Source organism: Craterilacuibacter sinensis (assembly GCF_009831765.1).
Lineage (GTDB): Bacteria > Pseudomonadota > Gammaproteobacteria > Burkholderiales > Chromobacteriaceae > Craterilacuibacter > Craterilacuibacter sinensis.
In genome coordinates, this window is record NZ_WSSB01000004.1 from 188,945 (window position 1) to 243,831 (window position 54,887).

A 54,887-nucleotide genomic window follows, 5' to 3' on the forward strand; every position below is an offset into this window, starting at 1 on the left:
GGTGCCGGCCTTGGCCGGTGAAGCGGGTGGCCAGGTGGTGACGACTGTGGTGAAGCAGGATCTGGCGTTGACCGGTCTGGTCAATATCATCAATCCGCCCAACCCGGCCATGACCGTCGCTACGCCTAACGCGGTCAATGTCGCGACTTGGCGCGCGCTTAGTGCCAATGCGGTGCTGGCCGGCAGCGTGAGCCCGAGCGAGGGCGGCAACAGCCGGGTGACGTTTTATCTGGAACAGCTCGCGCCGAAAAAGACGCTGGCGCAGGGCGAATTTGATGTGCCGCCTGCCGCCTTGCGTGAAGTCGGCCACCAGATCGCCGACCAGGTCTATCAGGCGCTGTTTGGCGAAAAGAGCTTCTTCAATAGCCGCATCGCCTATGTGCTGAAAAATGGCCGCCATAGCTACCAGCTGCAGGTAGCCGATGTGGCCGGCCAGCAGGCGCGTACCATCCTGCGCTCGAAAGAGCCGATCATTTCGCCGGCGTGGAGCCCGGATGGGCGCAAGCTGGCTTATGTCTCGTTTGAAACCCAGAAGCCGGTGGTGTGGGTGCAGGATCTGGCCTCGGGCCAGCGCCGCATGCTGGCCAATTTCAAGGGCAGCAACTCGGCACCGGCGTGGAGCCCGGATGGCAGCCGTCTGGCGGTGGTGCTGACCTCCAGCGGCAATTCGCAGATTTATCTGCTGGATGTGGCAGGGGGTGCGCCGCGCCGCCTGACTCAGAGCGACGCCATTGATACCGAGCCCGATTTCAGCCCCGATGGCAGCCAGATCGTCTTTACCTCGGACCGCGCCGGCGGCCCGCAGATCTATCTGCAGCCGGTTGCTGGCGGCGCGGCGAAGCGCATCAGCTGGCAGGGTGCATACAATGTGTCGCCGCGCTTTGCGCCGGATGGCAAGTCCGTCACCTATATGCGCCGTGACGGCGGACGCTTCCGCGTGGTGGTGCAGGATCTGGCCACGGGCGACGCGCGCGTAGTCAGCGACGAGAGTTTTGGCGAGTCGCCCAGCTTTGCGCCCAATGGCCGCATGGTGCTGTTTGCCAGCGAGCAGGGCGGGCGTAGCGTGCTGTGGGCCAGCTCGCCCGACGGCACCAGCAAGGTGCGGCTCGGCGTGATAGACGGAGAAGTTCAGGATCCCGCTTGGGGCCCATTCAACCCGTGAGGGGTGTTTTGTTTTTCCTCACATTCAGGAGAGTTTCATGTTCAAACGTGTCTTGATGGCTTCTGCCGTGGTATCCCTGTTTGCCGCCTGCTCCAGCACCCAGCCGCCGGCGGCTGTTGTGGCCGAGCCGGCCCAGCCGGTTGTGGTTGCGCCTGTTGCACCGGTGGTTGATGCCCAGGCTGCGGCGCAGGCTGCCGCCCAGGCCCGCATGCAGGCCGAGCGTGCCCGTCTGGCCGGTGAAAGCATCTACTTCGACTTCGACTCCAATGCCGTCAAGGCTGACCAGCAAGCCAAGGTGGCCGCCCACGCCGAATTCCTCAAGCAGAACACCCAGCAAAAAGTGCAGATTCAGGGTAATACCGATGCCCGCGGCAGCCGCGAGTACAACCTGGGTCTGGGCCAGCGCCGCGCCGAAAGCGTGAAGCAGTCGCTGGAAGTACTGGGCGTGAAAGATGCCCAGCTCGAAGCCGTCAGCTATGGCAAGGAAAAACCGCGTGCCGAAGGCTCGAGCCCGGCTGACTATGCCGAAAACCGTCGCGCCGATGTGTCTTACGGCCAATAAGGGCTGAGTGCCGGGCTCAGGCGGTGTTGTTGGCTGCCTTTGCCTATGCTGGATAAAACCCCGTCCGCTGTTGGCGGGGTTTTATCCACAGGAGCACGCCATGTCTAGCCATATCTTGCTGTCTGCAGGCTTTACCGCCTTGCTTTTAGGCTGTACCACCGCGCCCTCTGGCCATGAGGAGCTGGAACCTGTGCCTCCCCGGCCGAATCTGGCGCTGATGGGGCCGGGGCCGGTGCTGGCGTTTAGCGCGCCGCAGTATTGCCCGGGTGCGCCGTTACGCATGATTTACTATCCGTTTACCGATGCCGAACGCGTCAAGCTGCAAGCGCACGCCGATTGCCTGAAGCATCACCCCAAGGTGCAGGTATTGCTGCGCGCCCATGGTGCGGGCACAAGTGCCGAAATCGGCCAGCGCCTCGATGCCGCCACCGCCGCCCTGGGGCAGGCAGGTGTCGCATCCGCGCAGTGGCAGCGTGATAGCCTGGGGGCCCGCCCTGAGGGCAAGGCGGCGGTAGAAGTCGTGTATCCTGAGGCAAAACCCGATTGATGAGCCGGCAGAAGCCGGCCCCGTTTTAGCCGGAGAAACCATGTTTGCAAGCCGTATGACCCTGCTGTCCTGTTCATTGCTGCTGGGCGCATGCGCCAGTACCTCGGATCTGGAGCAGACCCGCGCCCAGCTGGATCAGGTCAACCGCCAGGCCACCGCACGCCTCTCCCAGATCGAGTCGCGCATCAGTAACGAGCGCCTGCTGGAAATGGTCAGCCGGGTGGACGGCATGCAGGCCGAGGTCGCCAAACTGCGCGGCGACAACGAGATGCTGCAGTACAAGATCGGCGTGCTGGAAAAACGCCAGAACGATCTGTATGCCGATATCGACCAGCGTCTGGGCCGCTTCGAAGGCGGGCGCAGTGCCGAGCCGGCAAGCAGCAATGCCGCAGCGCCGGCGGAAAGTGTCGACGCGGTCCAGCAGGCTTTCGATCAGGCGCTGTCGCCATTACGCAAACGCGACTTTGCCCAGGCCGTGGTCGCACTGAAAGCCTTTGCCGACAGCAATCCCAATGCACCGCAGGCGCTGGATGCCACCTACTGGCGCGGTGTCGCCCATACCGCCTTGCGCCAATACGATGCGGCCATCGACATCCAGCGCCGCTTCGCCGATGAAAACCCGCGCCACCCCAGAGCGCCGGATGCGCTGCGCAATGTGGCCAATGCCCAGCGCGAACTGGAGCAGGTGGACCAGGCGCGTATCACGCTGAAAAAGCTGATCAAGCTCTACCCGAACTCGGACGCCGCCGCCAAGGCCAAGCAGCAACTGACGACGATGTGAAGCGCGGGACTCGGGGTCGGGAATTCGGGATCAGGTAACGGGTGCGTTTACTGCGTGGCAATACCCGCGCGGATCCCGAGTTTCCGATCCCTGCTCCCTGTCTTGTTCCTTCATGTCGAAATAATAAAGTGTTCCGGCCTGTATCCCTGATCAGGTAAAATTGCCCACTTCCTCTTTGCACGGGCATAAAGCGCCATGATCGAAGTCGGCATCGTAATGGGTAGTAATAGTGATTGGGACGTGATGCAGAACGCCGCTCGCGTACTCAAGGAATTCGGGGTCGCATTCGAGACGCGCGTGGTCTCCGCCCACCGTACGCCCGATCTGTTGTTCAGTTATGCCGAACAGGCCGAGGCGCGTGGCCTGAAGGCCATTATTGCCGGTGCCGGCGGTGCGGCGCACCTGCCGGGCATGCTGGCCGCCAAGACCCATGTGCCGGTGCTGGGTGTGCCGGTGCCATCCAAATACCTGCGCGGTGAAGATTCGCTGTTGTCCATCGTGCAGATGCCCAAGGGTATTCCGGTGGCGACCTTCGCCATCGGCGAGGCGGGCGCCGCCAATGCCGCGCTGTTTGCCATCGCCCAACTGGCGACTACCCATCCGGAGCTGGCCGAGCAGCTCAAGGCTTTCCGCCGCAAGCAGGAAGAAACCGTGCTGGCGATGACGCTGCCGGAGGTCGAATAATGGCCGCCATCCTGCCGCCGGCGATGCTGGGCATTATCGGCGGTGGCCAGCTGGGGCGCATGTTTACCATTGCGGCCAAGACCATGGGTTACCGCGTCACCGTGCTGGAGCCTGATCCGCATTCCCCTGCCGCCGCTTTTGCCGATGTGCATCTGTGCGCACCGTATGGCGACGCTACCGCACTGCAAACTCTGGCCGGGACTTGCGCGGCGGTGACTACCGAATTTGAAAACGTCGACGCCGACGCGATGCGTATGCTGGCGAAAACCACGCGCGTGTCGCCATCGGGCGACTGTGTGGCGATTGCGCAGGACCGTATCGCCGAGAAGGCATGGATAGCCAAAGCCGGTCTGCCGACTGCGCCCTATCTGGCGCTGGAGTCGGCGGCGGCACTGGCGGCTGTTTCCGATGACGCGCTGGCAGCGTATTTGCCGGGCATTCTCAAGACCGCGCGTCTGGGCTACGACGGCAAGGGCCAGCAGCGGGTGAAGACGCCGGCCGAGGCGCGTGCCGCCTTCGCCGACCTGGGCGTCGCTTGCGTGCTGGAGAAGATGCTTGACCTCAAGCTTGAGGTGTCGGCCATCGTTACCCGCACCAGCGCCAGCCAGATGGCGGTATTCCCGCTGGCGGAAAACCGCCACGAGGGCGGCATTCTCGATGTATCCATCGTGCCGGCGCGCATTGCTGCCGGCTTGGCGGCATCCGCGCAAACGATGGCGCAGCGTCTGGCTGACGAGCTGGATTACGTTGGCGTGCTGGCCGTCGAATTCTTTGTGCTGGGCGACGACACGCTGGTGGTCAACGAGATCGCGCCGCGTCCGCACAATTCCGGCCACTACACGCTGACCGCCTGTGTCACCGACCAGTTCCAGCAGCAAGTGCGCGCGCTATGCGGCCTGTTGCCGGGTTCGACCGAACTGATGACCCCGGTCGTTATGGTCAACCTGTTGGGCGATGTGTGGGGCGAGGATGGCCGCGCGCCCAAGTGGGATGTGCTGGCCGAGGCGCCGAACGCGCAGCTTTATCTGTACGGCAAGCAAGAAGCGCGCAAGGGCCGCAAGATGGGCCATTTCAACGTGATGGCGGCGACGGCCGACGCGGCGCTGGAGCAGGCCGAGGCGCTGAAAGACACACTCTGATTTATCAGGCAAAGCCATAAGGCTTCGCCTTTTCTTTATCTGGAAAAATTCATGACCGGCATCACCACCACCCATCTCAATAGCCTGAAAAAAATCTACTCCGGCAAGGTGCGCGACCTGTACGAAATCGACGACAAGCGCATCCTGATGATTGCCACCGACCGCCTGTCGGCGTTCGATGTGATTCTGGATGATCCGATTCCGGCCAAAGGCCAGATCCTGACCGCGATCTCCAACTTCTGGTTCGACAAACTGAAAGACGTGGTGCCCAACCATCTGACCGGCGACAAGCCGGAAGACATGGTGTCGGCCGAGGATTTGCCGCAGGTAGAAGGCCGTGCCGTGGTGGCGAAAAAACTCAAGACCATTCCGATCGAGGCGGTGGTGCGCGGCTATATCGCCGGTGGCGGCTGGAAGGATTACCAGAAGACCGGCGCGGTATGCGGCATTACCCTGCCGGCCGGGCTGAAAGAGGCGGGCAAGTTGCCAGAGCCCATTTTTACGCCTTCGACCAAGGCGGCTGTGGGCGACCACGACGAGAACATCAGCTTCGATCAGTGCGTAGGCCTCATCGGCCAGGAGCTGGCCGAAAAGGTGCGCGACACTGCCATTCTCCTCTACAAAACGGCCGCCGAATATGCGGCGACGCGCGGCATCATTATCTGCGACACCAAGTTCGAGTTCGGTCTGGACGAGAACGGTACGCTGGTGCTGATGGACGAGGCGCTGACGCCGGACTCCAGCCGTTTCTGGCCGGCCGACAGCTACGCCGAAGGCATGAGCCCGCCATCGTTCGACAAGCAGTTTGTGCGCGACTGGCTGGAAGCGTCCGGCTGGGACAAAGTGTCGGCCGCGCCTGCCGTACCGCTTGAGGTGCGCGAGAAGACCGCAGCCAAGTACCGCGAGGCACTGACACGTCTGGCAGGTTAAGCGCGCTTAAGTCCCCAATGCGGTCGGGGTTTGGCGGCGCCGGACATTGCTTTATCATGACGGCCTTTGCTTCTCTCCGGGACATGTCAGATGCCGCTGGATCCTGTCGTACTGTTTTTCCTTCTGGGTTTGGGGGCGGGGCTGGCCCGCTCCGACCTCAAACTGCCTGCCGCGCTCTATGAGTCGCTATCTGTTTTCCTGCTGATTGCCATTGGCCTGAAGGGCGGGGTGGCGCTGGCCAAGCTGGCTTCTCCTGTGATTGTCCTGCAGGTCGGCGCCGTGGTGGCGCTGGGTGTGGCGCTCACCATCCTGGCGTTTGCCTTGCTGCGCTTCAAGCTGGCCCGTGCCGATGCGGCGTCGATCGCGGCGCATTACGGCTCGGTCAGCGTGGTGACTTTTGCCGTGGGCACCAGCTTTCTGGCGCGTCAGGGCATCGCTTACGAGCCGCAGCTGACGCTGTTTCTCGCGGTGATGGAGATGCCGGCGCTGATTGTCGGGGTGATGCTGGCGCGCGTCGGTGGCGGACAGCGGGTGGCCTGGGGGCGACTGGCGCATGAGGTGCTGCTGGGCAAGAGTGTGGTCTTGCTTGCCGGTGGCCTGCTTATCGGCTGGATTGCGGGCGAGAGCGGCATCAAGAGCCTGTCGCCCTTGTATTTCGACCTGTTCAAGCCGGTGTTGTCGCTGTTCTTGCTGGAAATGGGCCTGATTACCGCCAGCCGTCTGGGCGAGTTGCGCCGTTCGGGTCTGTTTATCGGGGCCTTTGCTCTGCTGGTGCCCTTGCTGTTTTCGCTGCTGGGACTGGGGGTCGCTTCATTGTTGGGGTTGTCTGCCGGCGGAGCTTTCCTCTTGGCGGTGCTGGCAGCGTCGTCCAGTTATATTGCCGCGCCAGCGGCCATGCGTATCGCGGTGCCCGAGGCCAATCCGGCACTCTCGCTGGCGGCCAGTCTGGGCCTGACCTTTCCGTTTAACCTGCTCGCCGGCATCCCGCTTTACTGGGCTGTGACGTGCTATTTCTGGGGCGCATAAGATGGATTACCACCCTAAAAAGCTGCTGACCATTGTGTGTGAAGCCGTGCTGGAAGCGCCATTGACGCGAGACATCCAGCGTCTGGGCGCGCAAGGCTACACCGTGATCGATGCGCGCGGCGGCGGCCATTATGGCGTGAAGCGGGCGGCATGGAGCTTCGACCGCAATATCCGCGTCGAGGTGATTTGCGATGCGGAGGTGGCCGATGCCATCGCCACCCATGTCGCCGCATGCTATGCCCCGGATTATGGTCTGGTGTTGTATGTCGGTGACGTCGGCGTGATGCGGCCGGGGCTTTTCTGAGGCTATGCCCCACACAAGTTGGCGCTCGCTGTCCGCGATGAGCGACGCTTATGCGCCAGCAGCCCAACCCCGTTTGCCGCGCGGAAGCAGCAAGCTCAAATATGTTCGCGCAGCGGACACAAAACCCGAAATCAAGTCACAAACTTACAACTGGAACATCACCTTTTCTACGGCGGGCTTATTCAGGCCGGAATGATGTGCTCGACGCTGCCATCCAGTGCCATCAGATAGCACTCCACCTCTAGCGCCGGGTGCTGTTTGATAATGCTGTTGCGCAGTGCCATCAGTGTTTCGGCGTGCACCTCGGTTTCTTTCTCCGGCATCTTGCCGAAATCCTCTCCCTTCACCACCTTGTAGGCGCCGCAGTCGCGGTGATCGAGCAACACGACCTTGTGCACCTGGTGCAGCTTGATGGCGACACCAAGGTGTTCCCAGAATGCGGTATTCCACGCCGGAAATTTGCCGGTCAGCGCCCCCAGCGAAGCGCCGGCCAGGATCACATGGTCGTACTTGTCCTTCAGCCCCTTGCCTGCCATAAAGCGCTCGGTATCATCGACCAGACGGTAGTCCATGCACGACAGCAGCAGGGCATCCGCCTGACCCGATGCGAACGCGGTCCGGGGCAAAAAGCTGCCCAGCATCACGGCGCCGGCACCCAGCGCCGCCAGTTTGATAAAGTCGCGTCGGCTGCTGTAGCCGGGCTGTGATTGGCACATATAAAGCGTTCCTTGATGTGGTTTTTATCCGGCGTTTAGCGCCAGTGCCATCATATCTTGCCAAGGCTGTTTATGCATTTGCGTTGACAACTTACTAGGGAGTAAGTATCGTCGGCGGCAGGCTTACATCCATAAAAATCCACACCTTACGTTTACGAGGAAGCTGTCATGACCGCCTACCCGCACCTGCTCGAACCGCTGGATCTGGGCTTTACCACGCTGAAAAACCGCGTACTGATGGGCTCCATGCACACCGGTCTGGAAGATGCGCCCAACGGCTTCGAGAAAATGGCGGCTTTCTACGCCGAGCGTGCGCGGGGCGGGGTTGGCCTGATCGTGACCGGCGGTGTCGGTCCGAACGACGAGGGGCGCGTGGCCGAGGGGGCATCCATCCTCAACGATATGTCCGAAGTGCCCCACCACCGCATCATCACCGACGCGGTGCATGAGGCCGGCGGCAAGATCGCAATGCAGATCCTGCATACCGGCCGCTACAGCTTCCAGGAAAACCTGGTGTCGGCGTCGCCAATCTGCGCACCGATCAATTTCTACCGGCCGCGCGAAATGAACGAGGACGACATTCTGCGCACCATCGCCGACTTCGCCGAGTGTGCGCGCCTGGCGCGTGTTGCCGGTTACGACGGCGTCGAGGTGATGGGCTCGGAAGGCTATCTGATCAACCAGTTCATCGCGCGCAATACCAACAAGCGCAGCGACGGCTGGGGCGGCAGCTACGAGAACCGTATCCGTTTCCCGATTGAAATCGTCAAGGCAGTGCGCGCGGCGGTCGGCCCCGACTTCATTATCATCTACCGCCTGTCGATGCTGGATCTGGTGAATGATGGCAGCACCCCGGACGAAGTCGAGCAGCTGGCGCTGGCGGTCGAGGCGGCCGGTGCCACCATTATCAATACCGGCATCGGTTGGCACGAGGCTCGGGTGCCGACCATCGCCACCATGGTGCCGCGCGCCGGTTTTGCCTGGGTGACCCGCCGCCTGATGGGCAAGGTGAAGATCCCGCTGATCGCGACCAACCGCATCAACACGCCGGACGTGGCGGAAGCGGTGCTTGCCAGCGGCCAGGCCGATATGGTGTCAATGGCGCGTCCTTTCCTCGCCGACCCGGAGTTCGTCAACAAGGCCGCCGAGGGTCGCGCCGACGAGATCAACACCTGCATCGGCTGCAACCAGGCCTGTCTTGACCATATCTTCCAGGGCAAGCTCACCAGCTGTCTGGTCAACCCGCGTGCCTGCCGCGAGACAGAACTTAACTACGCCAAGACCGACAGCGCGAAGAAGCTGGCGGTAGTCGGTGCGGGACCTGCCGGCCTTGCCTTTGCCACCGTCGCTGCCGAACGCGGCCACGACGTGACCCTGTTCGATGCGGCAAACGAGATCGGCGGCCAGTTCAATGTGGCCAAGCAGATCCCGGGCAAGGAAGAGTTTTACGAGACGCTGCGCTACTTCGCGAAACAGATCGAGCTGACCGGCGTCAAGCTGGCGCTGGGTCAGCGGGTTGCCGCCGACGATCTGGCCGGCTTCGATGAAGTGGTGCTGGCCACCGGCATCGCCCCGCGCCTGCCGGCTATCCCCGGCATCGATCACCCCAAGGTGCTCAGCTATCTGGACGTGCTTAAACATGGCAAGCCGGTCGGGCGCAAGGTGGCGATTATCGGTGCCGGCGGCATCGGTTTTGATACCGCCGAATTCCTGACCCAGGACGGCGAGTCGACATCGCTTGATGTGGCAGCCTTTATGGACGAATGGGGTGTGGATACCCAGGGTGAGAGTGCCGGCGGCTTGTCGGCCAAGGGCATGCATGCACCGGCAAGCGCGCGTGAAGTGTGGCTGTTGCAAAGAAAGAACAGCAAGGTGGGTGAAGGTCTGGGCAAAACCACCGGCTGGATCCACCGCGAGAGCCTGAAGATGAAGCGGGTCAATATGGTGTCCGGCGTCACGTACGAGGGCATCAGCGATGCCGGCCTGACCGTCACCATCAAGGGCGAAACCCAGACCCTGCCGGTAGATAACGTCATCATCTGCGCCGGTCAGGACCCGCTGCGCGAACTGGTAGCGCCGCTGCAGGCAGCCGGCAAGACCGTTCATCTGATTGGCGGCGCCGATGTGGCCGCCGAGCTGGATGCCAAGCGCGCCATCGATCAGGGGAGCCGTCTGGCCGCTGCAATCTGATTGCTTGATCAAATAAAGCGCCTGCGTCCCGCTCGGGGAGGCCGGCGCTTTTTTGCGTCAGGGCAGCGCGGTTTCCGCTGCGCTGACACCGGCGTCGTGTTCCAGCAGTTCCAGCGTTGCCAGCGTCGCATCGCGCAGCAGCGTCATGTCTTCTTCGCTCACCACATACGGCGGCATAAAGTACACGGTCTTGCCTATCGGACGTAGCAAGCAGCCCAGCTTGAGCATGGCGGCAAAAAAGGCCTGGGCAAAATCGGAGCGCGTGCTATCCACCTCGAAAGCCCAGATCATGCCGCAGCGGCGCCAATGGCGTACACGCGGGTGTTGCTGCAAGGGCGCAAGCAGCGCATCAAAGCGCAGCGCCTGTTCGCGGTTGCGTGCCAGCACATCGTCCTGTTCGAAAATATCCAGCACCGCCAGCGCCGCGCTGCAGGCCAGCGCATTGCCGGTATAGCTATGTGAATGCAAAAAGCCGCGCGTCACATCGTCGTGGTAGAAGGCCTGATAGATTTCATCGCTGCTTAACACGCACGACAGCGGCAGGGTGCCGCCGGTGATGCCCTTGGACAGGCAGAGGAAATCGGGGCGGATGCCGGCCTGTTCGCAGGCGAATAGCGTGCCGGTGCGGCCGAAACCGACGGCAATCTCGTCGGCAATCAGGTGGATCTGGTACTCGTCGCATAGTGCGCGCGCGCGGGTGAGGTAGGCTGCGTCATACATGGCCATGCCGGCGGCGCCCTGCACCAGCGGCTCGACAATCAGCGCGGCGATTTCACCATGATGTTTGGTCAGCAGGTTTTCCAGACTGGTAGCGGCGCGCAGCGCGACATCGCGTGCCGATTCGCCAGAGCGTGCGCCGCGTGTATCGGGTGAGGGCACGCGCCAGCCGTTTTTGACCAAGGGCGCATAGGTGGCGGAAAACAGCGGCACATCGGTGACGGCCAGCGCACCCACGGTTTCGCCGTGATAGCTGTTTTCCAGGCTGACGAAGCGCTGTTTTTTATCCTGCCCCTGATTCTTCCAGTAATGAAAGCTCATCTTGAGGGCGATCTCGGTGGCGCTGGCGCCATCCGAGGCGTAAAACGCGTGACCGAGGCCGGTCAGTGCCGACAGGCGTTCGGACAGCTCCACCACCGGGCGGTGGGTAAAGCCGGCCAGCATCACATGGTCGAGTTCGTCCAGCTGGCATCTGATGGCGGCCTTGATGCGCGCTTCGTTATGGCCGAACAGATTGACCCACCACGACGACACACCATCGAGATAGCGCTGGCCGTCAAAATCGACAAGATAGGCGCCGTCGCCACGGGCAATCGGCACGATGGGCAGGGTTTCGTGGCGCTTCATCTGCGTACACGGATGCCAGACGGCGGCGCGGCTGCGCTGTAGCCATTCCTTATTGCGGGTCATGGTGTGTCTTTGCAAAAAATAGGCAAGGGCTCAGCCTTCCCATGGCAATTCGAGCAGTAGTGGTGCCGGCAGGAGTTGCCTGAGGGTAGCGAGATTTTCGGCGTAGCGTGGCTGGTCCGCCACCACGCGGTTGGCGATCCAGCCGGCCAGCTTGCAGCCTGAAGCCTGGATGGCTTGTGCGCTTAAGCGTGCATGGTTGATGCAGCCCAGCTTCATGCCCACCACCAGAATCACCGGCAGCGCCAGTGCCTGCGCCAGCTCCTGAATGGAGAGGGTGTCCCCCAGCGGGGCAAACCAGCCGCCGGCGCCTTCAACCAGTACCACATCGGCGTCTACTGCCAGTTGCCGGTAATGCTGCAGGATGTGCTCAAGCGAGATTTCGATGCCGGCCTCTGCTGCGGCCAGATGCGGCGAGATGGCCGGCTCGAAGCGGTAGGGCGACATGAGTGCCCGGTCATGCTGGCCGCTGGCCGCGCACAGGCGCTCGACATCGTCGTTGACCAGCGTGCCGTCAGCCAGGCGCTGGCAGCCCGAGGCGACCGGCTTCATCGCCAGTGCCCGCTGGCCTTGGGCTTGCAGCTGATGGATCAGTTTGACGGTGCTGTGGGTCTTGCCGCAGTCGGTATCGGTACCGGTAATGAAATAAGCTTGGGCCATGGGTCTCTTTCGTCGGGGCGTTGGGCCTTACAAATGCGGCTCGACGGCCTGGCGCAGGTTCTGTTCGGTCAGCTTGCCGGTCAGGCGGGCCACGATCTTGCCCTGGCGATCCAGTACGACAGTAAAGGGCAGGCCGCCGGTTTTATTGCCCAGGCTGCGCATCAGGGTGAGCGTGTCGGCATCGCCCAGCAAGACCGGGTAGCTTATGCGCAAGGAGCGTATAAAGTTTTGCACTTGCACCGGCTGATCCAGCGCGATACCGACCACTTCGGCTTTGCGTCCGCGCCACTGGCTGCGTAGCGCATCCAGCATCGGCATTTCTTCGCGGCAGGGACCACACCAGGTTGCCCAGAAATTGACCACCACCACTTTGCCGCGCCACTGCGCCAGATTCTGGCTCTGTCCGGACAGGGTGCTAAAGCGCGCCTGATCCAGATCGGTGCTGGCTGCCTGCGCCTGCGTGGTGACGGAAAACGACATCAGGATTGCAAGTAGGAATAATCGGGTTTTTTTTGCATTCATAGTGTATATCTTGCTGTAAGTCTTATCTCTTGCCACCCCAGCTGCGCTGATGGCGGGAATTGTTCCGTGTTAAAATCCGCGATTACGTTTGCTCTGGAGTGAGCATGGCCATCCTTGTCTGCGGGGCGATCGCCTACGATACCCTGTTTTCGTTCGAAGACCGTTTCGACAGCCAGATCCTGCCCGATCAGTTGCACAAGATCTCGACCACCTTTCTCGCGCCCACCATGCGCCGCGAGTTTGGCGGCCCGGCCGGCAATATCGCTTACAGCCTCGCCATGTTGGGCGAGAAGCCTATCCTGATGGGCACGGTGGGCGAGGATTTTGCCCCTTACCGCCAGCATCTGAAGAATTTCGGTGTCGACGAACGTTTCGTCAAGGTCATCCGCGGCCAGTATACCCCGCAGTGCTTTGGCATTGCCGATCGCGACGGCAACCAGTTGATGGCATTCCACCCCGGCGCGATGAACTTCGGCGATACCAACCATATCTCCGACGTGCCTGATGCAGTCGATATCGCCATTCTGTCGCCTGGCGGTCGTGCCGCCTTCCTGCAGCATTCGCAGGAATTGCACGATGCCGGTATTCCCTTTATTTTCGATCCGGGTCAGGAACTGCCGCTGTTGTCGGCCGACGAGATCCGTCAAATCGTCGCTAAGGCCAGCTATGTGGCGATTAACGACTACGAAAGCGAACTGATCCGCGAGCGTGCCGGGCTGACGCTGGATATGCTGCGCTCGCAAGTCAAGGCGCTGATCGTGACCCGTGGCTCCAAGGGGGCCGAAATCTATGTCGGCGACACCGTGCACCTGATTCCGCGCGTGCAGATGGATGCGCCGCCGGTCGACCCGATGGGCTGTGGCGATGCCTTCCGCGCCGGCCTGCTGTACGGCATCAGCCGCGGTCTGGACTGGAAGGTCACCGGGCGTCTGGCTAATGTGATCGGTGCGATCAAGGTGACGCATAACGGCCCGCAAAACCATTTCTTCGACTGGCAGAGCCTGGGGGCGCTGTATCGGCGCAATTACAACGAAGACTTGCCGCTGCCAGCTCCCGCCGCTTGAGTACCCTTGCTGCTTGAATCTGGGGCGGCTGTCCCCATTCTCAGTTAATTACATTTGATTGATTATTGGGGACGCCATGCCCGTACCGCATTTGACTACCGCGCTCAAAGGACCTTTGCTCGAACTCGAAAGCCGCATCATCGCGGCCCAGCCGCAGATCGAGCACTGGTTCCGCAGCCAGTGGCAGCATCACGACACGCCGTTTTACGGCTCGGTGGACTTGCGCAACAGCGGCTTCAAGCTGGCGCCGGTCGATATGAATCTGTTTCCCGGCGGCTTCAATAATCTGAATCCGGAATTCCTGCCGCTGGCCGTGCAGGCCGCACAAAGCGCGGTCGACAAAGTCTGCCCGGAAGCGCGCAGCCTGCTGCTGATCCCGGAAAACCATACCCGCAATACCTTTTACCTGCAGAATGTGGCGACGCTGGCGCATATCTTCGGCCAGGCCGGGCTTAAGGTGCGTCTGGGTAGCCTGAACCCGGAGATCACCGAGCCGACCGAGCTTGTGGCAGCCAACGGCGACAAGCTGCTGCTGGAGCCTCTCGTGCGCCAGGGTAATCGTCTGCGTCTGGCCGATGGTTTCGATCCGTGCGTGGTATTGCTCAATAATGATCTGTCTGCCGGCATTCCCGCGCTGTTGCAGAATCTGGAACAGGCCCTGTTGCCGCCTTTGCATGCCGGCTGGGCGGTACGGCGCAAGACCCATCACTTCCGCGCTTATGATCAGGTGTGCCAGGATTTTTCCAGGCTTTTGTCCATCGATCCGTGGCTGATCAACCCTTATTTTGCCCAGTGTTCGAATCTGGACTTCCATTCGCGTCAGGGCGAGGAAGAGCTGGCGCGCACCGTGGACGAGATGCTGGCCAAGATCCGCGTCAAGTATGCCGAATACGGCATCACGCAAGACCCTTTTGTGATCGTCAAGGCCGATGCCGGCACCTACGGCATGGGCATCATGTCGGTGAAGAGCGCAGAAGAGGTGGTCGGCCTGAACCGCAAGGCGCGCAACAAGATGTCGGTGGTGAAAGAGGGACTGGAAGTCTCGGAAGTCATCGTGCAGGAAGGCGTGTACACCTTCGAAAGCATTAACGAGGCGGTGGCCGAGCCGGTAATCTACATGATGGACCGCTATGTGATCGGCGGCTTTTACCGCGTGCATACCGGGCGTGGCATAGACGAAAACCTCAATGCGCCGGGTATGCACTTTGTGCCCTTGTCGTTCGAGTGTCCATGCCTGCCGGACAAGGCCGGTGAGCCGGATTGTCCGCCCAACCGTTTCTACGCCTATGGCGTGATTGCCCGTCTGGCTTTGCTTGCGTCCGCGCTGGAGCTGGAAGCGACCGATCCTGACGCCTGATTCCGGCATTTGCCCGATAGCCGGTGACATGTCGCCGGCTTTTTTCATCCGACTTTGCGGAGCATTGCTATGCGCATCCTGTTTATTGCCGACCCGCTCGAGAGCTTCAAGATCTACAAGGATTCCACCTTTGCCATGATGGAAGAGGCGGCCAGCCGTGGCCATGCCTTGTCTTTTGCCGAGCCCGGCGATATTTCGCTGGAAGGCGGGCGCTTGCTGGTCGATGCCTGCAATCTCACGCTTACGGGAGACAAGGCTGACTGGTACCGTTGTGACAATAAGCTGCGCCAGCCGCTGGCGGCTTTCAATGCGGTGGTGATGCGCAAGGACCCGCCGTTTGACCTAGAGTATCTCTATACCACCCAGCTGTTTTCGCTGGCGGAAAAAGAGGGGGTGAAGGTTTTCAATAGCGGGCAGGCGCTGCGCGACTTCAACGAGAAGCTGGCCATCCTGAATTTCCCCGAGCTGATCGCACCGACCCTGGTCAGCTGCGATATGGCACGGCTAAAGGCTTTTGTGCGCCTGCAGCAGGATGCCATCCTCAAGCCGCTGGACGGCATGGGCGGCAGCAGCATCTTCCGCGTGACGCCGGACGATCCCAACCTGAATGTGATTCTGGAAAGCATCACCCATGAGGGCGCACGCACGGTGATGGCGCAGCGCTATATTCCCGAGATTCGCGATGGCGACAAGCGCATTCTGGTCATCGACGGCGTGCCGGTCGATTACGCGCTGGCGCGTATTCCGCAAGGCGGCGAGACGCGCGGCAATCTGGCCGCCGGCGGCCGCGGCGAGGCACGGCCATTATCGGCACGCGACCGCGAAATTGCCGCCGCCGTTGCGCCCGAGCTTAAGCGCCGCGGTATCTTGCTGGCCGGCCTGGATGTGATCGGCAGCTATCTGACCGAAGTCAATGTCACCAGCCCGACCTGTTTCCGCGAAATCATGGACCAGACCGGGCTGAATGTGGCCGGCCTGTTTATCGACGCGCTGGAGCGCGCCGTCGGGACGGCATGAGGCGCGTTCTGCTGCCGCTGTTGCTGATGCTGGCGGCGTGCAGCCGCGAGGCCGCACCTTACCGGCAGGAAAGCTATGTGTTCGGCACCCGGGTCGAGATCAGCGTCGCGGGTCTGCCTGAAGCAGAGGCGCAGCAGGCGACGGCCAAAGTGCTGGCCGATCTGGATGCGCTGAATGGCAGGCTGCATGCCTGGCAAGCCGGCAGCGAAGTGACGGCGCTCAATGCCGCATTTGCGTCCGGCAAAGCGGCGCCGGTGGCGCCGGATCTCAAGGCTTTGCTACAGCGCTCGCAGCAGCTGGAGGCGGCATCCGATGGCCTGTTTTCGCCAGCCATCGGTCGCCTGGTTGCATTGTGGGGCTTTCACGCCGACCGCTATGCGCCGGTTTCTCCTGATCCTGTGCGCCTGCGTGCGCTGGTGCAAGCGAGGCCTGCGCTGTCTGATCTGGTGTTTTCCGGCTTGCAGCTCACGAGCAATAATCCTGTCGTGGCGCTGGATCTGGGCGGTGCGGCCAAGGGCTGGGCGCTGGACAGGGCTTATGCCAGCCTGAAAGCGTCAGGCGTGCACTCGGCGCTGATCAATATCGGCGGCAATGTGATGGCGCTGGGTGCAAAAACCGATGGTCAGCCCTGGCGTGTCGGCATCCGCCACCCGCGCAAGAACGAAGCGCTGGCCATGGTCGAACTGCGGGACGGCGAAGCCATCGGCACCTCGGGCGACTATCAGCGCTATTTCGAATTGAACGGCAAGCGCCACTGCCATCTGGTCGACCCGCGCGACGGCAATACCGATTGCCATCTGCAGGCGGCCACGGTCATCGCGCCGGCGGGCAAGGATGCCGGGCTGCTGTCTGATGTAGCGAGCAAACCCTTGTACCTGGCAGGTCCTGCATCGGCCACGCACTACGCCAGACGCATGGGGGTTCGTGATATCCTGCTGATCGATGGCGCAGGGCAGGTGTGGATCAGTCCTGCGCTGAATCAACGCATACACTGGCTTGCCAAGCCGCAACAGATCACCTTGCTGGAATAAGCATGAAATCCCTGGAAACCAGCCCGTACAAGGGCAAGACCGGCTTGCGCCGCCTGTTTAATGCCTTCGGCTACTCGATGGCCGGCTTCAAGGCCGCCTTCGTGCATGAAGATGCGTTTCGCCAGCTGACCCTGCTGGCGCTGGTGCTGGTGCCAACCGCCTGCCTGCTGGAGGTGAGCACGGTCGAGCGGGTGCTGCTGATTGCCGCCACGCTGGCGACACTGATTATCGAGCTGTTCAATTCGGCGATCGAGGCGGCGGTGGATCACACCTCGCTCGAGCGCCACCCCCTCGCCAAGCGCGCCAAGGATATGGGCAGTGCCGCCCAGTTTCTCGGGCTGTGCAACCTGGCTGTCGTCTGGGGCCTGATCCTGCTGACCTGACGCTTGTCAATCACATGGCATGGCCGTAGCCTAGGCCGATGTTCAAAGCGAAAGCCTGCTATGTATACCACCTTGATTTCGGCCAGCGATCTGGCCGCCCTGCCTGCTGACTCCACCGTCGTGCTCGATTGCCGTTTCCAGCTGGGCGATCCCGCTTATGGCGAGCGCGCCTATCTGGCCGGGCATTTGCCCGGCGCACACTATCTGCATCTCGACACCGACCTGTCCGGCAGCAAAAGCGGGCGCAATGGCCGCCACCCGCTGCCGGATAGCCATCTGCTTGCGCAAAAACTGGGTTTGATGGGCATAGGGGCAGATACCCAAGTCGTCGTTTACGATGACGCCGGCGGCATGTTCGCCGCGCGCGCGTGGTTTTTGCTGCGCATGCTGGGGCATCGCGCGGTGGCCGTACTCGATGGCGGCGTGGCTGCCTGGCTGCGTGTCGGTGGCGTGCTCACTCGCGCCCTGCCGCCGGCGACACCGTGCTCGTTCCTGCCATCCCCTGCCTTGACGCAAGTGGTGGACGCCGCTGCCGTGCTGGCCAATCTGGCGGCACCTGTTTTTGCCGTAGTCGATGCGCGCAGTCCCGAGCGCTTTCGCGGCGAAGGCGAGACACTGGACCCGGTGGGCGGCCATATTCCCGCCGCGCTTAACCGTTTCTTTCAGGCCAATCTGGGCGCGGACGGCTGCTTCAAGCCGGTGGCGGAACTGGCCGCAGAATGGCAGGCCTTGCTTGGCGGGCGCCCGGCGGGCGAGGTGGTACACCAGTGCGGTAGCGGGGTCACCGCCTGCGTCAATCTGCTGGCGATGGAGCATGCCGGCCTCGTTGGCAGCCGGCTTTATCCCGGCTCCTGGAGCGAATGGTGTAGCGATCCTGCGCGCCCGGTGAGTGCGGGCGGCTAAGTCTCTGACGGTGCCGACTGGCGCTATCGCGCAACACACGCTAAATCCATAAGGTCGGTGCTGTGTTGGGCGAGATGCCGGGAGGCCATATGATCAAGCAGGTTCTACGGCAATTATTTGCCGGTTTGCGTGGTGCACCGTTTGCCGTGCATTACTGGGATGGTGAAATTGCCAGCTATGGTGCGCAGGGGAAAAGTGCTTTTGTCCTGAACTTTACCCGCCCGCCACCGGCCCGCCTGGAGGACCCGGTGGTGTATCTGGGCGAGTGTTATATGGATGGCGTGCTCGAGATAGAAGGCTCGTGGGATGCGCTGCTGGGAACCATGGTGGCTAGTGAGAACACGCTGTTCCGGCGCGGTGCCACCCGGGCGCTGGGCTGGATAGGCGAGCGCCTGCAGGCGCGGCGCGAACGCCAGCAAAACAATGTGCGTCGCCATTATGATCTGGGTAACGATTTTTACCGCCTGTGGCTGGACGAGAGCTGGACCTATTCCTGTGCCTATTTTCGTCACCCTGACGACACGCTGGAGCAGGCGCAGCGTAACAAGATCGCCTTGAGTCTGGACAAGCTGGCCATTCGCCCCGGCATGCGTGTGCTGGATATAGGCTGCGGCTGGGGCGGGATGGCGCTGGCTGCGGCACAGCGTGGTGCCCGGGTGCTGGGCATTACCCTGTCGGCCGAGCAGCATGAAGGGGCGCGCGAGCGCATCGCCCGTGCCGGCCTCTCGGATCGGGTCGAAATCCGGCTGATGGATTATCTTGATCTGGATGGCCGGCGCGAACAGTTTGACCGCATCGTCAGCGTTGGTATGTTCGAGCATGTCGGGCAGGGACACCACGATGATTTTTTTGCCCGCACATCCAGTATGCTGCAGGGTGGCGGTCTGATGTTGCTGCATACCATTACCGGGCCCGAATCGCGTGAAACCAATCCATGGATAGAAAAATACATCTTCCCCGGCGGCCATATTCCTGCACCGGAAACGCTGGTAGCGGCATTACCGGCGCATAGCTTCAAGCTTGTGCATATGGAAAGCCTGCGCCTGCACTATGCGCGCACCTTGCAGTGCTGGCTGGCGCGTTATCAAGCGGTATGCAGCGAGGTGGTGTCCATGTTCGACGAGCGCTTTGCACGTATGTGGACGATGTATCTGCGCGGCAGTTCGGCCGCCTTTCGCGGCGGCGATCTTGATATCCACCAGATGCTGGTGTCCAAGGGCAATAACAATACGCTGCCGCGCGACTGGGGCTACCTCTATAACAGTGCAGCGCCGCTATGCTGGGGCGAAGACGGGGATTAGCGGGCGGCGCCTAGCCCAGCATCAGTTGCTGCAATAGTTTCTGTCCTGCTTGCCACGCGCCCAGTCCTGCCGTATCCCCCAGATGGCCACTGTCGCCAGCATCGATCAGTTGCGCACCCCACGCCTGCGCCATCATGGCGGCGCTGTCGTAGGGGCAGAACGGGTCGCTACGGCTGGCCACAAGAATGGCGGGGCAGGGCAGGGTTTGCAGCCAGGGCGCCGCAAAGCCGGTAAATGCCGGCAGCTGTGCGTCGGCTGGCAGTACGCCGGCGGCACTTGCGATCGCCGGGGCAATCGGTAGCGCTGGCGGGGCAACCAGCAGCAGGCCTTTGAGCTGACGGCGTTCGGCCAGCGAGCGCGATAGCAGCCAGGCGACGGCATTGTGGCAACCCAGGCTATGCGCGGCCATCACCACCTGCCCCGGGCAGCTGGCAAGGGTGGTGGTGAGCGCCGCCAGCCAAGATTCGCGTTCGGGCTGCAGCCAGTCAGGCATTTCGGCGCGCCAGGCAAGCGGGTAGCTTTTTTCCCAGTATGTCTGCCAGTGGCGCTCGCCCGAGCCGCCCCAGCCTGGGACGGTGACGAGATAAACGTCGTCGTCTTCGATAAAGCTCATCATGTCGGATAGTCGTAGTCGATGATCAGCGGCGCGTGATCGGAAAATTTCTCGTCCTTATAGACGTGACCATTTTGGGCGCAAGCCATCAGTGCCGGGGTGGCAATCTGGTAGTCGATGCGCCAGCCCACATCTTTGGCGTAGGCTTGGCCGCGGTTGCTCCACCAGCTATAGCCGGGCGCCTGTGGATACAGTGTGCGCCATACATCGGCCCAGCCTACCCGCTGGAACAGATCGCCTATCCATGCGCGCTCTTCGGGCAGGAAGCCGGAATTCTTCAGATTGCCTTTCCAGTTTTTCAGGTCGATCTCGTTGTGGGCGATATTCCAGTCGCCACAAATCACCACATCGCGGCCGCTGGCGTACAGGCTTTCCAGGTGGGGCAGGAACACGGCGAGGAAGTCGAATTTAACCTGCTGGCGCTCGTCCGAGCTGGAGCCGGACGGCAAGTAGAGCGAGATCACCGAGAGCTGGCCGAAGTCCAGTTGCAGATAGCGGCCTTCGCGGTCTATCCAGTCTATGCCTAGGCCCTCGATAACGGCATCGGGTGTGTGCCGGGTATAGATGCCGACGCCGCTATAGCCCTTTTTCTCCGCGTAGTGGAAATAGCCCTGCATGCCGTCGGTGGCTTGCATGCGTGCCGACAAATCGGCGGCTTGAGCCTTGAGCTCCTGTACGCAGACAAAGTCGGCTTCCAGCTTGGCCATCCAGTCGAAAAAGCCTTTTTTATCCGCCGAGCGGATGCCGTTAAGGTTGGCGGAAACGATTCGAAGCAAGCGGTTCTCCCGTGTTATCCTTGCCGGCAAATTTTTTGGCCGTACAAGGCTGTGTCCAGTTTGAGGGGTGGGTTATGAGCGATTTTCGACAGGATTTTATTCGTTTTGCACTCGAAGGCCAGGTGCTGAAGTTTGGTGAGTTCACCACCAAAGCCGGCCGCAAGTCGCCTTATTTCTTTAATGCCGGCCTGTTCAATGATGGTGCCAGCACGCTGGCACTGTCGCGTTTTTACGCCGATGCGATCCAGGCTAGCGGTATCGAGTTCGACATGCTGTTCGGCCCGGCCTACAAGGGCATTATCCTGGCAGCGGCGACCTCGATGGCACTGGCGGAAAAAGGGCGCAATGTGCCATTTGCCTATAACCGCAAAGAAGCCAAGGACCATGGCGAAGGCGGCGTGCTGGTTGGCGCGCCGCTCAAGGGCAAGGTGCTGATCATCGACGACGTGATCACGGCCGGCACTTCGGTGCGCGAGTCCATCTCCATGATCCGTGCCGCGGGGGCCGAGCCTGCCGGTGTGGCCATTGCTCTGGACCGCATGGAGCGCGGCACCGGCGTTTTGTCTGCAGTGCAGGAAGTCGAACAGCAGTATGGCTTGCCGGTTGTCGCCATCGCCAACCTGGGCGATCTGATGACCTTTATCGAAGGCAGCGACGAACTCGCCCGCTATCTGGAGGCGGTCAAGGCCTATCGCGCCAGCTACGGCGTCGACGCCTGATGCGGCAGGGAAGCCGGCCTTACTGGGCGGCTTCCTTGTTTTGCCAGGCTTGCTGCAACTGGCTGGTGGCATGGCTCATGGCCTCTTCTGCCGCCGTGAGCGTGCTTTGGGCGCTGGCTAGTTCGGCGCTGGCGTCGGCGAGTGCATTTTGCGCGTCGGCCAGACGTTGTTCGGCCAGTGTGTGCTTGCTCTTGCTGGCTTGCATGCGCAACTGGCTGTTCTTCAGATTGCCATCGGCGCTCTGGTAGGCCATTTGTGCGGACAGCAGGTTTTCATTGACGCCGGCAAAGCACGTTGTGGCAAAGCCTGCGAGCAGTAAGGCGAGTAATTTCTGGCGCATGATGGATCCCGTCCTGATTATTTAGGCTGATTATCGCAGACAGTGGGGGCGGGCAGCCAGCTGGAATGAATATGAAAAATCCCCTGACAGTATGAGCCGTCAGGGGATTTTTCTGCCGCGGTAGCGGCGTGTACTGGTGGGTCGTGCGGGATTCGAACCTGCGACAAACGGATTAAAAGTCCGCTGCTCTACCAACTGAGCTAACGACCCGGCAAACCGGGTTACATCAATAGTAGATGTAATAAAGACTGCGAGCCGAATCATCAGGCTTGCAGTCTGAAATTCTGGTGGGTCGTGCGGGATTCGAACCTGCGACAAACGGATTAAAAGTCCGCTGCTCTCCCAACTGAGCTAACGACCCCAAGACAAGCTTGGGTTTTTGGTGGGTCGTGCGGGCTTCGAACCTGCGACAAACGGATTAAAAGTCCGCTGCTCTCCCAACTGAGCTAACGACCCCAAGACAAGCTTGGGTTTTTGGTGGGTCGTGCGGGCTTCGAACCTGCGACAAACGGATTAAAAGTCCGCTGCTCTACCAACTGAGCTAACGACCCCAAGACAAGCTTGGGTTTTTGGTGGGTCGTGCGGGATTCGAACCTGCGACAAACGGAGTAAAAGTCCGCTGCTCTACCAACTGAGCTAACGACCCCCAATAAACGCCGGGGTCTGATTTTTTGGTGCGTCGTGCGGGATTCGAACCTGCGACAAACGGAGTAAAAGTCCGCTGCTCTACCAACTGAGCTAACGACCCCCAATAAACGCCGGGGTCTGATTTTTTGGTGGGGCGTGCGGGATTCGAACCTGCGACAAACGGATTAAAAGTCCGCTGCTCTACCAACTGAGCTAACGACCCCCAATAAACGCCGGGGTCTGATTTTTTGGTGGGTCGTGCGGGATTCGAACCTGCGACAAACGGATTAAAAGTCCGCTGCTCTACCAACTGAGCTAACGACCCCCGATAAAACCAGGGTTTCTTTTATGATTTACCGGCTTGCGCCAATGCCTCACAAGAGAGAACGAGACTATACCGACAGCGCGCCGTCCAGTCAACCGCTTTCGGACGAATCAGGCTTTTGGCATTCTCATTCATCTGCCGGAACCGTTGCCCCTTTTGCCTATCCAATGATGTAATGGAGTTTCAGGGGCTTGAAAGTGTTTGCTCTGTAACCCATGTAAGATAGGCGGCAAGGCCGGTTTCCAGCGGCAGGGCAATGATTTCCGGTACCTCGTACGGGTGCAGTTCGACCAGCCGGCTTTCCAGTTGTGCGTAAGCGGCGGCCGTGGTCTTGATCAATAGGGGCACTTCCTCTGCCTCTTCCATCTGGCCCTGCCAGCGGTAGACCGAACGGCAAGGTGGCAGCACATTGGCGCAGGCGGCCAGTTTTTCGCCCACAACGGCACGGGCTATATTCATGGCAATCGCCTCATTCGGCGTATTGCAGACGACAAACAGTATTTTCATCGGTGCTTCCATTTCATGCGCGCTATTTTATTGATTATTCTTGCTTACCCGTTTGTGGAAATTGCGTCTCTGGTTTATATGGCCGACAAGCTGGGTGGCGGTTTTGTTTTATTCTGGGTGTTGTGCAGTGCCCTGATCGGCATCGCCATGCTGCGCAACCAGCGCATCGGTACATTGCTGACCTTGGGCGCCTTGTTCAACCAGAAGGGTAATGTTTCAGTTTATTCGCTGCTGTGGCCGGTTCGTTACCTGCTGGCAGGGGTGCTGTTTCTGATCCCGGGCGTGATTAGCGATGTGCTGGCTATCATCCTGCTGTTGCCACTCTCCGGCCCGGGGCCCAAGGTGCGCATGCCGGATGGTGCCGCTCCTTCCGATGGCGCAATCGAAGGCGAATACACGCGGGTAGACGAGACTGTGGATCGCGACCGTCACTTGCACAAATAACCCAGCGCCATCAGCACCTCGTCCGGCGTCAGGCTGGTGCTGATTTCGATAATCTTATGGCGGCTTTTTTCACCGCTTAATAATGTGATATTGCGTTTGGGGCAATCCAGTTGTTTGGCTAGCCAGGCGATAAGTGCGCTATTGGCTTTGCCATCGACCGGTGGTGCGTTCAGGCGTATTTTCAGTGCATCACCATGTTCGCCGGCACACTCGGTTTTCTTGGCGCCGGGCTGGACATGCAGTGTCAGACGCACAGCTTGTGTGTGCTGGCTTAACCAGAGTTTCATCGCTTGCAAGACTTGCGCTCAAAAGGCGTAGTTTAGAGCACATTCCCACAGACCCCCCAAGGAGATTGACTCATGGATATCGGTATCTCGACTGAAGACCGCACTGCCATTGCACATGGCTTGTCCAAACTGATGGCGGACACCTATACGCTTTATCTGAAGACGCATAATTTCCACTGGAATGTGTCCGGCCCCATGTTCCGCACCCTGCACCTGATGTTCGAAGAACAGTACAACGAATTGTGGCTGGCGGTAGACCCGATTGCCGAGCGTATTCGCGCACTCGACCACTTCGCGCCTGGCAGCTATGGCCAGTTTGCCGCACTGACGTCCATTGCCGAAGCCGAGGGCGTACCCAAGGCTGAAGACATGATTGTCCAGCTGGTGGCCGGGCACGAGGCGGTATGCCGCACCGCGCGAGCGCTGTTCCCGCTGATCGAACAGTGTGCTGATGAAGCAACAGCCGATCTGGTGACCCAGCGTCTGCAAGTACATGAAAAGACTGCATGGATGTTGCGTAGCCTTCTGGTGCGTTAAACTGGGCGCTATGCCTATTTCTACTTTCTGCGTGCGTGCAGCCTGATGAGTGCCGTTCCGCATTTCACGCCTGCTGTGCGTATTGGCAGCGCAACTTTTATCAAGGTTGCGCTGCTGTTGTCGTTTGCCCTTCACTTGATCTTGTTGGCTTGGCCTTCGGTGTCGTTGCAGCCCTTAACTGGCAGTAGTGCCTCCATGTCCGAGCTTAAGGTCAGTCTGTTGCATAGACCCACACTGGAAAAACCGCCTGAAACCACGCGCGAACTGGCGCAGGCCGATAGCCTCGGTGGCGGCACGGCCGTGCCCGAGTCCCGGGTCATGTCGCCTGCCGAGCCCAGGCCCGCTGTCTCGGGTAGCGGAATTGCACCTGAGGGGCGTGCCCAGGCAACAGTCCGGCATGAGCGCCTGACCCGTGATCATTCAAACTATGCGATTGCCGGGAAGGGGGAGTCCCTGCCGAGTGCGGACAGCCTGTTGGCGCAAGCGCGGGAGCTGGCGGCACAGCAGCAGGGCGAGATCGGGATGCGAACTTCTTTTGACGATGCCGCTCCCAAGCGGGGCGTGTTCGGTGTGAGCGCGCGCGGGGTCGAGTGGGCGCGCTATGCCGAGGACTGGCGTCTTAAAATAGAGCGCATCGGCAAGCTGAATTATCCTGACGAGGCTCGCCGCCAGGGCCTGTTCGGCTCTCTCGTACTCAAGGCCGTGCTGGGATCTGATGGGCGCTTGCTCAGCGTCAGTATTTTACGCAGCTCAGGTCAGCCCGTGCTGGACGAGGCTGCGCTGCATATCGTGCGAATGGCCTCACCTTTTGCGCCGTTTCCTCCGGGTCTTGCCGCTAAGTTCGGCTCGCTGGAAATCGCACGCAAATGGAGCTTTAGCTCCGACAATGAACTCTCAACCCGCTGAGTCAAGGATCTCTTATGTATGAAGTAAACCGTTCGCTGGTGCTGCTGAAACCGCGCCAGCCCTTTCTTGACTGGTTGTGCGCCTTGCCCGGCAGCCAGCCGGAAGAGGTCTCGCTAGAGGCTTTACGCGCCAGCGCCAATGCCCTGCTGATCCCGCCTGCCGATGATATGGATATGGTGGCCGGCTTTATGTCCGACCGGCTGAGCATGCTGTTCGAGGCCGAGCTGGCCGATTGGTGCGCTGATGAGACGCTGTGGCCGCAGCAGCGCGACATCACCCTGTTTCAGGCCTGGTTCGATGTTGAAATCCATCCTATCGTGACCGATCTGGTGGATGAGGCGCTGGAACGCGAAGCTTTTCGCCCGTTTGATCTTTAAATAATAACAGTCGGCAAAAAGGGGAAATCATGGCACACACTACGCATATCAAGGTGCGTGGCTATCATCTGGATCTGTATAGCCACGTCAATAACGCCCGTTATCTCGAGTTTCTGGAGGAGGCGCGCTGGAGTTTTTTCGAGGATAAATCGGATCTGCCGCGTTTTATGAAGTCCGGCCTCGCCCTGATTGTGGTCAATATCAATATTGATTACCGCCATGCTGCGACCATCGGTGACGAGCTGGCGATCGAGACCTCGGTTAAATCATTAGGGAATCGCTCGGCGGTCATGCACCAGCGGGTGGTGCTGCAAGGCAGTGGCAAGCTGGTCGCCGAGGCGGATGTGACCTTTGTCGCTTTCGACAGCCGTCAGGGCAAGGCCGTAGCGATCGATGGAGAATTGCTGGCCTTGCTGCAGGGCTTGCAGGAAGATAAGGCGAGCATGGCATGAAAAAGTGGCTTGCTGTCGTTCTGGTGCTGGTCTTGGCGGGCGCGGTGGCCTGGGTTGCATTCTCCCGTCATGCTGCGCCTGAGGTGCGTTATACCACCCTGTCTGGCGAAACCCTGAGTCAGGCCGATCTCAAAGGCAAGGTGGTGCTGGTCAACTTCTGGGCAACCAGTTGCCCAGGTTGCATCGAAGAGATGCCGCATATGCAGCAGATGTATAAAGAGTATGCGGCAAAAGGCTTCGAAACCATTGCCGTGGCCATGAGTTACGATCCTCCCAACTATGTTAAAGCCTATGCCGACAAGAATACCTTGCCGTTCAAGGTAGTACTGGATGCGGATGGTGCGATTGCCAAGGCGTTCGGCGATGTGGAGCTGACACCGACCACCTTTCTGATCGACCGCGATGGCAATATCGTCAAACGCTACGTCGGTATCATGAACTTTGATGAAATCAAGCAGCTGATTGTGCAGAGTTTGTAAACCTGATTGCGCCATGCAAAAAAGCCCCCGCCTGAGAACAGACGGGGGCTTTCATTTTGGGAGCGGTGCTTTATTCTTCCAGCTGCTTGCGGGTAAAACGTACGCCCAGTTGCTTCAGCTTGCGGTAGAGGTGGGTGCGCTCCAGACCGACTTTCTGCGCGACCCGGCTCATATTGCCGTTTTCCAGCGCGATATGGTGTTCGAAGTAGCGGCGCTCCAGCTGTTCGCGTAGCTCGCGCAGCGGCAAAGTGAAATCAAAACCGCTTTCTTCCACAGGCTTATCGTGGCGAAACTGGGCCAGCACCTTGTTGACTTCGGGTGCATCGATGGCATCGGTTTCTGCGGTCAATGCCAGGCTCTTGATGATGCCTTTGAGCTGCTCCAGATTGCCCGGCCAGTTATATTGGCGCAGGGCATTCAGTGCGGAAGTGGTCAGCTTGCGTGCCGGAACCTGCTTGGACTCGATCTGCTCGGTCAGCAGCTGCTCGGCGATCAGCATGATATCTTCCGAGTGCTCGCGCAGTGGCGGGATCGGAATGATCACACTGGATAAGGCTGTCAGCAGACGGTTGTCGCATTCGGCATCGACCAGCAACTCTTGTAGCGGGCGGCTGCAGGAGCAGACCAGTCGCACATTGAAACGGTCGAGTTTGGACAGGAGAAACAGCAGGCCTTGCTGGATGCGGCGGTTGTACTGGCCGATTTCGGACAGGTAGAGCACGCCGTTATTGGCCTTTTGCAGCAGCTCCAGCGGAGCATCCGCCAGCTGCTCGGGCTTGCCTGGGGTGACCCAGGGCGCGCTGCCGTGATGGAAGAAACGGGCGACCAGCTCGAAGCCGGCTCCCGGTTCCCCGGTCAACAAGACCGGAGATTTGATTTTTGATACGCGCTCAAGCTGGCGGCGCAGTTCATGTATCGGTTCGCTCTTACCCAGCTTGTCCAGGTTGAGCGAGGTATTGGCCTGCATGTCGCCATATTTGAGGGCACGCTGTACCGTGGACAACAGCTTTTGTAATGCGATCGGCTTTTCCAGAAAGTCGAATGCGCCTATGCGAGTGGCCTCGACCGCGGTATCTATGCTGGCATGGCCGGACATCATAATGACCGGCATATTGAGCTGGCCGGATTTTCCCCATTCTTTGAGCAGGGTTACGCCATCACAATCCGGCATCCAGATATCGAGCAGGACCAGCGCGGGACGGGTCTGATTTCTGAGCTGACGCGCTACTTCTGCGTTTTCGGCGACGGCCACGGTATATCCTTCGTCCTGCAGGATTTCCGATAGCAATTCGCGGATACCGACCTCATCGTCAACAATCAAAATATCGCTGCTACGCATTAATTCTCCAACAAGGGCAAAGCGATCAGAATGCGGGCGCCACCGGTGTCGGCGTTGGCCAAGGTAATCTGACCATGGTGCTCTTCAATAATCTTTTTGACGACGGCAAGGCCAAGTCCCGTGCCCTTGGTCTTGCTTGTCACGTAGGGCTCGAATGCACGAGTCAGAATATCGGCGGCAAAGCCTGAACCATTGTCTTCTATGACGATTCGAGCCTGCCGCTCTTCGTTACGACTGCTAATGTGAATGATTGGCATGCCAACGTCAAGTGTCGCATCTCGCGCATTCAATAGCAGGTTATGCAGAACCTGTCTGAGCAAAGCCTCATCCCCCATGATCTTTAACGGTTTAGCCGCAAGATCCAGACTGATTGGGGTGCTGCCTTCGTACAGGGTCAGTACCGCCCGTACGACCTCGTTCAGATCCAGCGGTACCAGTTTCGTACGCGGGGCGCGGGCATAGTCGCGAAAAGCATCGACCATGCCTTTGAGTGCGGCAACCTGCTTGATGATGGTATCGGTTGCCCGGGCCAAGAGGTCGGCATCCGCCCCCTCCAGCTTGGGAGAGAGCTTCATGGCCATGCGTTCGGCCGAGAGCTGGATCGGGGTTAGCGGGTTGCGGATTTCATGCGCCAGCCGCTTGGCAACCTCGCCCCAGGCGGCATCGCGCTGGGCGCGAGCCAGTTCGGTAATGTCATCGAACACGGCGACATAGCCCCCGTCGGAGCGTTCGGGCAGGCGTGAAACGCGTACCAGCAAAGTGCGCTTGCCCTGGGTGTGAGCGTATTCGATCTGGCGTTGCCAGTCATTATGCGTGCTGCTGCCTTCGCCATAGATGACATCTATTAGCGGTGTCAGTGCGGGGGCCTGGCGTGACCACTCGGGCAGGGCATAGGGGGCCAGTTCGGCAAAGTCCTGTCCCAGAATCCGCCCTGCGCTGCTGTTGGCTGCACGCAGATGGCCTTGCTGATCAAAGGCGATGACGCCTGCTGTCAGGTTGGCCAGAATGCTCTCCAGATAGAGCTTGCTGTTTTGTAACTGGTGGCGGCTTTCTTCGGCAGTCTGGCGCGCCTCTTCCAGTTGCTGGGTCATGCGGTTGAACATCGAGGTGAGTATGCCCAGCTCGTCACGCCGGTATACCGGATGGCGTTTGGAAAAGTCCCCCTGTGCCACGGCGCGGGTGCCGGCTGCCAGTTCGGACAGCGGGGCCGACATGCGTTCGGAAAAATACAGGGCGAAGGCCAGCGCCGCAGTGATGGCCAGCAAAAAGACCAGCAGCAGAGTCAGGGTGTAGAAGGTTTTCAGTCCATCCCGCCCCAAAAGCAGCTGACTGTATTCGGTACGCGCATCTTCGATCAGGTCGGCATCGCGGGCAATCGTCGCAGGAGCCGGCTGCAGTATCTGCAGTATCTGTAGTGCGCCGGTGTCGTAATTACGGTAGCTGAGCAGCACTTTCAGCATGATGTTGCCGTCACGGCTGGTCTCTATGCTTTGCAACGGCTCGCGCAGCTTAAGGGGGCGAATCTGGGCTGCGGATGGCAGTTCGGGCAGGTAGCTTGTGCTGTCCGGCCCGGCAAAACTGATCAGCCGGCCATTGCGGTCAAAGACGGAGACTTCCTGTACGCCCATTTGTTCGCGCAAGCGCGACAAGCGCAAGGAGACGGTGTCATCCGGCTGATCGGCAATTTCATTGCTGATGACGCGCGCCTTGCGCGACAGGTCGGACAGAACATAACCCAGTGCATTGCGCCCCAGATCCAGCCCCCTGTCCAGCGCATTTTCTACCCGCACATTGAACCAGCTCTCGATACTGCGGTTCAGGAACTGCGCCGACACGGTAAAAACCAGCATGCCCGGCACTAGCGCAGCGATGGTGAACATCACCACCATTTTCTGCATCAGCTTGGCGCCGAATACCCGGGTCTTGACCCGGCGGCGCAGGCGCAGCACCTGACGCACCACCACGGCAATCAGGCCCACTAGCAGCAGGCTGTTCAGGGCAAAGACCAGCCAGTAGTAGCTGGAGAGTGACGAGGTATTGCCAGTGGCAATGGCAAGCAGATACAGCAGGACGATGGCCACGATGGCGATAGCAACGATGGAAGATCGCATGCGGCTTATTTCCTGTTGAATTTGACGTCTATCCAGTCAGACGCCAGCGTCCAGTCGCGTGAGCCAAAGGCATTGAGCTGAAATGGTCTGGGCAGGGCGCCGATGTCCAGCGACAGGCGTACGCGTCCGGCCAGACGGCGCGTTTCGCTGTTGTCCCAGTCCGACACATCCAGTACCGTCCAGCTGCTGATATTGCCGACTGCGCGCAAGGCCTCATCCAGCGTGGCATAGTGGGTCGAGAGCGAGCCTATGCTGACACGGTAGCGGTTGGTGAAACGGTAATAGCTGAGACGGAAGTCCAGCGTCGCCATCGGCTCGAACCAGTCGCGCAAGGTCGTGTAATAGGCGTAGGCGCGCGGCCGGGTCAAATCGAACTCCAGCTTGAAGGTCAACGGGACGCCCTGCTGCAGGGCCTCGCCCAGGTCCGGAGGCAAGTCGGTGACAAAGTGGGTGGCAAGTTGCAGCTTGCCGTCGCTGATCTCGGCCTCGGCTTTTTGAGCCCGGATGTCGTCAGCCAATACAGGCGCAGCAAGGCTGCAGGCAAGCAGCAGGCCTAGGCTAAGTTTTTTCAACCAGTGCGTAATAGAAGCCGTCATGGTCTGGGCAAGGTAGTAGCTGTTCTGCGTTCACCAGGCGGGCGTCGGCGTGGCGGGCGAGAAAGGCCGTCAGTTGCTGGCCATTTTCTTCCGGCATAATCGAGCATGTAGCGTATAGCATTTTGCCGCCACTGGCGAGCAGCGGCCATAGCGCATCCACCAGTTGCTGCTGCTGGGTGGCCAGTTCGGCAAAGTCGCCGGGACGGCGTAGCCATTTGATATCGGGGTGGCGGCGCACCACGCCGGAGGCGGTGCAGGGTACATCGGCCAGAATGCGGTCGAAGGGCTTGCCGTCCCACCAGGTGTCGGGTTGGCCTGCATTGCCGGCGATCACTTTGGCCGGGAGTCTGAGGCGTGCAAGGTTGTCGTGCACACGCAGCAAGCGGCTTTCGTCCACATCCAGCGCGGTGACGTCGATGTCGTTCAGCTCAAGCATATGACAAGTCTTGCCGCCAGGAGCGGCGCAGGCATCCAGTACCCGCATACCGTCAGCCAGATCCAGCATGGGCGCGGCTTGTTGTGCGCCAAAATCCTGCACTGAAAATTCACCCTCGGCAAAGCCGGGCAATTCACGCACAGGTACCGGCCGGGCCAGGCGGATGGCGTGACTGCCCAGTAAGGTGCCACTCATGCCTGCCTGTTCCAGCTTGGCCATATACTGACTGGCATCACCCTGCCGGGCATTGATGCGTAGCGTCATGGGCGGGTGGGTGTTGCTGGCCAGCAGTACGGCCTGCCAGTCTTGCGGATAGGCACGGCGCAGGCTGCGTATCCACCACGCCGGGTGGTTGTAATGTGCTTCTTCATTGCCGGTGCTGCTTTGGCGCAGCTCCTGTTCGCGGCGCTGGAAATTGCGCAATACGCCATTGACCAGTCCCTTGAGGCGGCCACCGGCGATATGGCCGGCATGCTTGACCGCATGGTCGACTACCGCATAAGGCGCGGCGCGGGTATAGGCCAGCTGATAGAGGGCGACCAGCAGCAGGCGCTCCAGCACCGGGTAGGGCAGCGGCTTGGGAACCAGTGTGCGCAGCCAGTAGTTCAACTCGCCCTTGTGGCGTAGCACGCCATAGCTGATGTCCTGGATCGCGCCGCGGGTCGATGTGGAAATATCGGCTTCTGCGCGTAGCAAGCGTGCCAGTGCTTCGGTTAGCGTACGGCCGTTATCGACCTGTTCGACCACTTGTGCGGCCATTTCCTGCGTGCGATGCATGATGTTCTCTTTAATTTCACCGGCTACAGAAAGGCTGGAGCCGGTGTTGGTGTTTGCCCGTCGCTGTCAGTACCCGCGCGCCATGGCATTCAGTCGTGCGATCCGCTCTTCGGTCAGCGGGTGGGTGCGGAACAGACTGTCCATGCCCATGCCGGAGAGCGGATTGATGATCATCATTTGTGCGGTTTCCGGATGTGCTTCGGCTAAGGGTAGCGGAATGCCGCGTGCGACATGTTCTATCTTGGCCAGCGCCGCAGCCAGCGCCAGCGGGTCGCCGGAAATCTCGGCACCGCCCTGATCGGCATCGAACTCGCGCGAGCGCGAAATCGCCATCTGGATCAGGCTGGCGGCTAAGGGGGCCAGCAGGGCGAGCAGCATCGCGGCCAGCGGGTTGACCGCGCGGCCCTCGCTGTTGCGTCCGCCGAAAAACAGCGCAAAGTTGGCCAGTGCCGAAATCGCCCCCGCCATGCTGGCCGAAAGGGTCGAGATCAGCGTGTCCCGGTGTCTGACATGCGCCAGTTCGTGTGCCATTACGCCGCGCAACTCACGATAGTCGAGAACGCGCATGATGCCAGTGGTAGCGGCCACGGCGGCATGCTCCGGGTCGCGGCCGGTGGCGAAGGCATTGGGCTGGTCTTCGTGGATCACATAAACGCGCGGCATCGGCATTTGGGCGCGTGCGGCAAGCTCGGCCACCATGCCGTAGAACTCGGGTGCGCTGTTTGCATCGACTTCTTGTGCGTTATACATGCGTAACACCGCCTGATCCGAATTCCACCAGGCGTAGAAGTTCATCGCGCCGCCCAGCATGAGCGCCAGCAGCATGCCGCTCTTGCCGCCCAAAAGCGCACCGATCATGCCGAACAAGGCGATGATGGCGGCCATCAGCAAGGTGGTTTTCAGCCAGTTTTCCGTCATGCTTCGACCCCTCAGGCGCCAAGTTGCACGCCGACAAGGTTGCGCCCGGCGGCAAACTCGCGTGCGGGCAGGCGCTTGCCGCCTGCCGCCTGCAGCGTGGTCAGTACCACCAGCCCTTCCGTGCTGCCGACAATAATGCCGTCGGCGGATACCTCGACGACGAGGCCGGGTGTCGCCGAGCCTGCCATGGTGTGGGCCATCCACAGCTTGAGTGGCTCGCCCTGCAGCAAGGTATGGGCACCCGGTGCCGGGTTGTAAGCGCGAATGGCGCGGGCGATGGTGCTTGCATCCTGTTGCCAGTTGACGCGGGCTTCTTCCTTATTAAGCTTCTGTGCGTAGCTCACGCCTTCTTCCGGCTGTACGACAGCCGTGAGTCCGGGCAGCGTGGCCAGCGTTTCTACAATGGCCCGCGCACCCAGCGCCGACAGTTTGTCGTGCAGGCTGATTGCCGTTTCCTCGTGGCTGATGCTCAAGGGATAGATGGAAAGCATGGCCCCGGTGTCCAGCCCTGCATCCATCTGCATGATGGTGATGCCAGTTTCGCCATCATTCGCCAGAATGGCGCGCTGGATAGGCGCCGCACCACGCCAGCGTGGCAGCAGCGAAGCGTGGATATTCAGGCAGCCAAGTGCCGGAATATCGAGCACGGCTTGTGGCAGGATCAGGCCGTAGGCGGCCACCACCATTAATTCGGCACCGATGTCGCGCAACATCTGTTGCGCCTCTTCGTTTTTCAGGCTGGACGGCTGCTCGACGCGCAGACCATGTGAGAGCGCCAGTTGCTTGACCGGGCTGGGCTTGAGCTTCATGCCGCGTCCGGCCGGCCGGTCGGGCTGGGTCAGTACCAGGGCTATCTCGTGGCCGGCGGCAATCAGGGCATCCAGCGCCGCAGCGGCAAACTCGGGTGTACCGGCGAAAATCAGCTTCATGACTCAAGTCCTTTAAATGACAAGGGACACGGCATGGCGTGTCCCGTGGGGCGTATGCACCGGCCCGTTTACATATTGTGTTTGTCGCGTTTTTTCAGCTTGGTCAGAATGCGGCCCTGCTTGAGCTTGGACAGGTATTCGACAAAGACTTTGCCGTCCAGATGGTCGATTTCGTGCTGGATGCAGATAGCCAGCAAACCGTCGGCGTCCAGTTCAAAGGCTTGGCCATTGCTGTCCAGCGCGCGCACTTTGACCCGCTCGGCGCGTGTGACCTTGTCGTAAATGCCGGGAACCGACAGACAGCCTTCTTCATAGACGGTTTCACCGTGATACTCGATGATTTCCGGATTGATAAAGGCGGTCAGGCCACTTTTGTCTTCGCTGGTATCGATCACCACGATACGCTGGTGTACATCGACTTGTGTGGCGGCCAGACCGATGCCACGGCTGGCATACATGGTCTCGGCCATATCGTCGATCAGGGTCTTGATCGTGCGGTCTACCGATTTGACCGGCTGTGCCACCGTATGCAGACGCTCGTCCGGGTATTGCAAAATAGTGAGAAGTGCCATGGCTAACTAATTCCAGATTGTCTGATGCTTATTGCGCGCACAATAATAGGGGTATTATCCCGTTTGCAAAATAATTACACGACGCGCCCGCTGATAGGCGCCGGTGCCGTTTATATGGGGGCATTATCCATGTTTCAACGCATTATACCGCTACTCCTGGGTTTGAGCTTCGCCGGCATGGTGCAGGCCGATACGCTCAAGCTGCGCGATGACGCGCCTGCGCGCTATGTGGTCAAGCGTGGTGACACCTTGTGGGCTATTTCCGGGCGCTATCTGTCCAGCCCGTGGCGCTGGCCGCAGTTGTGGCAAATGAACCGCAGTGAAATACGTGATCCGCACTGGATTTATCCGGGCGATGTGCTGGTACTGGACAGGGCAACGGGTAAATTGCACCTGGAAAAAGGGCAGCGTGTGGTGAAATTGTCACCTCAGATTCGGGTGGAAGACTCGGATGCTATCCGCTCGATTCCGGCTGCACGCATTGCTGCCTTGCTCAAGCGTCCGCTGGTCGTGGAACAGGCCGAGTTTACTGCTGCGCCACGCATTATTGCTGGCGCTGACGACAGGGTGGTGTTGGCGCAAGGCAACACCGCTTATTCGCAGCCACTGGACAGTGCCGGTGTATGGCAGGCATTTCGTGCCGGCAAGGAGCTGAAGGACCCGGACAGCAAGGAAAGCTTGGGCTTCGAAGTGATTTATGGCGGTGATCTGGCGGTGACTGATCTTGGGACGACGGTCAGCACCTTGCAGGTGAAAAGCAGTGTCGAAGAAATTGCCATTGGTGACCGTCTGATCAAGTACCAGACAGTGCCGGTGCTTAATTATGTGCCGCATGAAGCCCCGGCTGCCATGGGCGGCAAGGTGGTGTCGATTTACGGTGGTGTCGCCGATGCGGCGCAATACTCCAGTGTCGTGATCAATCGGGGCGCACGTGATGGCGCCGAGCTGGGTTATGTGTTTGGCGTCTATAAGAAGCCGCGCAGCGTGAAGGTCGACGGCAAGGAAGTGACTTTGCCTGCGCCTGAAATTTCACAGCTGTTTGTTTACCGCGTATTCGACAAGGTGTCCTACGGTTTGTTGCTGGACACGACTCAGGCCGTCAATGTCGGCGATACGCTGGGCCAGCCTGAATGAGTGAGGCGCTGGCAGACTGGACGGCGCTGGCGTTGACGCCGGGCATAGGCCCGTCCAGTTTTTTGCGCCTGCTTGCCTGCTTCGGTAGTGCCTCGATCGCAGTGCGTGAAAGCCGCAGCTCACTCGCGGTCTGTCTGGATGCCAGGCAGCTGGATAGCTGGTTTTCCGGTGAAGGGCAGCGCGCAGCCGATGCGGCGCTGGCATGGGCGCAGGGGGCCGGCTGCAGCTTGCTGACCCTGAATGATGACGACTATCCGACGCGGCTGGCCGAGTCAGACTCACCGCCGCCTTTATTGTTTGCCCGTGGCCGGCGCGAACTTTTGGCGCAGGACATGCTGGCCATCGTCGGCAGCCGCAGGGCGACGCCGCAAGGATTGCAGACGGCTAGGCTGTTTGCGCAAAAATTGGGTGAGCAGGGCTATACCATCGTCAGCGGCCTGGCATCCGGCATCGATGCGGCCGCGCACGAAGGCGCGCTGGCGACGCCCGCGTCCAGCATTGCCGTAATCGGCACCGGCATAGACCGTGTCTATCCATCATCCAATCGCGCCCTGGCGCATCGTCTGGCCGAACATGGCCTGATTTTGTCCGAGTTTGCGCTGGGTACGGGGCCGCTGGCGGGGCATTTCCCGCAGCGCAACCGCATCCTTGCCGGTCTGGCGCGTGGCTGTCTGGTGGTGGAGGCGACGCTGGACTCCGGCTCGCTGATCACGGCGCGCCTGTCGCTGGAGTCCGGGCGTGAAGTGATGGCCGTGCCCGGCTCCATCCTGAGCCCTCAGTCGCGTGGCTGCCACCGTCTGATCAAGCAGGGCGCGAGGCTGGTGGAAACCGTAGACGATATTCTGGAGGAGGTCGGCACGGCGATGCCTGCCGATACTCAGGTAGCGGAGCTTGCCGCCGAACCGGATGTTGCCTCGGCGGACGATCCTGAGATTGAGGCTTTATTGGCGGAAATGGGCTATGACGCGGTAGCGCTGGATACCTTGCTTGCCCGTCTTAGGTTGACGGCAGAGGCGATTTACCCGATGCTTCTCGAGCTTGAAATACAGGGTAGGGTCGCCAGCCTGCCTGGTGGCTGTTACCAGCGCCTGCGCTGACTCTGCCTCTCTCGAAAGCCCTTGATGTTTGATGTTCTGACTTTTCTTTTTGAGCAATACGATGACCCTGCATCCCGTCCCGAACGGGAGCATTTGACGCGCCAGCTGGAAGCCGCCGGCTTCGAGGACGATGAAATCGTCGATGCACTCGACTGGCTGGAGGGGATGAACCCCGAACCGTTTATGGGCGTCAATGCCGGCTCCGGTCTGCGTTTTTATAGCGAAGACGAGCAGGAGCGGCTGAGCGTAGAAGTGCGTGGATTTATCCAGTTTCTCGAAGACAACCAGGCTTTGACGCCGGCGCAGCGCGAACTGGTGATAGATCGTTTGCTGGCGCTGGATGCGGATGATGTAAACCCGGTGGTGACAAGGCTGGTGGCTTTGCTGGTGTTGTGGAGCCAGCAGGCCGAGCTGCCGGTATTAATGGGGGAAGAACTACTGGCTGCCGTGCATGGCGATCCGACCATGCAGTAAGCGCTTAGTTGAGCCGCCATGCAAGGTTTTTGCCATGGGCAACTTGCGGGTGGCGGCTTGATGGGCTTACCATCGCCCCCCGCTTGGCATGGCCAGCGATGTGATTCAAGAGCGCAGGCATAACGGGTGCTCTTGTTTTGTTTGATGGATACCGGATGTGTTCGCCCGCATAAAGACGGGTAAAGAAAGCCGATTCTGACATGCCTTCTAGCCTCTTGATCGTCGAGTCGCCATCCAAGGCGAAGACGCTGAAAAAATATCTGGGCGGGGACTTCGAAGTCCTCGCCTCCTACGGCCATGTGCGAGACCTGGTGCCCAAGAATGGCGCGGTCGACCCGGAAAAGGGTTTCGCGATGAAGTATCAGCTCATCGCGCGTAACAGCAAGCATGTAGATGCCATCGTCGCCGCGGTACGCGAGGCCGATAATATCTATCTGGCCACTGACCCGGACCGCGAAGGCGAGGCGATTTCCTGGCATCTGGTCGAGATTCTGGCCGGCAAAAAGCTGCTAAAGGGCAAGACCGTGCAGCGCGTGGTGTTCCACGAAATTACCAAAAATGCGGTGCTGGATGCGATTGCCCACCCGCGTGAAATTGCACAGGATCTGGTCGATGCGCAGCAGGCGCGTCGTGCGCTGGACTATCTGGTTGGCTTCAATCTGTCGCCTCTGCTGTGGAAAAAAATCCGTCGCGGCCTGAGTGCCGGTCGGGTGCAAAGCCCAGCGCTGCGCCTGATTTGCGAGCGCGAGAACGAAATCAAGGCATTTACCGAACAGGAATACTGGTCGGTACATCTGGATAGCCACAAGGGGCGCACCAAATTCGGTGCCAAGCTGTCGCAGCTGGACGGGGCGCGTCTGGATCAGTTTGCCATGCCTAGCGATGCGGCCCAGGCCGAGGTGCTGGCGCGTCTGGTTGATCAACCTGCCGTAGTGTCGGCAATCGAGAAGAAAAAGAAGACGCGCAATCCGGCTGCACCGTTTACCACTTCGACGCTGCAGCAGGAGGCCGTGCGCAAGCTGGGTATGACCACCGATCGCGCCATGCGTACCGCACAGCAGCTGTATGAGGGTGTGGATAGCGGGCAGGGCACAACTGGCCTGATTACCTATATGCGTACCGACTCGGTGGCGCTGGCGGCAGAGGCGGTGACCGAGATCCGCCACTATATCGAGCACAAGTTCGAGGGCGAGTTTCTGCCCAAGAATCCGGTGATGTTCAAAAACAAGGCAAAAAATGCGCAGGAAGCGCACGAAGCCATCCGGCCGACTTCGATCTACCGCTCGCCGGAGGCGCTCAAGCCCTTCCTGACGACCGATCAGTTCAAGTTGTACGACATGATCTGGAAGCGCACGCTGGCGTGCCAGATGGCACCGGCCAAGTTTGATACCACCAGTGTCGATATCCAGGTTGGACCCGGTGTCTTCCGCGCCAGCGGCCAGGTTCAGGTGTTTGCCGGCTTCCTCGCCGTATACGAGGAAGATGTGGATGACGCCGAGGACGAAGACAATGCCAAGTTGCCGGTGTTGGCCGAGGGCGATGTGCTGCCGGTAGACAAGCTCTACGGCGAGCAGCATTTTACCCAGCCGCCGCCGCGCTTCTCCGAAGCCAGCCTGGTGAAGGCGCTGGAAGAGTTCGGTATTGGCCGTCCGTCGACCTACGCCAGCATTATTTCTACGCTGAAGGACCGTGAGTATGTGGTGCTGGACAAGAAGCGCTTCATGCCGACCGATACCGGCGAGATCGTCAACAAGTTCCTGACCGAGCATTTCAGCCCGTACGTCGACTACAACTTCACGGCCAAGCTGGAAAACCAGCTGGATGAAATTGCCAGCGGTGACCGGCAGTGGGTGCCGGTAATGGACACCTTCTGGAAGGGGTTCCACAAGCAACTGGTGGAAAAAGAAGGCATTTCGCGCGAGTCCATTACCACGGAAGCACTGGACGAGGCCTGTCCAAAGTGCGGCAAGCCGCTGAATATCCGCTTCGGCAAGCGCGGTCGGTTTATTGGTTGCACCGGCTATCCCGAGTGCGACTACACTCGCGATCTGCATGAGAGTGCCGAGGATGCCGCCGAGCCGGAAGCTCCGGAAATCATTGAAGGCCGGGTCTGCCCCAAGGATGGTGGTCAACTGGTGGTGAAAAAGGGACGTTACGGCAAGTTTATCGGCTGTGCCAACTACCCGAAGTGCAAGCACATTGAGCCGCTGGAAAAGCCCAAGGAAACGGGTGTCGAGTGTCCTGAGTGCAAACAGGGGCAGCTGATCGAGCGCAAGAGCCGTTACGGCAAGCTGTTTTATTCGTGCAATCGCTATCCGGACTGCAAGTACGCGACCTGGAATCCGCCGGTTGCCGAACCTTGCCCCAAGTGCAACTGGCCTATCCTGACCATCAAGGTCACCAAGCGTCGTGGTACCGAGAAGGTGTGTCCGCAGAAGGAGTGCGGTTACGCTGAGCAGATTGCGCCTCCTGAAGCCAAGGCCGAGCCGGTCGAGTCTGCTGAATAAAGAGGCAGAACCTTCGCTGTAAAAATGCCGCCTAGTGCGGCATTTTTTGCGTCGGCCCGCTATTTGATGCGTACGGAATCCGTATTCGCCCGAATTCATTCAGAACACGGATGAAGAAGCACCTATATTGGCAACACGGGAGTCGTTATCCCGTTTTAAAGAGCCGGATTCATTCCGGCCATTACGGTACCTTAGACGGACCGGAATGCCTTAGGGCTAAAAACGCCGCCGAGTCTGGCGGCGTTTTTCATTGAGTGTTCATGGTGTCTTGTGATCGGAGTCCAGCATGCTTATGGGCAGCCGTTTTTTCCTGACCGGATCGGCCGTATTGACCCTGATGTTTTTTTTGTCCGGGGCTTGGGTCATGTTACCGATACCTTTTTTTATTATGCTGTTCGGTATTTACTGGGCAGAACAGGAGCAGATTAACGAACTCGACAGCATGACGATCGCGATGCTGGTGCCGGCACCGGTGCATGACATGTTGCTGCCCGAGCAGTTTGCCGGGCGCCAGTTGCTGTTTTATCAGGCTGGCAGCCCGGTTTATCGCGAGTTATGGGCCGGGAAAGTCTGCTGGGTATTGGTCGGTGCGCAGAAGGCCGGTGATGAGGTTCCGGCCTTCGATCATATCTTGGTCTTTCCCGGCTTTATCTATCAGCGCGTCTAGCTTGTCAGGGCCAAGCGCAGTTGTGCGGCAAGATCCGGCACTATCCGGCTCTTGCCCGCGCGCTGGGATGTCGCCCAGATGGGCGCGGGGAAGTGGGCATCGTCGCTAAAGCGTGGGATGACATGCCAGTGCAGATGCGGCACGACATTGCCCAGACTTGCCAGATTGATCTTGTCCGGTTGCATGACGACTCTGAGTGCCCGCTCGCAGCGCAGCACCCAGTCCAGCAGGTAGCGGCTGTCTGCGACATCCAGATCGCTCATTTCCTTGATGTGTTCCTTCCAGATGACCCGGCAAAATCCGGGATAGTGCGGGTCATCCACCAGAATGATGTACAGTTTTTCATCCTGATACAGAATATCAAGCCCGCTTGGGGCGCATAGTTCACATTGCATAGTCTTGACTCCGTTGCTTTTGTGCTTGAATTGTACGCATGCCAACGGCGCAGGGGCGAGCTTTGCTATACTCTTTCCGGCTTGCGGATGCGTTCTCTCTATATCCAATGAGTTTTTGCACCGTATCAAGATTGAGGTGAAGCTTGTGAGTCTGTTGAACAATATTGCCGTGATTGCGTTGCTGATAGTGGTAAGCGCATTTTTTTCCATCTCCGAAATTTCCCTTGCTGCCTCGCGCAAAATGCGCCTGACAGTCATGGCCGATGAGGGTAATGCCAATGCCGAGCGCGTGTTGCGCCTGCAGGAGCAGCCTGGCCATTTCTTTACCGTGGTGCAGATCGGTCTGAACGCAGTTGCCATTCTGGGCGGTATTCTGGGCGAGGCCGCCTTTACGCCGACGTTTACCATGCTGTTCCGTCTGTTTTCTAGCGGAGCATGGGTGGAGACCGTGAGTTTTCTCTGTTCTTTTGCCTTGGTGACCTCGCTGTTTATTCTGCTGGCGGATCTGGTGCCCAAGCGTATCGGTATGAGCTCGCCAGAGCGTGTCGCAGTGCGCGTGGTACGTCCCATGTTGTTCTGCGTGAAAGTTCTGTTGCCGCTGGTCTGGGCATTTAACGGACTGGCGAATGCTATTTTCCGTCTGCTGGGTCTGCCGCTGATACGCAAGGATGTGATTACCTCGGCCGATATTTTTGCCGTGGTAGATGCCGGTGCCGAAGCCGGGGTGCTGCACAAGAACGAGCATCAGGTTATCGAAAACATTTTCGAGCTGGAAAACCGCGCCGTGCCTTCATCGATGACGCAGCGCGAGAGCATTGTGTTTTTCAAGCTGGATGAATCGGAAGACAGCATCAAGCAGAAGATTGCCGAGCAGCCGCATTCAAAATTCCTGGTGTGCGATAGCTCGATAGACAGCGTGATCGGTTACGCCGAATCCAAGGAAATCCTGCGTCGCCTGATTTCCGGCAGCAAGATGTCGCTGAAAGAGGCGGGCATGATCAAGAATGTGCTGATGATTCCCGATACGCTGTCCTTGTCCGAGGTGCTGGAGCGTTTCAAGAGTACGCGTGAAGATTTTGCGGTCATCTTTAATGAGTACGCGTTGGTCGTTGGCGTCATTACGCTGAATGACGTGATGAGTACGGTGATGGGCGACCTGGTCGGGCAGAATATTGAAGAGCAGATCATCAAGCGCGATGACAGTTCATGGCTGGTGGATGGCATGACGCCGGTTGAAGATGTACTGCGTGCATTATCTATCGATCATCTGCCTGGCGATGAAAACTACGAAACCGTGGCCGGCTTTTTGATGTATATGCTGCGCAAGATTCCGAAGCGCACCGACTGCGTGGTATGGGAGGGCTACAAGTTCGAGGTGGTCGACATCGACAACCACAAGATCGACCAGATTCTGGTTACGCGTCAGGCCGATACTGCTCAGCTTACTGAAACTGCTATTTAATACCCAGCCAACAATTGTTTGGCTTGGCTCAATAAAAATATTATCAGGTTCTGATATTTTTTATGCATGACTAGCCCCGGAGTGTTTTGATGAGCACCAATCCTCCCCGCCGTACGCGGGCGACCTATTACGAGGGCGTGCCCGACTATATGACCGAGGTGTATGACTGGGCTTATGTCAATCCGGTCAAAGCCGGTCTGTTAGACCGCAATATCGTGGTCAGCACTTTATTGTTCATGAATGACCAGCGCCTGATGCGCCGTTATCTCGAGCGTATCCGTCCGGGCTCGCGAGTGTGGCAAGTGGCGCATGTATATGGCGATCTGGTGCAGCGTGCTGCCGACAAGGTGGGGCCAGACGGCCATTTCACGCTGACCGATATTACGCCGGTACAGATCGAGCACAGCCTGAACAAGCTGGCTGATCGGCCGCAGGCCGAAGTAATCCGTGCCGATGCCTCGACCTGGCAAGGCGATGCACCCTTCGATCTGGTATGCAGCTTCTTCCTGTTGCACGAGGTGCCGGAAGCGCTCAAGACGGCCATCGTCGACAATATGCTGAGTCAGGTGGCAGAGGATGGCGAACTGGTGTTTGTGGATTACCACGGGCCGAAAGCCTGGCAACCGATAGGCTGGCTGTTGAAGTATGTAAACCGTTGGCTGGAGCCGTTTGCCGAGGCCTTGTGGCATAAGGAGATCAGCGCCTACGCCACGCGCAAGGATGAGTTTGTGTGGGGGAAGGAAACCATTTTTGGCGGCGTATACCAGATCGTGCGCGTCAAACGCCGTTAAGCGACCGATTTATGGAAAAAGGCTGACCTTGTGTCAGCCTTTTTTGCGTCGGTAAATGGCGATTACTTTTCGACGAAGGCGCGCTCGATGGCGTAATGGCCAGGCTCACCCATGCGCGGGCTTTCGATATAACCCATGCCGTCGAGGATATGGCACAGATCGTCCAGCATCATCGGGCTGCCGCAGATCAGCACGCGGTCGTTTTCCGGGCACATCTGGGGCAGGCCGATGTCGGCAGCGAGCTTGCCCGAGGTGATCAAATCGGTCAGCCGGCCCTGATTGCGGAACGGCTCGCGGGTGACGGTCGGGTAGTAAATCAGCTTCTCGCGCACCATTTCGCCGAAATACTCGTTGTTTGGCAGCTCTTCGGTGATGAACTGCTCATAGGCCAGTTCGTTTTTGTAGCGCACGCCATGGGTGAGGATCACCTTGTCGTAGCGCTCATAGACATCCGGGTCCTGAATAATGGACATGAAAGGCGCGAGGCCGGTGCCGGTGGAGAGCAGATACAGATTCTTGCCCGGCAGCAGATTGTCCTGTACCAGCGTGCCGGTCGGCTTGCGGCTGACGAGGACGGTATCGCCTTCTTTCAGGTGCTGCAGACGCGAGGTCAGCGGGCCATCCTGTACCTTGATGCTGAAGAATTCCAGGTCTTCGGTGTAGTTGGCGCTGGCGATCGAATAGGCGCGCATCAGCGGCTTGCCGTTCACTTCCAGTCCTATCATCACGAACTGGCCATTGATAAAACGCAGACTTTCGTCGCGGGTGCAGGTGAACGAGAACAGGGTGTCGTTCCAGTGGCGGACGCTGAGCACGCGCTCGGCAGTCATATTGGCGGGAATGGCCATGCGAAGCTTACTCTCTTGGTTGTTGGTTCCGGCTATTGCATCCGTGCCAAGCCTTGGTCTCGGCATGTTAGTGGGCTGCATCGTTGGCTGGAACGATTTGTTTTCGCTGAGTTTATGATTTTAGGTTATTTGGTGTCTATCGTTCAGATCATTCGTCTCTATAAAGCGAGATGTGATCATTGCAGTGCAGCATAGAATATGCCTCAAAATGCTGTTTGACTACCGTCAAATTGTGCTCATTTTATCTGAACGATGGTTCGCGCTGGCAAGCGGCGGTCTTTGTTTTAGAGCAAAGTGGCAATGAGCCGCCTTACTTAGCCTTTTTCGCGCCACCATTTTCTGATCTGCTCTCCGGATACATGCTCAGGCGCGGCCACCGTATTCAGTCGTTGCCGGATAATGCGGCCAGCTGATGCAGCGGCATGACCCTGACCGGATGAACGGGCGTATCCAGATTGGCCCACAGCCAGTTATGGTGGGCGATAACCTGCTCACCACCAAGGTGAGGCCTGTCTTTGCTGGTGTGCGCATCGGCAATCACGGTTACCGCATAGCCTTGCATGGCGGCGCTGCGTACGGTGCTGTCCAGACAAAAATCACTGGCGTAACCGGCCAGCCATAAGTTATCGATAGCCAGCTGTTCCAGTGTCGCCTTGAGTGCAGTCTGGCAAAAGGCGTCGGATGCACGCTTGCGTATGACCTTATCTATCGGCTGGCGCGCCAGTGCCTCATGCAGTTGCCAGGCATGGCTTCCTGCGGCCAGCGGGCTGTCGGGCGGGCCATCGTGCTGCACGAAGAGGATGGGCATGGCGCGTGTACGCGCCAGAGCGATGGCGGCATTGAGTTGCACCAGGATCTGTGGGGCGCGTATGGCTGCCGGCGGGCCATCGATCAGTCCTTGCTGGACATCGATGATCAGTAGTGCGGTGTGCGGGGGCACGATGATGTTCCTTAAGGAAAAATGGCCACCTTGGGCAGGTGGCCATCCGGTTTACAGCAAGACGCGCTCCACGCCGCCGTTGCGGGCATTGTCGACGTAGTCCTTCATCCAGTTATCGCCCAGCACATGCTTGGCAATTTCGACCACGATATAGTCGGCCTCGGTACCGGTATCTGGGCTGTAACGGCTCAAGCCCTGCAGGCAGGACGGGCAGGAGGTAAGGATCTTCACCGGCTTGTCGCTTGTGCCTAGCGCCGAAAGGCCCTTGTTGATTTCCTCTTCCTTGCGGAAACGCACCTGGGTGGCGATATCCGGCCGTGCCGCGGCAAAGGTGCCGGACTCGCCGCAGCAGCGGTCGCTCAGCGCCACGCCGCCGCCCATCAGCTCGTTCACCACCTTGATCGGCTGGTAGGCTTTCATCGGCGTATGGCAGGGGTCGTGGTACATATACTTCTGCCCGGCTACGCCTTCCAGTTTCACCCCTTTTTCCATCAGGTATTCGTGGATGTCGATGATGCGGCAGCCGGGGAAGATGTCCTCGAAGCGGTACTTGGCCAGCTGGTCGTAGCAGGTGCCGCAGCTGACCACCACGGTCTTGATATCGAGGTAGTTGAGCGTATTGGCCATGCGGTGGAATAGCACGCGGTTTTCGGTGGTGATCTGCTCGCCCTTGTCGGCAAAGCCGGAGGCGGTTTGCGGGTAGCCGCAGCACAGATAGCCCGGCGGCAGCACGGTCTGGGTGCCGACATGCCACAGCATGGCCTGGGTGGCGAGCCCGACCTGGCTGAACAGGCGTTCCGAACCGCAACCGGGGAAGTAGAACACCGCTTCGGCGTCTTCGGCGACCTTGGGGTTGCGGATCACCGGTACCACATTGGCGTCTTCTACATCCAGGAGCGCGCGTGCGGTCTTCTTGGGCAGGCCGCCCGGCATCGGTTTATTGATGAAATGGATCACCTGTGCCTTGATCGGGGCGGTGCCGACGGTAGCGGCCGGCTGGGTCGGCTTTTTGCTGGTGAGTCCCACGCGCCGGCCCAGTTCGAAGCCCAGACGCTGTGCCTTATAGGCGATGCCGGTGAGGCCTACACGCATTGCCTTGATGGTGGCCGGGTCTTTGGCGGTCAGGAAGGCCATGCCGACGGCGGTGCCTGGGTTGAACTTCTTGTTGCCGGTTTTCCTGAGGAAATTGCGCATGGCGACCGAGACATCGCCAAAATCGATATTGACCGGGCAGGGCTTGACGCAGCGGTGGCACACCGTGCAATGGTCGGCCACATCGGACAGCTCCTCGAAGTGCTTGAGCGAGACGCCGCGCCGTGTCTGTTCCTCGTACAGGAAAGCCTCGGTCAACAGGCCGACGCCGAGGATCTTGTTGCGCGGGCTGTACAAGAGGTTGGCACGCGGCACATGGGTCGAGCACACCGGCTTGCATTTGCCGCAGCGCAGGCAATCCTTGACCATGTCCGAGATTTCACCGATTTCGGATGCTTCCAGAATCAGCGACTCCGCGCCCAATAGTTCGAATGACGGCGTGTACGCCATGGCGAGGTCGGCGCCGGGCAATAGCTTGCCGCGGTTGAAGTGGCCGTTGGGATCGACGCGCGCCTTGTAGTCGCGGAACGGCTGGATCTCGGCTTCGGTCAGGAACTCGAGCTTGGTGATGCCGATGCCGTGTTCGCCCGAGATCACGCCGTTCAGGCTGCGCGCCAGCGCCATGATGCGTGCCACCGCCTTATGCGCGGTTTGCAGCATATCGTAGTCATCGGAGTTGACCGGCAAGTTGGTATGCACATTGCCGTCACCCGCGTGCATGTGCAGCGCGACAAATACGCGGCCGCGCAGCACCTTCTGCTGCTGGGCGCGCAAGGCGTCGAGTATGCCGCTATAGGACTTGCCGGAGAACAGGGTCTCGAACTCGGTCAACAGTTCGTTCTTCCAGCTGACGCGCAGCGCGAAGTCGCGCATGGCGGTAAACACGGTTTGCGGCGGCTCGGTCGTGTTTTCCAGCGGTGCCTTGGGCCAGCGCTGGATATAGTCGGTAAAAGGCGCATCCATATTGTCCAGCAGCCATTGCCAGCGGTCGCGGGTAATCGCCAATAGCGACAGGGCGGCGGCGCGCCGGTCGCCGATAATCTCGTCGCTGGCCATGTCTATGCCCTGCTTGTCCAGCGGCAGCGGGCCATGGAACCATTCGCGCAGGGTGTCGATCAGGCGCAGCTTGTTGGCGATAGACAGCTCGATATTGATGCGCTCGATGCCGTCGGAGTAGTCGCCAAGGCGGTCCAGCGGAATCACCACGTCTTCGTTGATCTTGAAGGCATTGGTGTGGCGGGCAATGGCGGCGGTACGCGAGCGGTCCAGCCAGAATTTCTTGCGCGCCTCGGGTGTCACCGCGATAAAGCCTTCGCCGGTGCGGGCATTGGCAAAGCGCACCACGGCACTGGCGGCTTCGGCAACGGCGTTTTCGTCATCCGATACCAGGTCGGCAATCAGCACCATCTTGGGCCGGCCGCGCCCCTTGGCCTTGGTGGCGTAGTCGACCGCACGCACATAGCGCCAGTCCAGGTGTTCGAGCCCGGCCAGATGCACGCCTGCGCGCAGGCCGGCACCCGCCGGCTTGAAGTAGTCGGTAATCTCGACAATGGCCGGCGTGGCTTGGGCGACGGTGCCGAAAAACTCCAGACAGACAGTGCGCGTATGCGCCGGCATCTTGTGCAGCACGAAGCGCGCGCTGGTGATAATGCCGTCGCAGCCTTCTTTTTGCACGCCGGGCAGGCCGGCGAGGAATTTGTCGGTGACATCCTTGCCCAGACCTACCTTGCGGAAGGCCGAACCCGGAATCACCAGCTCCTCGCTGGAGACGACCGTCTGCATATCGTCCTTGAGACGGCTGATGCGGAAGGTGGCGCTGTCAATATCGTGGATCTTGCCGTAGTTGTGGGCGATGCGCTCGACGAACATCCAGTTGCCGTCCGGGTCCACCATGCGCCAGGAGGCGAGGTTGTCCAGCGTCGTACCCCACAGCACCGCCTTTTTGCCGCCGGCATTCATCGCCACATTGCCGCCTATGCACGAGGCTTCGGCCGAGGTCGGGTCGACGGCGAAGACCAGGCCGGCCGCCGAGGCTGCTTCCGACACGCGTGCGGTGACCACACCGGCGCCGCACTGTATGGTGGCGCGCTGGCCTTCCAGGCCCGGCAAGCCGATGTATTCCACGCCGCGATGCTGATCCAGCTTCTCGGTATTGATCACCGCCGAGCGCCGGTCCAGCGGCACCGCGCCACCGGTGTAGCCGGTGCCGCCGCCGCGCGGAATCAGGGTCAGCCCCAGTGCGATACAGGCGCGCACCAAGGGGGCGATCTCGGCTTCGCTATCCGGGCACAGCACCACAAACGGATATTCGACGCGCCAGTCAGTGGCATCGGTTACATGCGATACCCGGGCCAGACCGTCGAACAGGATATTGTCGCGCCGGGTGTGCTTGCCCAGAGCCTTGAGGGCGCGGGCGCGCAGTTCGCGGGTTTCGCTGAACTGCGCTTCGAAGGTATTCACGGCGGCATGGGCCGCAGCAATCATGCGGCCGACAGTGTCATTGCCGTCGCGTCGGTTCTCGATTTCGCGCAGCCGGTGGCGCATGGCCTCGGTCAGGGCTGACAAGCGTTTGGGGTTGTCCAGCAGGTCATCGACCAGATAAGGGTTGCGGTCCACCACCCAGATATCGCCCAGCACTTCAAACAGCATGCGTGCCGAGCGGCCGGTACGGCGCTCGCCGCGCAAGGTATTCAGACTGTCCCACATCGGTTCGCCCAGCAGGCGGATTACGATTTCGCGGTCGGAATAGGAGGTGTAGTTGTAAGGAATTTCACGGATGCGCGGATGGGCGGGGGCGTTCATCGAGGCTACCAGCGAGGAATGAAAATAATGCTCTTATTCTATCCTAGATGTTGCGTTGCGAAAAACGGTGATGATGGTAGGGTTGTGCGTAGAGGGTGAATGGAGAGTGGCTGGTTTCGTTTTTCGGGAACGGGGAGCAGGGAATCGGGTGTCGCGGTTTGACGTGGTTTGGCCGGTTCTAAACACTGAAATCCGAGTCCCGAGTCCCGAGTCCCGAGTCCCGAGTCCCGAGTCCCGAGTCCCGAGTCCCGAGTCCCGAGTCCCGAGTCCCTATCCCCGGCTTTGGCTCATCGCCATCTGTCTTGCCACTTTGACAGCCTCGAACAGGCTGCCCGGATGCGCCCTGCCGGTGCCGGCCAGATCCAGCGCGGTGCCGTGGTCGACCGAGGTGCGGATAATGGGCAGGCCCAGGGTGATATTGACGCCGGCGCCGAAGCTGGCGTATTTGAGTACCGGCAGCCCCTGATCGTGATACATGGCCAGGACCGCGTCGGCGCGGGACAGTTTATCGGGGTTGAACAGCGTATCTGCCGGCAAGGGGCCGATCAGATTCATGCCTTCGCCGCGCAGCATGGACAGCACCGGTTCGATGACGTCTATTTCTTCACGCCCCATATGTCCGCCTTCGCCTGCATGCGGGTTGAGGCCGGCGACCAGGATGCGCGGCTGGCGGATGCCGAATTTGCTCACCAAGTCAGCATGCAGAATGCGGATCACCGCAGCCAGCATATCGCACTGGATGGCATCGGCAACATCGCGCAGCGGCAGATGGGTGGTGGCCAGCGCCACGCGCATGCCGCCACCCGCCAGCATCATCACCACGCGCGGCGTTTGCGTGCGCTCGGCCAGATACTCGGTGTGACCGGTAAACGGAACACCGGCATCATTGATCACGCCTTTGTGTACCGGGGCGGTAACCATGGCGTCGAATTCACCGGCCACACAGCCATCAATGGCCACATCCAGCGTTTCCAGCACATAAGCGCCATTGGCCGGGTCCAGAACGCCGGGCGTGACCGGCGCATCCAGCGGCACATGCAGCACTTCCAGTACGCCGGGTGCCGGGCGCGCATCGGCTTGCCAGTCGTGCAAGACAACATCCAGCTTAAGTTGCCGGGCGCGGCTGGCCAGCAGGGCTTTATCGGCAATCACGACGCAGCGCGCCGCCGTGTCTTGCGCGGCCAGCGCAAGTACCAGGTCTGGGCCGATGCCGGCAGGCTCACCGGCGGTAATGGCGAGAATGGGGTGCATGATGTATCTGCCGGGTTAGGGATCGGGGAACAGGGGTTCGGGAACCGGGGTATTGACGTGGTTTGGCCGGTTTTAAACACTGAAATCCGAGTCCCGAGTCCCGAGTCCCGAGTCCCGAGTCCCGAGTCCCGAGTCCCGAGTCCCGAGTCCCGAGTCCCGAGTCCCGAGTCCCGAGTCCCGAGTCCCTTATTTCTCTTCCAGCTTGTCTTCGATAAAGGCCGAGTCTTTCAGTTGTTGCAGCCAGTCCTGATAGGCCTGTTCGGCCTTGCGCAGGCGGATTTCCTGTTTGACGGCCAGCTTTTCGCGCTCGCCGGATACGTCCTGGGTGCGTACTTCTTCCAGACGGATCAAATGCCAGCCGAACGGGCTGCGCACCGGTTCGCTGACCTGACCCGGCTTGAGCGCAATCATGGCGCGCTCGAATTCGGGCACGGTGTCGCCCTTGTTCATCCATGAAAGATCCCCGCCTTGTGCAGCGCTGCCGTCTTCCGAGAAGCGTTTGGCCAGATCTTCAAATTTGGCACCCTGCTGCAGGCGGTCGCGCACTTGCTGGATGCGGGTGCGGGCATCGGCTTCCGATACCGCTTCATTGGTGCGTATCAGAATGTGACGGGCGTGGTATTGCTCGACCATCATCGGTGCCGAACGGTCACGCTTGTCCTGCAACTGGAAAATATAGAAGCCGGACGGGGTGCGGATCACCTCGGTGTGACCGCCTTTGGGCAGGGTCTCCAGCAGGGCGACCAGATCCGGCGGCAAGGCCGTGCTGCTGCGCCAGCCTATGGCACCGCCGTCCAGCGCATTTTTGGCATCCGAATAGCTGGCTGCGACCTGGGCAAAGGGCTTGCCGGCCTTGATGTCGGCCAGCGCACGCGCAGCCTTTTGTGCGGCCGCTTCCAGCACCTTATTGTCGGCGCGTTCGGGCACGCTGACCAGGAGATTGGCTAGCTGGTATTCGCTTTTTTGCGCATGCTGCGCACTTTTCATGACCTGCTCGACTTCCTGATCCGATACATTGGCCATGGACGAGGCGACGCGCTCTTTCAGGCGCTCCAGCAAGACTTCGCGGCGCAAATTGTCGCGAAAGGCATCGACGCTGCTGCCCTCCTTGACCAGGCGGGCTTTGAGGCCGGCTACATCGGTATTGTTCTGCCGTGCCAGACGCGCGATGGTGTCGTCCAGTTCGCTGTCGCTGACCTTGATGCCGTTATTGGCGGCATATTGCAGTTGCAGCTTCTCGCGCTCGATCTGGTCAAGCACCTGACGCTGCAGCACATTGGCGGCCGGCAGCGGTACGTTCTGGCGCTTGAGATTGGCCTCCACCTGCGCCAGACGCGCATTCAGCTCGGACTGGGTGATTGCATCCTTGTTTACCACCGCCACAATGCGGTCCAGCGTGATGATGGCAGCAGGGGCTTGCAGTGAGAACAGGCCTGCAATCAGGCCGGCGGCGAGTGTTTTTTTAATCATGGGCATGGTTGGCATCATTCGTTGGTTTTGCTGTAGCCCGGGATCGCCAGGCGCAGGGTATCGCTTACTTTGCCGAAGCTGGACATATCCTTGAGTTCCAGCTGGAACATTACCGAGGTCTTGAACTGGTCGATATCGGTGACGAAGCGCTGGCCCACCATGCGGAAGGTCCAGCAGCCGGCGTTATATTCGAAACCGGCCAGCGTGTCGAAGGCTTGCTTGGCGGCCAGCGAGTATTCCACCCGGCCGACGCCATAGAGCTGATGGGTAATCGGCCACTGGCCGGCCAGTTCGATCTGGCGGGTCGGATAGTTCACCGCTGTGCCGTTGACTTCGACCAGCTCGTCCGGGTCGTAACGGTAGCGCAGGCTGAGCGCCTTGCCTGCTTCCGGGTGGTAGCGCAGCGCGACATTGTATTTTTCGGTGCGTCCCTGTTCCGGGTTGTACTGGATGGCGCCATCCAGACGCAGATTGCGTGTCAGGTCGCCACCGACGGTGGCCAGAATATCGGACACATTGTCGCGGACCGATTCACCCGGATAGAGTTTGACCCGGTCTTCGCTGAAGTAGACGCGCTGGCCGATGCCGACGCGCAGGCGTTCCAGACCCGAGTCATTGTCGATATAGCTGGAGGTGACGGCAGCGGTGAGCTGGTTGGCTTCGTTGATGCGGTCCCAGCCCGAGTAGCGGTTTTCGCTAAACAGCTGGGTCCAGTCAAAGTCATTGATCGAGCTGTCGAAGTTGGGCAGTTTGCTCTGGTCGCGGTATGGGATATTGACGTAGTACAGGCGCGGTTCCAGCGTCTGGGTATGCGGGCTGCCGGCAAACTCGCTCTCGCGCTCGAAATAGAGACCGGAGTCGACACTGAAGGTCGGCGTGGTAATGCTTTCATTGCGGCTGCGCTGCTGGTCGGGTGTACCGCCATAACGCCAGCCATCCAGTGCATATTGGCGGAAATTGACCCCCAGCTTGGGTTGGATATAGCCCCAGCTGGCATCGGCGCGCCAGCTTAGCGAGGGGTTGAGCATCAGGCGGTCGCCTTGCTGCAAGTCGGGATGCGAGAAGCGGGTGGCTTCGGATAGCAAATTCCACGACAGGCCGGCCGGCAGCCTCTGGCCGCCATTGAGCGTGATCTGCGGCAGGCGCGCATAAGGAATGGTGGAGCCGCGGGCATTGTCTATCAGGGTCTGGTAGCGCTGTGCGCGTATGGTGGCAGCGCCCCAGCCCAGGTTGTAGCTGGCCCAGGCCTGCCGCTCGAGGTTGTCGCTGGAAACCTGTGCCAGACGGTCGCTGAAATCGTCGAAATAGTCGTGGTCAGAGACATAGCTGCCATCAAAACCCCAGCTGAGATCGGGCGAAATCTGCTGCTGGTGTCGGCCTTTCCACAGATAGCGGTGGGTGTCGGTTTCCTTGTCCTCTATCTGCTCGGTGTACATCTGGCCCTGATAGCCGGGCTGCAGATAGCGGAATTCGCCGCCCAGCATCAGGCCGCGCTTGGCGATATAGCGCGGAAAGAGGGTCGCGTCGTAGTTGGGCGCGATATTCCAGTAGTAGGGGGTGGAGATATCCAGGCCCGCGCTGCCCACGCTGAAAGTCGGGAACAGCAGGCCTGACTTGCGCCCGCCATCCAGCGGGAAGTCCATCCACGGCGTATATAGCACCGGTACGCCGCCCAGGTACAGGCGGGCATTGCGCGCCACGCCGACATTGCGCGTGTAGTCGGCATCGACGGTGGTGGCTTTCAGGTACCAGGATTCGTCACCGGGGTCACAGGTATTGACCGTGGTGCGCTTCAGCTCGTAGTGCTTGTCGCCAAGTATTTTCAGCTCGTCGCTCTTGCCGCGCAGTACACCCTTGCCCTGCTGGAAGGCAAATACGGCATCGTCGGCGCTGCCTTGCTGGGTGGCCATCGAGTAGTCGAGCTTTTGGGACAGGATGTCGCTGCCCGGCTGGGTCATATGCACGCGGTCGCCGGCTTCGATAAGCTCGTTGCGCTTGACGTAGTAATTAAGCCAGTCCGAGGTAATGGTCTGGTCATCGCGGATGGCGACGACATTGCCGCGTGCCTTCAGCTCATTGTCCATCTGGCCGGATAGCTCATCGGCGGTGACAGTCAGCGAACCTGCCGGCAGGGTATCGGCCAGCGCAGGCGGCGCAAGAAACAGTGCGGCTAGCGCGGCTACGAGGGGAGTCGGTCTGAAAATGGCTGGCATGGGCGCTCAGGTACGTGTGGTGAACCCGAAAAATGAAGGTACAATCGCACAATTGTACCAATCTCGCAATGAAGCCACCATGCAGCGACTCAATGTACTTAAAACGTGGCTAGCCACGCGTTTTCCCCAAACCGATATCCAGGTTGAGTTTGCCGCCGCCGATGCCGATTTTCGCCGTTATTTCCGCGCCATTTTTCCGGACGGCACGAGCCGCATCGTGATGGATGCGCCGCCGGAGAAAATGAACACCGATGCCTATGTGCATGCGCGCGAAGTGTTTGCCATGGTGCATGTGCCGGCCATCCTAGACCGTGACCGCGAACAGGGCCTGATGCTGCTGGAGGATCTGGGCAAGGTGACCTTCCTCGCCGCGCTGGAGCACGACACGCGGCGCGAAGTGCACAAGATGCTGCTGCTGGAGGCGATCGATACGCTGATCGAAATCCAGTCAGGGAGCCGCGAGGGGGTGTTGCCGCCTTACGACGAGGCACTGTTGGCGCGCGAACTGAATCTGTTCCCCGAATGGTTCTGCGACAAGGAAATCGGCAAGCCGCTGAATTTCGCCCAGCGCAAGGTATGGGGCGAGATGAGCCGTGTGCTGCTGGATGCGGCACTGGCGCAGCCCAAAGTGTATGTGCACCGCGACTATATCGTGCGCAACCTGATGCTGACTGCCGGCAAGCCCGGCGTGCTCGACTTCCAGGATGCGGTCTATGGGCCGATTGCCTACGATCTGGTGTCCTTGCTGCGCGATGCGTTTATCGAGTGGGATGAGGCTTTCGTGCTGGATCTGGTGATCCGCTACTGGGAAAAGGCCCGCGCCGCCGGCTTGCCGGTGCCGGACAGTATCGATGACTTCTACCGCGCCTTCGAATGGATGGGCGTGCAGCGCCACCTTAAGGTCGCCGGCATTTTTGCCCGTCTTTATCATCGCGATGGCAAGGAAAAATATCGCCCCGAGATTCCGCGCTTTATCAAATACCTCAAGCGCACC

General features: G+C 60.0%; 55 protein-coding genes and 8 tRNA genes (2 of these 63 running past the window's edge). 32 read left to right on the plus strand and 31 right to left on the minus strand.

The window, feature by feature from the left end:
- From tolB to GQF02_RS06040, 9 genes are all read left to right on the plus strand, one after another.
- Window positions 1-1,162: the 3' portion of a Tol-Pal system beta propeller repeat protein TolB gene (tolB, locus tag GQF02_RS06000; protein ID WP_124736232.1), read on the plus strand. 116 nt of this gene lie to the left of the window's left edge; 1,162 of the gene's 1,278 nt are visible here — the last part of the coding sequence; its start codon lies beyond the left edge, outside the window; its stop codon occupies window positions 1,160-1,162.
- 37 nt (window positions 1,163-1,199) lie between these two features.
- Window positions 1,200-1,724, plus strand: a complete 525-nt coding sequence (pal, locus tag GQF02_RS06005; RefSeq protein ID WP_160795616.1) for a peptidoglycan-associated lipoprotein Pal — start codon at window positions 1,200-1,202, stop codon at window positions 1,722-1,724.
- A gap of 100 nt (window positions 1,725-1,824) precedes the next feature.
- A complete protein-coding gene (locus GQF02_RS06010; RefSeq protein WP_160795618.1) occupies window positions 1,825-2,271 on the plus strand; it encodes a hypothetical protein in 447 nt (148 codons plus the stop codon).
- A gap of 40 nt (window positions 2,272-2,311) precedes the next feature.
- On the plus strand, window positions 2,312-3,052 hold the full coding sequence (gene ybgF / locus GQF02_RS06015) for a tol-pal system protein YbgF (RefSeq protein WP_160795620.1): 741 nt from the start codon (window positions 2,312-2,314) through the stop codon (window positions 3,050-3,052).
- Between the two features lie 195 nt (window positions 3,053-3,247).
- On the plus strand, window positions 3,248-3,736 hold the full coding sequence (gene purE, locus GQF02_RS06020; protein WP_160795622.1) for a 5-(carboxyamino)imidazole ribonucleotide mutase: 489 nt from the start codon (window positions 3,248-3,250) through the stop codon (window positions 3,734-3,736).
- Window positions 3,736-4,875 carry a 5-(carboxyamino)imidazole ribonucleotide synthase gene (locus GQF02_RS06025; RefSeq protein WP_160795624.1) on the plus strand — a complete coding sequence of 380 codons (1,140 nt, stop codon included), beginning with the start codon at window positions 3,736-3,738 and terminating at the stop codon, window positions 4,873-4,875. Before purE ends, GQF02_RS06025 begins: the two co-directional genes overlap by 1 nt.
- Window positions 4,876-4,926: 51 nt before the next feature.
- Window positions 4,927-5,805 (plus strand): phosphoribosylaminoimidazolesuccinocarboxamide synthase, encoded by an 879-nt coding sequence (locus GQF02_RS06030; protein WP_124736226.1) that lies wholly within the window; start codon window positions 4,927-4,929, stop codon window positions 5,803-5,805.
- Between the two features lie 90 nt (window positions 5,806-5,895).
- Window positions 5,896-6,831, plus strand: coding sequence for a sodium-dependent bicarbonate transport family permease (locus tag GQF02_RS06035; protein ID WP_160795626.1), 936 nt, complete (start codon window positions 5,896-5,898; stop codon window positions 6,829-6,831).
- Window position 6,832: 1 nt separating this feature from the next.
- Window positions 6,833-7,135, plus strand: a complete 303-nt coding sequence (locus GQF02_RS06040) for a P-II family nitrogen regulator (protein WP_160795628.1) — start codon at window positions 6,833-6,835, stop codon at window positions 7,133-7,135.
- A 182-nt stretch (window positions 7,136-7,317) separates the two neighbouring features.
- Here the strand turns inward: GQF02_RS06040 and GQF02_RS06045 are convergent, their stop codons facing one another.
- A complete protein-coding gene (locus tag GQF02_RS06045; protein ID WP_160795630.1) occupies window positions 7,318-7,851 on the minus strand; it encodes a carbonic anhydrase in 534 nt (177 codons plus the stop codon).
- A gap of 168 nt (window positions 7,852-8,019) precedes the next feature.
- Between GQF02_RS06045 and GQF02_RS06050 the strand changes: the two genes are divergently transcribed.
- Window positions 8,020-10,041, plus strand: coding sequence for an NADPH-dependent 2,4-dienoyl-CoA reductase (locus tag GQF02_RS06050; RefSeq protein ID WP_160795632.1), 2,022 nt, complete (start codon window positions 8,020-8,022; stop codon window positions 10,039-10,041).
- A 57-nt stretch (window positions 10,042-10,098) separates the two neighbouring features.
- Here the strand turns inward: GQF02_RS06050 and GQF02_RS06055 are convergent, their stop codons facing one another.
- Genes GQF02_RS06055 through GQF02_RS06065 form a run of 3 tightly spaced genes read right to left on the minus strand, consistent with a single transcriptional unit; the run spans window position 10,099 to window position 12,585 of the window.
- The gene (locus GQF02_RS06055) at window positions 10,099-11,448 is read right to left on the minus strand and encodes an adenosylmethionine--8-amino-7-oxononanoate transaminase (RefSeq protein WP_160795634.1); all 1,350 of its coding nucleotides are present in this window, start codon (window positions 11,446-11,448) and stop codon (window positions 10,099-10,101) included.
- 30 nt (window positions 11,449-11,478) lie between these two features.
- The gene (gene bioD, locus GQF02_RS06060; protein WP_160795636.1) at window positions 11,479-12,105 is read right to left on the minus strand and encodes a dethiobiotin synthase; all 627 of its coding nucleotides are present in this window, start codon (window positions 12,103-12,105) and stop codon (window positions 11,479-11,481) included.
- A gap of 27 nt (window positions 12,106-12,132) precedes the next feature.
- The gene (locus GQF02_RS06065; protein WP_235930070.1) at window positions 12,133-12,585 is read right to left on the minus strand and encodes a TlpA family protein disulfide reductase; all 453 of its coding nucleotides are present in this window, start codon (window positions 12,583-12,585) and stop codon (window positions 12,133-12,135) included.
- A gap of 146 nt (window positions 12,586-12,731) precedes the next feature.
- On the opposite strand from GQF02_RS06065, the gene GQF02_RS06070 reads away from it, so the two are divergent.
- From GQF02_RS06070 to GQF02_RS06100, 7 genes are all read left to right on the plus strand, one after another.
- A complete protein-coding gene (locus tag GQF02_RS06070; protein ID WP_160795640.1) occupies window positions 12,732-13,691 on the plus strand; it encodes a carbohydrate kinase family protein in 960 nt (319 codons plus the stop codon).
- Between the two features lie 76 nt (window positions 13,692-13,767).
- On the plus strand, window positions 13,768-15,048 hold the full coding sequence (gene gshA, locus GQF02_RS06075; RefSeq protein ID WP_160795642.1) for a glutamate--cysteine ligase: 1,281 nt from the start codon (window positions 13,768-13,770) through the stop codon (window positions 15,046-15,048).
- 69 nt (window positions 15,049-15,117) lie between these two features.
- Window positions 15,118-16,065, plus strand: coding sequence for a glutathione synthase (gshB, locus tag GQF02_RS06080; protein WP_124736216.1), 948 nt, complete (start codon window positions 15,118-15,120; stop codon window positions 16,063-16,065).
- Window positions 16,062-17,096 carry an FAD:protein FMN transferase gene (locus GQF02_RS06085; protein WP_160795644.1) on the plus strand — a complete coding sequence of 345 codons (1,035 nt, stop codon included), beginning with the start codon at window positions 16,062-16,064 and terminating at the stop codon, window positions 17,094-17,096. The genes gshB and GQF02_RS06085 overlap by 4 nt, the downstream gene beginning before the upstream one ends.
- Window positions 17,097-17,098: 2 nt before the next feature.
- Window positions 17,099-17,479, plus strand: coding sequence for a diacylglycerol kinase (locus tag GQF02_RS06090; RefSeq protein ID WP_160795646.1), 381 nt, complete (start codon window positions 17,099-17,101; stop codon window positions 17,477-17,479).
- Window positions 17,480-17,539: 60 nt separating this feature from the next.
- Complete coding sequence (locus GQF02_RS06095) at window positions 17,540-18,382, plus strand: sulfurtransferase (RefSeq protein ID WP_160795648.1); 843 nt, start codon at window positions 17,540-17,542, stop codon at window positions 18,380-18,382.
- An 89-nt stretch (window positions 18,383-18,471) separates the two neighbouring features.
- The gene (locus GQF02_RS06100) at window positions 18,472-19,683 is read left to right on the plus strand and encodes an SAM-dependent methyltransferase (RefSeq protein ID WP_160795650.1); all 1,212 of its coding nucleotides are present in this window, start codon (window positions 18,472-18,474) and stop codon (window positions 19,681-19,683) included.
- Between the two features lie 10 nt (window positions 19,684-19,693).
- Here the strand turns inward: GQF02_RS06100 and GQF02_RS06105 are convergent, their stop codons facing one another.
- The gene (locus GQF02_RS06105; protein ID WP_235930071.1) at window positions 19,694-20,299 is read right to left on the minus strand and encodes an RBBP9/YdeN family alpha/beta hydrolase; all 606 of its coding nucleotides are present in this window, start codon (window positions 20,297-20,299) and stop codon (window positions 19,694-19,696) included.
- The gene (locus tag GQF02_RS06110; RefSeq protein ID WP_160795652.1) at window positions 20,296-21,072 is read right to left on the minus strand and encodes an exodeoxyribonuclease III; all 777 of its coding nucleotides are present in this window, start codon (window positions 21,070-21,072) and stop codon (window positions 20,296-20,298) included. The genes GQF02_RS06105 and GQF02_RS06110 overlap by 4 nt, the downstream gene beginning before the upstream one ends.
- Before the next feature lie 74 nt (window positions 21,073-21,146).
- Here GQF02_RS06110 and pyrE point away from each other — a divergent pair, with 74 nt between their 5' ends.
- Complete coding sequence (gene pyrE, locus GQF02_RS06115; RefSeq protein ID WP_124736210.1) at window positions 21,147-21,791, plus strand: orotate phosphoribosyltransferase; 645 nt, start codon at window positions 21,147-21,149, stop codon at window positions 21,789-21,791.
- A gap of 19 nt (window positions 21,792-21,810) precedes the next feature.
- Here the strand turns inward: pyrE and GQF02_RS06120 are convergent, their stop codons facing one another.
- From GQF02_RS06120 to cutA, 10 genes are all read right to left on the minus strand, one after another.
- Window positions 21,811-22,131: an efflux RND transporter periplasmic adaptor subunit gene (locus GQF02_RS06120; protein WP_160795654.1), complete on the minus strand. Its 321-nt coding sequence runs from the start codon at window positions 22,129-22,131 to the stop codon at window positions 21,811-21,813.
- A 134-nt stretch (window positions 22,132-22,265) separates the two neighbouring features.
- Window positions 22,266-22,341 (minus strand) — tRNA-Lys (locus GQF02_RS06125).
- A 75-nt stretch (window positions 22,342-22,416) separates the two neighbouring features.
- A tRNA-Lys gene (locus GQF02_RS06130) sits at window positions 22,417-22,492 on the minus strand.
- A gap of 19 nt (window positions 22,493-22,511) precedes the next feature.
- A tRNA-Lys gene (locus GQF02_RS06135) sits at window positions 22,512-22,587 on the minus strand.
- 19 nt (window positions 22,588-22,606) lie between these two features.
- A tRNA-Lys gene (locus GQF02_RS06140) sits at window positions 22,607-22,682 on the minus strand.
- Window positions 22,683-22,701: 19 nt separating this feature from the next.
- A tRNA-Lys gene (locus tag GQF02_RS06145) sits at window positions 22,702-22,777 on the minus strand.
- 26 nt (window positions 22,778-22,803) lie between these two features.
- A tRNA-Lys gene (locus GQF02_RS06150) sits at window positions 22,804-22,879 on the minus strand.
- A 26-nt stretch (window positions 22,880-22,905) separates the two neighbouring features.
- A tRNA-Lys gene (locus tag GQF02_RS06155) sits at window positions 22,906-22,981 on the minus strand.
- Window positions 22,982-23,007: 26 nt separating this feature from the next.
- Window positions 23,008-23,083: transfer RNA gene (locus tag GQF02_RS06160), tRNA-Lys, on the minus strand.
- A 183-nt stretch (window positions 23,084-23,266) separates the two neighbouring features.
- Window positions 23,267-23,590 carry a divalent-cation tolerance protein CutA gene (gene cutA, locus GQF02_RS06165; RefSeq protein WP_124736208.1) on the minus strand — a complete coding sequence of 108 codons (324 nt, stop codon included), beginning with the start codon at window positions 23,588-23,590 and terminating at the stop codon, window positions 23,267-23,269.
- 15 nt (window positions 23,591-23,605) lie between these two features.
- Here cutA and GQF02_RS06170 point away from each other — a divergent pair, with 15 nt between their 5' ends.
- On the plus strand, window positions 23,606-24,034 hold the full coding sequence (locus GQF02_RS06170) for an FxsA family protein (protein ID WP_124736207.1): 429 nt from the start codon (window positions 23,606-23,608) through the stop codon (window positions 24,032-24,034).
- Here the strand turns inward: GQF02_RS06170 and GQF02_RS06175 are convergent.
- A complete protein-coding gene (locus GQF02_RS06175) occupies window positions 24,019-24,321 on the minus strand; it encodes a DUF167 domain-containing protein (protein ID WP_124736206.1) in 303 nt (100 codons plus the stop codon). The genes GQF02_RS06170 and GQF02_RS06175 overlap by 16 nt on opposite strands.
- Window positions 24,322-24,393: 72 nt before the next feature.
- Between GQF02_RS06175 and GQF02_RS06180 the strand changes: the two genes are divergently transcribed.
- The 5 genes from GQF02_RS06180 to GQF02_RS06200 are packed head-to-tail and all read left to right on the plus strand — an operon-like array spanning window position 24,394 to window position 27,072.
- Window positions 24,394-24,858 carry a Dps family protein gene (locus tag GQF02_RS06180; protein WP_124736205.1) on the plus strand — a complete coding sequence of 155 codons (465 nt, stop codon included), beginning with the start codon at window positions 24,394-24,396 and terminating at the stop codon, window positions 24,856-24,858.
- Between the two features lie 45 nt (window positions 24,859-24,903).
- Entirely contained in the window at window positions 24,904-25,764 is an 861-nt protein-coding gene (locus GQF02_RS06185) for an energy transducer TonB (RefSeq protein WP_160795656.1), read from the plus strand.
- A 14-nt stretch (window positions 25,765-25,778) separates the two neighbouring features.
- Complete coding sequence (locus GQF02_RS06190) at window positions 25,779-26,141, plus strand: VacJ (RefSeq protein WP_124736203.1); 363 nt, start codon at window positions 25,779-25,781, stop codon at window positions 26,139-26,141.
- 29 nt (window positions 26,142-26,170) lie between these two features.
- Window positions 26,171-26,593 (plus strand): acyl-CoA thioesterase, encoded by a 423-nt coding sequence (locus GQF02_RS06195; protein WP_160795658.1) that lies wholly within the window; start codon window positions 26,171-26,173, stop codon window positions 26,591-26,593.
- Window positions 26,590-27,072, plus strand: coding sequence for a TlpA disulfide reductase family protein (locus tag GQF02_RS06200; RefSeq protein WP_124736201.1), 483 nt, complete (start codon window positions 26,590-26,592; stop codon window positions 27,070-27,072). The genes GQF02_RS06195 and GQF02_RS06200 overlap by 4 nt, the downstream gene beginning before the upstream one ends.
- A 70-nt stretch (window positions 27,073-27,142) precedes the next feature.
- Here GQF02_RS06200 and GQF02_RS06205 read toward each other — a convergent pair whose 3' ends face one another.
- From GQF02_RS06205 to def, 7 genes are all read right to left on the minus strand, one after another.
- Window positions 27,143-28,411 carry a sigma-54-dependent transcriptional regulator gene (locus tag GQF02_RS06205; protein ID WP_124736200.1) on the minus strand — a complete coding sequence of 423 codons (1,269 nt, stop codon included), beginning with the start codon at window positions 28,409-28,411 and terminating at the stop codon, window positions 27,143-27,145.
- On the minus strand, window positions 28,411-30,522 hold the full coding sequence (locus GQF02_RS06210) for a sensor histidine kinase (RefSeq protein WP_160795660.1): 2,112 nt from the start codon (window positions 30,520-30,522) through the stop codon (window positions 28,411-28,413). The genes GQF02_RS06205 and GQF02_RS06210 overlap by 1 nt, the downstream gene beginning before the upstream one ends.
- A gap of 5 nt (window positions 30,523-30,527) precedes the next feature.
- Window positions 30,528-31,118, minus strand: a complete 591-nt coding sequence (locus GQF02_RS06215) for a DUF4390 domain-containing protein (RefSeq protein WP_124736198.1) — start codon at window positions 31,116-31,118, stop codon at window positions 30,528-30,530.
- On the minus strand, window positions 31,081-32,331 hold the full coding sequence (rsmB, locus tag GQF02_RS06220; protein ID WP_160795663.1) for a 16S rRNA (cytosine(967)-C(5))-methyltransferase RsmB: 1,251 nt from the start codon (window positions 32,329-32,331) through the stop codon (window positions 31,081-31,083). Before rsmB ends, GQF02_RS06215 begins: the two co-directional genes overlap by 38 nt.
- 66 nt (window positions 32,332-32,397) lie before the next feature.
- Window positions 32,398-33,249: a zinc metalloprotease HtpX gene (gene htpX / locus GQF02_RS06225; protein ID WP_160795665.1), complete on the minus strand. Its 852-nt coding sequence runs from the start codon at window positions 33,247-33,249 to the stop codon at window positions 32,398-32,400.
- Window positions 33,250-33,260: 11 nt separating this feature from the next.
- Window positions 33,261-34,178 carry a methionyl-tRNA formyltransferase gene (fmt, locus tag GQF02_RS06230; RefSeq protein ID WP_160795667.1) on the minus strand — a complete coding sequence of 306 codons (918 nt, stop codon included), beginning with the start codon at window positions 34,176-34,178 and terminating at the stop codon, window positions 33,261-33,263.
- 68 nt (window positions 34,179-34,246) lie between these two features.
- Window positions 34,247-34,750: a peptide deformylase gene (gene def / locus GQF02_RS06235; protein ID WP_160795669.1), complete on the minus strand. Its 504-nt coding sequence runs from the start codon at window positions 34,748-34,750 to the stop codon at window positions 34,247-34,249.
- A gap of 129 nt (window positions 34,751-34,879) precedes the next feature.
- Here def and GQF02_RS06240 point away from each other — a divergent pair, with 129 nt between their 5' ends.
- The 5 genes from GQF02_RS06240 (at window position 34,880) to GQF02_RS06260 (ending at window position 40,629) form a co-directional block, all read left to right on the plus strand.
- Entirely contained in the window at window positions 34,880-35,884 is a 1,005-nt protein-coding gene (locus GQF02_RS06240; protein WP_160795671.1) for a LysM peptidoglycan-binding domain-containing protein, read from the plus strand.
- Window positions 35,881-36,981: a DNA-processing protein DprA gene (dprA, locus tag GQF02_RS06245; protein ID WP_124736192.1), complete on the plus strand. Its 1,101-nt coding sequence runs from the start codon at window positions 35,881-35,883 to the stop codon at window positions 36,979-36,981. The genes GQF02_RS06240 and dprA overlap by 4 nt, the downstream gene beginning before the upstream one ends.
- 24 nt (window positions 36,982-37,005) lie before the next feature.
- Window positions 37,006-37,455, plus strand: coding sequence for a DUF494 family protein (locus GQF02_RS06250; protein WP_124736191.1), 450 nt, complete (start codon window positions 37,006-37,008; stop codon window positions 37,453-37,455).
- A gap of 200 nt (window positions 37,456-37,655) precedes the next feature.
- Window positions 37,656-39,962: a type I DNA topoisomerase gene (gene topA / locus GQF02_RS06255; protein WP_160795673.1), complete on the plus strand. Its 2,307-nt coding sequence runs from the start codon at window positions 37,656-37,658 to the stop codon at window positions 39,960-39,962.
- A gap of 364 nt (window positions 39,963-40,326) precedes the next feature.
- Window positions 40,327-40,629 (plus strand): hypothetical protein, encoded by a 303-nt coding sequence (locus tag GQF02_RS06260; protein WP_160795675.1) that lies wholly within the window; start codon window positions 40,327-40,329, stop codon window positions 40,627-40,629.
- On the opposite strand, the gene GQF02_RS06265 is transcribed toward GQF02_RS06260, so the two are convergent.
- Window positions 40,626-41,024, minus strand: coding sequence for an HIT family protein (locus GQF02_RS06265; RefSeq protein WP_160795677.1), 399 nt, complete (start codon window positions 41,022-41,024; stop codon window positions 40,626-40,628). The genes GQF02_RS06260 and GQF02_RS06265 overlap by 4 nt on opposite strands.
- Before the next feature lie 145 nt (window positions 41,025-41,169).
- Between GQF02_RS06265 and GQF02_RS06270 the strand changes: the two genes are divergently transcribed.
- Window positions 41,170-42,486, plus strand: coding sequence for a hemolysin family protein (locus GQF02_RS06270; protein ID WP_328698594.1), 1,317 nt, complete (start codon window positions 41,170-41,172; stop codon window positions 42,484-42,486).
- Window positions 42,487-42,575: 89 nt separating this feature from the next.
- A complete protein-coding gene (gene rquA / locus GQF02_RS06275; protein ID WP_124736187.1) occupies window positions 42,576-43,277 on the plus strand; it encodes a rhodoquinone biosynthesis methyltransferase RquA in 702 nt (233 codons plus the stop codon).
- 62 nt (window positions 43,278-43,339) lie between these two features.
- On the opposite strand, the gene GQF02_RS06280 is transcribed toward rquA, so the two are convergent.
- The 6 genes from GQF02_RS06280 to GQF02_RS06305 form a co-directional block, all read right to left on the minus strand.
- Window positions 43,340-44,125: a ferredoxin--NADP reductase gene (locus GQF02_RS06280; RefSeq protein ID WP_160795679.1), complete on the minus strand. Its 786-nt coding sequence runs from the start codon at window positions 44,123-44,125 to the stop codon at window positions 43,340-43,342.
- 382 nt (window positions 44,126-44,507) lie between these two features.
- Window positions 44,508-45,065 (minus strand): cysteine hydrolase family protein, encoded by a 558-nt coding sequence (locus GQF02_RS06285; RefSeq protein ID WP_160795681.1) that lies wholly within the window; start codon window positions 45,063-45,065, stop codon window positions 44,508-44,510.
- 51 nt (window positions 45,066-45,116) lie between these two features.
- Complete coding sequence (locus GQF02_RS06290; protein WP_160795683.1) at window positions 45,117-48,959, minus strand: DUF3683 domain-containing protein; 3,843 nt, start codon at window positions 48,957-48,959, stop codon at window positions 45,117-45,119.
- A gap of 270 nt (window positions 48,960-49,229) precedes the next feature.
- Window positions 49,230-50,210 (minus strand): 4-hydroxythreonine-4-phosphate dehydrogenase PdxA, encoded by a 981-nt coding sequence (pdxA, locus tag GQF02_RS06295; RefSeq protein ID WP_160795685.1) that lies wholly within the window; start codon window positions 50,208-50,210, stop codon window positions 49,230-49,232.
- Window positions 50,211-50,396: 186 nt separating this feature from the next.
- Window positions 50,397-51,686 (minus strand): peptidylprolyl isomerase, encoded by a 1,290-nt coding sequence (locus GQF02_RS06300; RefSeq protein WP_235930072.1) that lies wholly within the window; start codon window positions 51,684-51,686, stop codon window positions 50,397-50,399.
- 8 nt (window positions 51,687-51,694) lie between these two features.
- Window positions 51,695-53,893, minus strand: coding sequence for an LPS-assembly protein LptD (locus GQF02_RS06305; RefSeq protein ID WP_160795687.1), 2,199 nt, complete (start codon window positions 53,891-53,893; stop codon window positions 51,695-51,697).
- Window positions 53,894-53,972: 79 nt separating this feature from the next.
- On the opposite strand from GQF02_RS06305, the gene amgK reads away from it, so the two are divergent.
- A protein-coding gene (gene amgK, locus GQF02_RS06310) for an N-acetylmuramate/N-acetylglucosamine kinase AmgK (RefSeq protein WP_124736766.1) crosses the window boundary here: on the plus strand, window positions 53,973-54,887 show its 5' portion. The gene runs 117 nt beyond the window's last position; 915 of the gene's 1,032 nt are visible here — the first part of the coding sequence; the start codon lies at window positions 53,973-53,975; the stop codon falls past the right edge of the window.

Excerpts from the sequence above, each read along its gene's own strand:
- GQF02_RS06215 (WP_124736198.1), bottom strand. The coding sequence starts at position 31,118 with ATGACGGCTTCTATTACGCACTGGTTGAAAAAACTTAGCCTAGGCCTG.
- pdxA (WP_160795685.1), bottom strand. The coding sequence starts at position 50,210 with ATGCACCCCATTCTCGCCATTACCGCCGGTGAGCCTGCCGGCATCGGC.
- gshB (WP_124736216.1), top strand. The coding sequence starts at position 15,118 with ATGCGCATCCTGTTTATTGCCGACCCGCTCGAGAGCTTCAAGATCTAC.
- htpX (WP_160795665.1), bottom strand. The coding sequence starts at position 33,249 with ATGACGGAAAACTGGCTGAAAACCACCTTGCTGATGGCCGCCATCATC.
- GQF02_RS06185 (WP_160795656.1), top strand. The coding sequence starts at position 24,904 with ATGAGTGCCGTTCCGCATTTCACGCCTGCTGTGCGTATTGGCAGCGCA.
- GQF02_RS06045 (WP_160795630.1), bottom strand. The coding sequence starts at position 7,851 with ATGTGCCAATCACAGCCCGGCTACAGCAGCCGACGCGACTTTATCAAA.
- GQF02_RS06090 (WP_160795646.1), top strand. The coding sequence starts at position 17,099 with ATGAAATCCCTGGAAACCAGCCCGTACAAGGGCAAGACCGGCTTGCGC.
- bioD (WP_160795636.1), bottom strand. The coding sequence starts at position 12,105 with ATGGCCCAAGCTTATTTCATTACCGGTACCGATACCGACTGCGGCAAG.
- GQF02_RS06300 (WP_235930072.1), bottom strand. The coding sequence starts at position 51,686 with ATGCCCATGATTAAAAAAACACTCGCCGCCGGCCTGATTGCAGGCCTG.
- GQF02_RS06030 (WP_124736226.1), top strand. The coding sequence starts at position 4,927 with ATGACCGGCATCACCACCACCCATCTCAATAGCCTGAAAAAAATCTAC.
- fmt (WP_160795667.1), bottom strand. The coding sequence starts at position 34,178 with ATGAAGCTGATTTTCGCCGGTACACCCGAGTTTGCCGCTGCGGCGCTG.
- GQF02_RS06085 (WP_160795644.1), top strand. The coding sequence starts at position 16,062 with ATGAGGCGCGTTCTGCTGCCGCTGTTGCTGATGCTGGCGGCGTGCAGC.
- GQF02_RS06055 (WP_160795634.1), bottom strand. The coding sequence starts at position 11,448 with ATGACCCGCAATAAGGAATGGCTACAGCGCAGCCGCGCCGCCGTCTGG.
- GQF02_RS06065 (WP_235930070.1), bottom strand. The coding sequence starts at position 12,585 with ATGTCGTTTTCCGTCACCACGCAGGCGCAGGCAGCCAGCACCGATCTG.
- def (WP_160795669.1), bottom strand. The coding sequence starts at position 34,750 with ATGGCACTTCTCACTATTTTGCAATACCCGGACGAGCGTCTGCATACG.
- GQF02_RS06210 (WP_160795660.1), bottom strand. The coding sequence starts at position 30,522 with ATGCGATCTTCCATCGTTGCTATCGCCATCGTGGCCATCGTCCTGCTG.
- GQF02_RS06170 (WP_124736207.1), top strand. The coding sequence starts at position 23,606 with ATGCGCGCTATTTTATTGATTATTCTTGCTTACCCGTTTGTGGAAATT.
- GQF02_RS06260 (WP_160795675.1), top strand. The coding sequence starts at position 40,327 with ATGTTACCGATACCTTTTTTTATTATGCTGTTCGGTATTTACTGGGCA.
- GQF02_RS06120 (WP_160795654.1), bottom strand. The coding sequence starts at position 22,131 with ATGCGCCAGAAATTACTCGCCTTACTGCTCGCAGGCTTTGCCACAACG.
- GQF02_RS06050 (WP_160795632.1), top strand. The coding sequence starts at position 8,020 with ATGACCGCCTACCCGCACCTGCTCGAACCGCTGGATCTGGGCTTTACC.
- GQF02_RS06195 (WP_160795658.1), top strand. The coding sequence starts at position 26,171 with ATGGCACACACTACGCATATCAAGGTGCGTGGCTATCATCTGGATCTG.
- GQF02_RS06240 (WP_160795671.1), top strand. The coding sequence starts at position 34,880 with ATGTTTCAACGCATTATACCGCTACTCCTGGGTTTGAGCTTCGCCGGC.
- GQF02_RS06040 (WP_160795628.1), top strand. The coding sequence starts at position 6,833 with ATGGATTACCACCCTAAAAAGCTGCTGACCATTGTGTGTGAAGCCGTG.
- GQF02_RS06105 (WP_235930071.1), bottom strand. The coding sequence starts at position 20,299 with ATGATGAGCTTTATCGAAGACGACGACGTTTATCTCGTCACCGTCCCA.
- GQF02_RS06280 (WP_160795679.1), bottom strand. The coding sequence starts at position 44,125 with ATGGCCATTCCCGCCAATATGACTGCCGAGCGCGTGCTCAGCGTCCGC.
- GQF02_RS06070 (WP_160795640.1), top strand. The coding sequence starts at position 12,732 with ATGGCCATCCTTGTCTGCGGGGCGATCGCCTACGATACCCTGTTTTCG.
- GQF02_RS06100 (WP_160795650.1), top strand. The coding sequence starts at position 18,472 with ATGATCAAGCAGGTTCTACGGCAATTATTTGCCGGTTTGCGTGGTGCA.
- GQF02_RS06190 (WP_124736203.1), top strand. The coding sequence starts at position 25,779 with ATGTATGAAGTAAACCGTTCGCTGGTGCTGCTGAAACCGCGCCAGCCC.
- GQF02_RS06035 (WP_160795626.1), top strand. The coding sequence starts at position 5,896 with ATGCCGCTGGATCCTGTCGTACTGTTTTTCCTTCTGGGTTTGGGGGCG.
- GQF02_RS06305 (WP_160795687.1), bottom strand. The coding sequence starts at position 53,893 with ATGCCAGCCATTTTCAGACCGACTCCCCTCGTAGCCGCGCTAGCCGCA.
- GQF02_RS06290 (WP_160795683.1), bottom strand. The coding sequence starts at position 48,959 with ATGAACGCCCCCGCCCATCCGCGCATCCGTGAAATTCCTTACAACTAC.
- GQF02_RS06175 (WP_124736206.1), bottom strand. The coding sequence starts at position 24,321 with ATGAAACTCTGGTTAAGCCAGCACACACAAGCTGTGCGTCTGACACTG.
- rsmB (WP_160795663.1), bottom strand. The coding sequence starts at position 32,331 with ATGCATCGCACGCAGGAAATGGCCGCACAAGTGGTCGAACAGGTCGAT.
- purE (WP_160795622.1), top strand. The coding sequence starts at position 3,248 with ATGATCGAAGTCGGCATCGTAATGGGTAGTAATAGTGATTGGGACGTG.
- GQF02_RS06010 (WP_160795618.1), top strand. The coding sequence starts at position 1,825 with ATGTCTAGCCATATCTTGCTGTCTGCAGGCTTTACCGCCTTGCTTTTA.
- pal (WP_160795616.1), top strand. The coding sequence starts at position 1,200 with ATGTTCAAACGTGTCTTGATGGCTTCTGCCGTGGTATCCCTGTTTGCC.
- GQF02_RS06250 (WP_124736191.1), top strand. The coding sequence starts at position 37,006 with ATGTTTGATGTTCTGACTTTTCTTTTTGAGCAATACGATGACCCTGCA.
- gshA (WP_160795642.1), top strand. The coding sequence starts at position 13,768 with ATGCCCGTACCGCATTTGACTACCGCGCTCAAAGGACCTTTGCTCGAA.
- GQF02_RS06200 (WP_124736201.1), top strand. The coding sequence starts at position 26,590 with ATGAAAAAGTGGCTTGCTGTCGTTCTGGTGCTGGTCTTGGCGGGCGCG.
- cutA (WP_124736208.1), bottom strand. The coding sequence starts at position 23,590 with ATGAAAATACTGTTTGTCGTCTGCAATACGCCGAATGAGGCGATTGCC.
- GQF02_RS06205 (WP_124736200.1), bottom strand. The coding sequence starts at position 28,411 with ATGCGTAGCAGCGATATTTTGATTGTTGACGATGAGGTCGGTATCCGC.
- GQF02_RS06180 (WP_124736205.1), top strand. The coding sequence starts at position 24,394 with ATGGATATCGGTATCTCGACTGAAGACCGCACTGCCATTGCACATGGC.
- GQF02_RS06265 (WP_160795677.1), bottom strand. The coding sequence starts at position 41,024 with ATGCAATGTGAACTATGCGCCCCAAGCGGGCTTGATATTCTGTATCAG.
- GQF02_RS06095 (WP_160795648.1), top strand. The coding sequence starts at position 17,540 with ATGTATACCACCTTGATTTCGGCCAGCGATCTGGCCGCCCTGCCTGCT.
- dprA (WP_124736192.1), top strand. The coding sequence starts at position 35,881 with ATGAGTGAGGCGCTGGCAGACTGGACGGCGCTGGCGTTGACGCCGGGC.
- rquA (WP_124736187.1), top strand. The coding sequence starts at position 42,576 with ATGAGCACCAATCCTCCCCGCCGTACGCGGGCGACCTATTACGAGGGC.
- ybgF (WP_160795620.1), top strand. The coding sequence starts at position 2,312 with ATGTTTGCAAGCCGTATGACCCTGCTGTCCTGTTCATTGCTGCTGGGC.
- pyrE (WP_124736210.1), top strand. The coding sequence starts at position 21,147 with ATGAGCGATTTTCGACAGGATTTTATTCGTTTTGCACTCGAAGGCCAG.
- GQF02_RS06025 (WP_160795624.1), top strand. The coding sequence starts at position 3,736 with ATGGCCGCCATCCTGCCGCCGGCGATGCTGGGCATTATCGGCGGTGGC.
- topA (WP_160795673.1), top strand. The coding sequence starts at position 37,656 with ATGCCTTCTAGCCTCTTGATCGTCGAGTCGCCATCCAAGGCGAAGACG.